This window comes from Desulfopila sp. IMCC35006 (assembly GCF_005116645.1).
GTDB lineage: Bacteria > Desulfobacterota > Desulfobulbia > Desulfobulbales > Desulfocapsaceae > Desulforhopalus_A.
On record NZ_SWCM01000016.1, the window covers coordinates 57672 to 100915 of the forward strand.

At 52.7% G+C, this 43244-nt stretch carries 33 protein-coding genes (1 of these 33 only partly in view); 17 read left to right on the plus strand and 16 right to left on the minus strand.

The window, feature by feature from the left end:
• The 8 genes from FCL47_RS20650 to FCL47_RS20690 form a co-directional block, all read left to right on the plus strand.
• Window positions 1–612 carry the 3' portion of a sensor histidine kinase gene (locus FCL47_RS20650; RefSeq protein WP_136815621.1) on the plus strand. It extends 594 nt beyond the left edge of the window, so 612 of the gene's 1206 nt are visible here — the last part of the coding sequence; the start codon falls outside the window, past its left edge; it ends in the stop codon at window positions 610–612.
• A 55-nt stretch (window positions 613–667) separates the two neighbouring features.
• Window positions 668–3730 carry an FAD-dependent oxidoreductase gene (locus FCL47_RS20660; RefSeq protein ID WP_153306386.1) on the plus strand — a complete coding sequence of 1021 codons (3063 nt, stop codon included), beginning with the start codon at window positions 668–670 and terminating at the stop codon, window positions 3728–3730.
• A 23-nt stretch (window positions 3731–3753) separates the two neighbouring features.
• Window positions 3754–4269, plus strand: coding sequence for a hydrogenase iron-sulfur subunit (locus FCL47_RS24875; protein WP_370459586.1), 516 nt, complete (start codon window positions 3754–3756; stop codon window positions 4267–4269).
• On the plus strand, window positions 4241–5038 hold the full coding sequence (locus tag FCL47_RS20670; protein ID WP_136815623.1) for a 4Fe-4S binding protein: 798 nt from the start codon (window positions 4241–4243) through the stop codon (window positions 5036–5038). The genes FCL47_RS24875 and FCL47_RS20670 overlap by 29 nt, the downstream gene beginning before the upstream one ends.
• A gap of 66 nt (window positions 5039–5104) precedes the next feature.
• Window positions 5105–7171 (plus strand): formate dehydrogenase subunit alpha, encoded by a 2067-nt coding sequence (gene fdhF, locus FCL47_RS20675; RefSeq protein ID WP_136815624.1) that lies wholly within the window; start codon window positions 5105–5107, stop codon window positions 7169–7171.
• 464 nt (window positions 7172–7635) lie between these two features.
• The gene (ppdK, locus tag FCL47_RS20680; protein ID WP_136815625.1) at window positions 7636–10365 is read left to right on the plus strand and encodes a pyruvate, phosphate dikinase; all 2730 of its coding nucleotides are present in this window, start codon (window positions 7636–7638) and stop codon (window positions 10363–10365) included.
• Window positions 10366–10485: 120 nt separating this feature from the next.
• Window positions 10486–11253 carry an alpha/beta fold hydrolase gene (locus FCL47_RS20685; protein ID WP_136815626.1) on the plus strand — a complete coding sequence of 256 codons (768 nt, stop codon included), beginning with the start codon at window positions 10486–10488 and terminating at the stop codon, window positions 11251–11253.
• A gap of 124 nt (window positions 11254–11377) precedes the next feature.
• Window positions 11378–12253 (plus strand): hypothetical protein, encoded by an 876-nt coding sequence (locus tag FCL47_RS20690; protein WP_167496591.1) that lies wholly within the window; start codon window positions 11378–11380, stop codon window positions 12251–12253.
• Window positions 12254–12501: 248 nt separating this feature from the next.
• Here FCL47_RS20690 and larA read toward each other — a convergent pair whose 3' ends face one another.
• The gene (gene larA / locus FCL47_RS20695) at window positions 12502–13767 is read right to left on the minus strand and encodes a nickel-dependent lactate racemase (RefSeq protein WP_136815628.1); all 1266 of its coding nucleotides are present in this window, start codon (window positions 13765–13767) and stop codon (window positions 12502–12504) included.
• Between the two features lie 447 nt (window positions 13768–14214).
• Between larA and FCL47_RS20700 the strand changes: the two genes are divergently transcribed.
• Window positions 14215–15546: an acyl-CoA dehydrogenase family protein gene (locus FCL47_RS20700; RefSeq protein ID WP_136815629.1), complete on the plus strand. Its 1332-nt coding sequence runs from the start codon at window positions 14215–14217 to the stop codon at window positions 15544–15546.
• Between the two features lie 38 nt (window positions 15547–15584).
• Here the strand turns inward: FCL47_RS20700 and FCL47_RS20705 are convergent, their stop codons facing one another.
• From FCL47_RS20705 to FCL47_RS20715, 3 genes are read right to left on the minus strand one after another with little or no spacing between them, the layout of a single operon-like run.
• Window positions 15585–16433, minus strand: coding sequence for a DUF1295 domain-containing protein (locus FCL47_RS20705; protein WP_205747392.1), 849 nt, complete (start codon window positions 16431–16433; stop codon window positions 15585–15587).
• Window positions 16421–16828 (minus strand): DUF2177 family protein, encoded by a 408-nt coding sequence (locus FCL47_RS20710; protein ID WP_136815630.1) that lies wholly within the window; start codon window positions 16826–16828, stop codon window positions 16421–16423. Before FCL47_RS20710 ends, FCL47_RS20705 begins: the two co-directional genes overlap by 13 nt.
• A complete protein-coding gene (locus FCL47_RS20715; RefSeq protein ID WP_136815631.1) occupies window positions 16825–17448 on the minus strand; it encodes a lipocalin family protein in 624 nt (207 codons plus the stop codon). Before FCL47_RS20715 ends, FCL47_RS20710 begins: the two co-directional genes overlap by 4 nt.
• A 269-nt stretch (window positions 17449–17717) precedes the next feature.
• Here FCL47_RS20715 and uvsE point away from each other — a divergent pair, with 269 nt between their 5' ends.
• Window positions 17718–18623 carry a UV DNA damage repair endonuclease UvsE gene (uvsE, locus tag FCL47_RS20720; RefSeq protein WP_136815632.1) on the plus strand — a complete coding sequence of 302 codons (906 nt, stop codon included), beginning with the start codon at window positions 17718–17720 and terminating at the stop codon, window positions 18621–18623.
• An 80-nt stretch (window positions 18624–18703) separates the two neighbouring features.
• Here uvsE and FCL47_RS20725 read toward each other — a convergent pair whose 3' ends face one another.
• The 3 genes from FCL47_RS20725 to FCL47_RS20735 form a co-directional block, all read right to left on the minus strand.
• Window positions 18704–19432, minus strand: coding sequence for an SDR family NAD(P)-dependent oxidoreductase (locus FCL47_RS20725; RefSeq protein WP_136815633.1), 729 nt, complete (start codon window positions 19430–19432; stop codon window positions 18704–18706).
• Between the two features lie 84 nt (window positions 19433–19516).
• Window positions 19517–19912, minus strand: coding sequence for an SRPBCC family protein (locus tag FCL47_RS20730; protein WP_136815634.1), 396 nt, complete (start codon window positions 19910–19912; stop codon window positions 19517–19519).
• A gap of 7 nt (window positions 19913–19919) precedes the next feature.
• Window positions 19920–20963 (minus strand): hypothetical protein, encoded by a 1044-nt coding sequence (locus FCL47_RS20735; protein WP_136815635.1) that lies wholly within the window; start codon window positions 20961–20963, stop codon window positions 19920–19922.
• A gap of 340 nt (window positions 20964–21303) precedes the next feature.
• Between FCL47_RS20735 and FCL47_RS20740 the strand changes: the two genes are divergently transcribed.
• Window positions 21304–21483, plus strand: a complete 180-nt coding sequence (locus FCL47_RS20740) for a hypothetical protein (RefSeq protein WP_136815636.1) — start codon at window positions 21304–21306, stop codon at window positions 21481–21483.
• Between the two features lie 95 nt (window positions 21484–21578).
• Here the strand turns inward: FCL47_RS20740 and FCL47_RS20745 are convergent, their stop codons facing one another.
• From FCL47_RS20745 to ada, 8 genes are all read right to left on the minus strand, one after another.
• Entirely contained in the window at window positions 21579–23801 is a 2223-nt protein-coding gene (locus tag FCL47_RS20745; protein ID WP_136815637.1) for a PEP/pyruvate-binding domain-containing protein, read from the minus strand.
• Window positions 23779–24252: a pyridoxamine 5'-phosphate oxidase family protein gene (locus tag FCL47_RS20750; protein ID WP_136815638.1), complete on the minus strand. Its 474-nt coding sequence runs from the start codon at window positions 24250–24252 to the stop codon at window positions 23779–23781. The genes FCL47_RS20745 and FCL47_RS20750 overlap by 23 nt, the downstream gene beginning before the upstream one ends.
• A 122-nt stretch (window positions 24253–24374) precedes the next feature.
• Complete coding sequence (locus FCL47_RS20755; protein ID WP_136815639.1) at window positions 24375–24746, minus strand: pyridoxamine 5'-phosphate oxidase family protein; 372 nt, start codon at window positions 24744–24746, stop codon at window positions 24375–24377.
• Window positions 24747–24907: 161 nt separating this feature from the next.
• A complete protein-coding gene (locus FCL47_RS20760) occupies window positions 24908–25948 on the minus strand; it encodes an ADP-ribosylglycohydrolase family protein (protein WP_136815640.1) in 1041 nt (346 codons plus the stop codon).
• A 153-nt stretch (window positions 25949–26101) separates the two neighbouring features.
• Window positions 26102–27310 (minus strand): gephyrin-like molybdotransferase Glp, encoded by a 1209-nt coding sequence (gene glp, locus FCL47_RS20765; RefSeq protein ID WP_136815641.1) that lies wholly within the window; start codon window positions 27308–27310, stop codon window positions 26102–26104.
• A gap of 23 nt (window positions 27311–27333) precedes the next feature.
• The gene (locus tag FCL47_RS20770) at window positions 27334–28170 is read right to left on the minus strand and encodes an MBL fold metallo-hydrolase (protein WP_136815642.1); all 837 of its coding nucleotides are present in this window, start codon (window positions 28168–28170) and stop codon (window positions 27334–27336) included.
• Window positions 28171–28394: 224 nt separating this feature from the next.
• Window positions 28395–30092, minus strand: a complete 1698-nt coding sequence (locus tag FCL47_RS20775; protein ID WP_136815643.1) for an FAD-dependent oxidoreductase — start codon at window positions 30090–30092, stop codon at window positions 28395–28397.
• A gap of 652 nt (window positions 30093–30744) precedes the next feature.
• Window positions 30745–31797, minus strand: a complete 1053-nt coding sequence (gene ada / locus FCL47_RS20780; protein ID WP_136815644.1) for a bifunctional DNA-binding transcriptional regulator/O6-methylguanine-DNA methyltransferase Ada — start codon at window positions 31795–31797, stop codon at window positions 30745–30747.
• Window positions 31798–32267: 470 nt separating this feature from the next.
• On the opposite strand from ada, the gene FCL47_RS20785 reads away from it, so the two are divergent.
• The 4 genes from FCL47_RS20785 to chrA all read left to right on the plus strand — a co-directional run bounded on the left by FCL47_RS20785 (window position 32268) and on the right by chrA (window position 36725).
• Window positions 32268–33221 (plus strand): chromate resistance protein ChrB domain-containing protein, encoded by a 954-nt coding sequence (locus FCL47_RS20785; protein ID WP_167496594.1) that lies wholly within the window; start codon window positions 32268–32270, stop codon window positions 33219–33221.
• A gap of 137 nt (window positions 33222–33358) precedes the next feature.
• Entirely contained in the window at window positions 33359–34096 is a 738-nt protein-coding gene (locus FCL47_RS20790) for an HDIG domain-containing metalloprotein (RefSeq protein WP_136815646.1), read from the plus strand.
• A gap of 53 nt (window positions 34097–34149) precedes the next feature.
• The gene (locus tag FCL47_RS20795) at window positions 34150–35376 is read left to right on the plus strand and encodes an MFS transporter (RefSeq protein ID WP_136815647.1); all 1227 of its coding nucleotides are present in this window, start codon (window positions 34150–34152) and stop codon (window positions 35374–35376) included.
• A gap of 8 nt (window positions 35377–35384) precedes the next feature.
• Complete coding sequence (chrA, locus tag FCL47_RS20800; protein ID WP_136815648.1) at window positions 35385–36725, plus strand: chromate efflux transporter; 1341 nt, start codon at window positions 35385–35387, stop codon at window positions 36723–36725.
• A gap of 179 nt (window positions 36726–36904) precedes the next feature.
• On the opposite strand, the gene dmeF is transcribed toward chrA, so the two are convergent.
• Entirely contained in the window at window positions 36905–37861 is a 957-nt protein-coding gene (dmeF, locus tag FCL47_RS20805) for a CDF family Co(II)/Ni(II) efflux transporter DmeF (RefSeq protein WP_136815649.1), read from the minus strand.
• 428 nt (window positions 37862–38289) lie between these two features.
• Between dmeF and FCL47_RS20810 the strand changes: the two genes are divergently transcribed.
• Both FCL47_RS20810 and FCL47_RS20815 read left to right on the plus strand, forming a co-directional pair.
• A complete protein-coding gene (locus tag FCL47_RS20810) occupies window positions 38290–40764 on the plus strand; it encodes a transporter substrate-binding domain-containing protein (RefSeq protein WP_136815650.1) in 2475 nt (824 codons plus the stop codon).
• A complete protein-coding gene (locus FCL47_RS20815; RefSeq protein ID WP_136815651.1) occupies window positions 40765–43197 on the plus strand; it encodes a PAS domain S-box protein in 2433 nt (810 codons plus the stop codon).
• Window positions 43198–43244 lie beyond the last annotated feature (47 nt).

Here is a 43244-nt window from a genome sequence, read left to right on the forward strand (position 1 = left end):
ATCAACAACCCGCTGACCGGCATCATGCTGTTCAGCACCAACTTGATCAAGAAAACCGAAGAAGGAGACCGTTTTCACGAAGGGTTGCAGATTATCATCGATGAGACCACCCGCTGCAAGAACATCGTCGAAGGACTGCTGGAATTCTCGCGAAATCCCTCCCCGGAGAAAAAACTCCACAATTTAAACGACATCGTCACAAGGGCCATAAAGCTTGTGGAGAATGAAACGCAACTTCACTATATCAGGATCCACGAGAATATTTCGCAGGACCTGCAGCCGGTGCTGGTGGACAGCAACCAGCTCGAACAGGTTTTCGTCAACCTGCTGTTCAATGCCATTCAGGCCATTGGCGAGAAAGGGGAAATAACTGTCAAAACAGGTGAAACACCACTGCAGCAGGCCTTTGTTGCCGTTTCCGACACCGGCAACGGCATCAGCAAGGACCTTATGGGAACCATCTTTGATCCATTTTTTACAACCAAGCCCGAAGGTAACGGACTGGGGCTTGCCATCTGCCACAATATCGTCCACAACCATGGCGGCGATATCCAGGTGACCAGCAAAATCGGGAAAGGCACAACCTTCGTGGTTACGCTCCCTTACAATTAACGTTTCGGTTCTCCGCCAGCCGAAAAAAATCATTACCCGGACGAAGGAATGTTTTATGACAACAACAGCTAAGCAGACAAAACAACAGGGCGCAGTCATGGTCGTCGGCGGCGGTATCGCCGGGATGCAGGCTGCCCTGGATATGGCTGATTCTGGTTTTTACGTCTATCTTGTGGAGAGATCACCGGCAATCGGCGGTGTGATGGCCCAGTTGGACAAGACCTTTCCCACCAACGATTGTTCGATGTGAATTATTTCACCGAAACTGGTCGAGGTCGGCCGGCACATTAATATCGAACTCCTCACCCTGTCGGAAGTCAGCTCCATTACCGGTAAGCAGGGCGATTTTACCGTTGAGATCCTGCAGCATCCCCGCTACGTGGATGTGGACAAGTGTATCGCCTGCGGGTTGTGCGCTGAAAAATGTCCGAAAAAAGTCGATGACTTGTATAATGAGAGTATCGCCAAACGCAAAGCGATCTACGTCCCGTATTCCCAGGCGGTGCCGCTGAAATACAGCATCGATGCCAGCCAGTGTATTTATCTCACCAAGGGAAAATGCGGTGCCTGTGAGAAAAACTGTCCCGCCGGGGCCATCAATTTCAAGGACGTGGAAAAAACGATCTCCATCAACGTCGGGGGCATGATCCTGGCTACCGGCTTTGACTCTTACGATCCCTCTTCACTCGATTACTTTAATTACGCAACATGCGATGATGTCGTTACTTCGCTTGAATTTGAACGTATTCTCTCGGCAACCGGTCCGTACCAGGGACATCTGCTTCGTCCCTCGTCAAAAAAAGGGCCAAAAGATGCCGGCAAGCCGCCAGCAAAGATAGCCTGGCTGCAGTGTGTCGGTTCCCGCGACATAAACCGCTCCGGTCACCGTTACTGTTCTTCGGTCTGTTGCATGTATGCCGTCAAGCAGGCCGTCATGGCTCAGGAACACAGCAATACCCCGCTTGACTGTGCCATTTTCTACATGGACATGCGGACCCAGGGAAAAGATTTCGACCGGTACTATGAAAACGCTCGAAAAAACGGCGTCCGCTTTGTCAACACCCGCGTTCATACCATCAAACGGGAAACCGGCAGCGATAACCTGATCCTGCGCTATGTCGAGGAAAACGGTACCGCAAGGGAAGAAGTGTATGATATGGTCGTGCTTTCCACCGGCCTTGTGATTAATGGTGCAACGGTAGATCTGGCACAAAGACTGGGGGTAACACTCGGGGAGGACAACTTCACCAAAGCGAGCTGTTTCGCCCCTGTTTCGACCAGTGTCGACGGTATCTATGCCTGCGGTGTCCTCACCGGGCCAAAGGATATCCCCCATTCCGTTATGGAAGCGAGCGCCGCCGCCTGTGCGGCAACGGTCGGTCTGGCACCGTCCAGGGGCACTCTCATCCGCCATGAAGAAACACCCGAAGAACGAAACATCGATCGGCAGAGGCCCCGGATCGGCGTATTTGTCTGTAACTGCGGGATCAATATCGGCGGCATCGTCCGGGTTCCGGAGGTCGCTACATACGCCGCCACCCTGCCCGACGTAACCTATGTCGAGGAGAACCTGTTCAGCTGTTCGCAGGATATCCAGGATAAGATGACCCAGGCAATTACCGAGCAGGGGCTCAACAGGGTTGTCATCGCCGCCTGTACGCCCCGCACCCATGAAGGGCTGTTCCAGCAGACCCTCATTAATGCCGGTCTCAACAAATACCTGGTGGAGATGGCCAATATCCGCAATCAGGATTCCTGGGTGCACTCTGATGATCCCGACCAGGCGACAAAGAAAGCCAAAGATCTCGTACGAATGGCGGTCGCCAAAGTGCGTCTGGCATCGCCTCTGACCCAGAGTCCTCTGGGAGTCAGCCGGTCGGCGCTCGTTATCGGCGGCGGACTGACCGGCATGATCTCGGCCCTGATGCTTGCACGGCAAGGGTTCCCGGTCCACCTTATAGAAAAATCGGATATCCTGGGCGGCAATGCCAGGCTGCTGAACAGCACCTGGCAGGGGGAATCGGTGGCGAACAGGCTGGAGAAACTGACCGACGACATCAACGCCGAAGAGCGTATCCAGGTACACCTCTGTTCTTCCATCAAGCATGTCGAAGGTTTTGTCGGCAACTTTACGACGGAGATTGCCGGAAACGGCGAATCGGAAACTATTAAACACGGGGTTGCCATACTGGCGACCGGTGCCAAAGAGTCAAAACCGGCGGAATATCTCTATGGCGAGCACAGCGGCGTGGTCACCAACCTCGAGCTGGATGCGATGATCCGCACCGATGACCACAGGCTGCGCAAGGCCGAGAACATCGTTTTTATTCAGTGCGTCGGTTCCCGCGATGCAAACAGGCCATACTGCTCGAAGGTGTGCTGCACGCATACAATTAAAAACGCCCTGGCACTGCTGGAGAAGAATCCCGAGGTACGCATTTTTATCCTGTATCGGGATATCCGTACCTACGGCCAGCGTGAGAGTCTCTATCTTGAGGCCCGGCAGAAGGGCGTTATCTTCAGCAAATACGAACTGCAGAAGAAACCGGTGGTAATCGCTGCCGGACAGTGCCTTGAAGTGCTCTTCCATGACCCGGTTTTGGACGGCAACATCGCCGTCAGCGCCGACCTCGTCTGCCTGGCGACGGCCATCGAGTCCCACCACGATGCCTCGCTGGCACAGTTCTTCAAAGTGCCGATGGATCAGGACGGCTGGCTCCTGGAAGCCCACCAGAAACTGCGGCCGGTGGAATTTGCCACTGAAGGTGTCTTCCTGTGCGGCATGGCCCATTACCCGAAACCGATAGAAGAGAGCATTTCCCAGGCACTTGCCGCGACATCCCGGGCCTTGACCGTTCTGACACGGGATCAGATCATGGTCGGCGGGGTGGTTTCCCGAATCAATCCGGAACTCTGCTGCGGCTGTCAAGGCTGCATCAACGTCTGCCCGTTCGGGGCGATCACCTTTAACCTCGACCGGCAGGCAGCAGAAGTCAATGCGGCGCTCTGCAAGGGATGCGGCGCCTGTGCGGCAGCCTGTCCATCGGAGGCCCCGATGCTGATGGGATTCAACAATGAACAGCTTTATGCCGAGATAGAAATGGCATTGTGCTCCTGAAACAATCGCCAAAGGAGAAAATCGTGACCAGCCAAGAATTTCAACCGAAAATAATCGCCTTTGTCTGCAACTGGTGTGCCTATGGCGCCGCCGACCTGGCCGGCGTCAGTCGCATGCAGTATCCCCCGAACGTACGCCTTATCCGGGTAATGTGTTCCGCGACCATATCGGCCCACCATATCCTGAAAGCGTTTCAGCAGGGGGCCGACGGCATCCTGGTTGGCGGCTGACACGTCGGCGACTGCCATTACCTGTATGGTAATTACATGACCATTAAGCGGATGCGATTCCTTCAGGAATTATTGAATTTTATTGGGATTGACGGACGCCTGCACCTCGAGTGGATATCCTCCGCCGAGGCGCAGAAATTTGCCGACACCATCACCAATTTTACCGAAAAGATCCGGGCCATGGGCCCCAGCCAGTTTACCAATGCCCTGACGGCACCCGAGGCTGAGGCTCTTCTCGGCAATTTAGAACTGGAAGCTGCCGCTTCAAGAGGAATGAACAATGAAGAAAAAAGTCAAAAAGTGGCTTGAAGACGGAACAGTTGACCTGTTTCTCGGCTACAAAATAGATTGCGGTCACCCCTTGCCCCACTGCTTTACCCGGGAAGAACTTGATGACGTGGACCATTTGGTTGTGGGTGAAACGCGCTACAGCCTTGAAAAAATAGCCACACATCTGGCAAAGAAGGACCCGAACCTTAAAATCGGCCTGCTGGCGCGCGACTGCAACCAGCGGGCGATAAATGTCCTGACAATCTGGCACCAGCTCGATAAAGAAAAAATCTTTCCGCTCAATGTCAACTGCTGCCCTTCACCGATCAAACCGCAGGCCGACTGCAGTTATATGAGCGGCGAGACGGCGGCTTCCTACAAGCTGCAGGTCGGAATTGACAACGCCATGGATATAGAGAGTGCCGATGCTTTTTCCGACCGGGAGAAAAACATCCGGTGGATGTATGAATTCCAGAAATGCATTAAGTGCTATGGCTGTCGGAATATCTGTCCGGTCTGTTTTTGTGCGGAATGTACCCTCGAACATAAAGACCTGATCGGGCCGGGAAGGCTGCCGCCCCAGGTCCCTATTTTTCATCTGGTGCGCGCCTCCCACATGGTCGGCCGCTGTATCGACTGCGGTCTTTGCGAAGATGCCTGCCCGATGGATATCCCCCTGCGGCTTCTCTATCGCAAGGTGAATACTATCACCATGGATATTTTCGACTACAACACCGGTGAGAGTTGCGAGCAGTCGCCGCTCTCTCTTCTCGGGGACAAGGTGACGCTGTCTCTCAAACCGATGTAATTGTTATCTGCCAGCTTCCTCGGTTGACGCCCTCTACCAGACGATCACCGGCAAGGAGAATATACAATGAAATGCACGTTCACTCCCTCAATCTGCTCCTACTGCGGCACCGGCTGCGGTGTCCTGTTCGAGACGATTGACGGCAGGCTCAACAGTACGATCCCGATGAAATCCCATCCCGTCAGCCAGGGGAAACTCTGCATCAAGGGATGGAACCTGCATGAGCATATCAACAGCCCCATGCGGCTCCAAAAACCGATGGTCAAGACCTTCGGTCGATTCATCAATACCAGCTGGGATGAGGCCATCCAGATCACCGCCGACCGGTTCAGGGAGATCATTGACCAATATGGCCCGGACAGCCTCGGGGTTCTCGTCTCCGCCAAAATGTCCAACGAGGAGAACTACCTGGCCCAGAAACTGGCCCGCGCGGTGTTTGGCACCAACAACGTGGACCACTGCGCCCGGCTCTGACACTCCTCTACGGTGGCAGGTCTTGCCGCCGCATTCGGATCCGGAGCTATGACCAATTCGATCAACGGGATTGAAAAGTCGAACTGCATCTTTATCATCGGTTCCAATACCACGGCCAATCACCCGCTGGTGTCCCGAAGAGTGATGCGGGCCAAGGAAAAAGGCGCCAAATTGATCGTAGCTGACCCACGGGGAATACAGCTCAGTCAGTTTGCCGATGTGGCGGTTCGCCCCAAGCTCGGGTCTGATGTCGCGCTCTTAAACGGCATGATGCACATCATCATTGAAAACGGCTGGCATGATGCCGCCTATATTGAAGAACGGACTGAAGGCTACGAGGAATTTGCCGCGGCGATACGGGAATCGACGCCGGAAAAAACGGCGGAGGCGACAGGGGTGGATCCGGAAGACCTGTATCGCATGGCCGAGGCCTACGGCACTGCCAAGGCTGCCTCTTTACTCTACGCCATGGGAATAACCCAGCATGTAACGGGCGTCGATAACGTCAAGTCATGCTGTAACATTGCCATGCTCTGCGGTAATGTCGGCATTCCGGGCGGCGGGGTGAATCCGCTGCGTGGCCAGAACAACGTCCAGGGTGCCTGCGACATGGGCGGGCTGCCCAATGTGTTTACCGGCTACCAGCCGGTGACCGATGAAAAGGCCCGGGCAAAGTTTTCCAAGGCCTGGGGATGCTCTTTAAATGCAAAGCCGGGGCTGACGATCACCGATATGATTCCTGCCATTCTCGAGGGTAAACTCAAAGGACTGTATGTCATCGGGGAAAACCCGAAACTGAGCGACCCGGATTGGAATCACCTTAATCACGCCCTGCAGGAGCTGGAGTTTCTTGTCGTCCAGGAACTGTTTCTGTCCGAAACCGCTCAGGTCGCCGATGTTGTTTTTTCCGCCTCAGCTCTTGCCGAAAAAGAGGGAACCTTCACCAATACGGAACGTCGCTGCATGAAATTCGAACAGGCGGTCAAACCCCTCGGCGATACCCTGCCGGACTGGGATATTCTTGCCAGGCTGGGTACTGCCATGGGCTATCCGATGCATTACAACAACGCCCGGGAGATCTTCGATGAACTCAGCGCGCTGACACCGAGTTACGCGGGAATGACCTACGAGCGACTGGGATACGATGGCCTGCAGTGGCCCTGCCCCACGCCTAAACACCCCGGAACGGTCTATATGCACAAGGATACCTTCAGCCGGGGGCTCGGGAAATTTCATCCCATCACCTATCAGCCACCGGCGGAAAAACCAGATAAAGAATACCCGTTTTCTCTTACAACCGGCCGGATGTTCGCGCACTTTCATACCGGCACCATGACCCGGGTGTCGCCGCATCTCGATATCGAGCAGCAGGACGGCTATGTAGAGATTAACCCGCAAGACGCCGGGAAAATGGAGGTCAAAAACGGGGATCTGCTGACTATCTGCTCACGACGGGGCGAACTCGACGTCCCGGCGCGCCTCACCAACACCATCGATCCGGGTACTCTGTTTCTACCCATTCACTTCGGGGAAAATCCGGCGAACATCCTCACCAGCTCGGACGCCTTCGACCCCTTAGCCAAAATCCCGGAGTTCAAGGTTTCGGCGGTGAACGTACGAAAAGCCCAAGCGGAAATAGTGGAAAAGACCGTTTCCTGAAAGACTCATCGGTACAAAAGGGAGTTTTACGCGATCGATACCTCAAATAAAATTCCCTTTTGCACTGTAACGGACCCAGTTCCCTCTCATTAATACTGCTGATTGCCTTGTACCTTTCATGCTTATACTCCCCGGAATTCGTCACTCTGACTGTTATGTCATGTTCAAATACGCCACGGGCGAAAAGATACAGATAAAGAGATAACCCCATATACCTCTGGTTTAGTGGTAATCATTAACTTTTCAGAGACCGGGAGCTGAATTTCTTCCGTCAAATGCAATCGTCAGGCAATACCCCGGATTCCCTGAAAGATTTCGTATCATTTAAGAAAGATAACCGAACCTTGCAAAAAAAAATAAACTGGAGTATTCCACTTTCCCGCTGCTTTGTGTAATGTGCAAATCAGTCCTGTTGCTGAAAAGAATCAGCTGTATTGAATATTGTAGTTCAAGGAGATGTTTCGATGAGTAAAAAATGGGTGTATCGGTTTACCGAGCTTGATCAGGTTGAAGAGTATGTCGGTGGTTCCTGGGACGACGTTCGGGGCCTGCTGGGCGGCAAAGGGGCCAATCTTGCCGAGATGGTACGTATCGGGGTACCGGTGCCGGATGGCTTTGTCATTACCACCGAGGCTTGTAATGAATATTTGTCTCTGGGAGAAAAGCTGCCGGAGGGGTTATGGGAGGAGCTGACGACCTCGCTGAACGAAATAGAGGCGGCAACGGGAAAAACCTTTGGGGATCCGAAAAATCCCCTGTTGCTTTCCTGTCGTTCGGGGGCCAAGTTTTCCATGCCGGGAATGATGGACACGGTCCTGAATATCGGCATGAATGATGCGACCGTCGCAGGACTGATTGAGAGAACGGGAGACCCCAGGGTAGCCTACGATCTGTATCGCAGACTGATCCAGATGTTCGGCAGCGTGGTGATGCATATCCCGGACGAAAAATTTGAAGAGGTTATCACCAGAACCCGTAAACAGGCAGGGGTGAAGACGGACACGGAACTTACTGCCGAGCACTGGATGGCGGTTACCGAAGAATTCAAAAACATTTTCAGGTTTCATACCCATCATCACTTCCCAACGGAACCCTATGCCCAGCTGCAGATGGCAACTGAAGCAGTGTTTATGAGCTGGAACGGTAAGCGTGCTGTCGATTACCGTAACGCCGCAGGGATCCCCCACGATTTGGGTACCGCAGTCGCTATCGTCACCATGGTCTATGGAAATCTTGGCGATGACAGCGGAACAGGTGTTGCCCTGACCAGAAGTGGCACGACGGGAGAGCGGAGAATTGAGGGAGATTACCTGACCAACGCCCAGGGAGAGGATGTGGTCGCCGGTATTCGCAAGACCAAGGACCTGTCCGAACTCAAAAAAGAGATGCCCGAGGTACACGCGGAGTTTGAGCGGGTGGCGATGTCGCTTGAGAACCATTACCGGGAAATGCAGGATGTTGAGTTCACCATCGAAAAGGGCAAACTCTGGATGCTGCAGACCAGAGACGGCAAAAGGACCTCTCAGGCCGCAGTAAGAATAGCGGTGGATATGGTTGAGGAAGGGATCATCACCAAAGAAGAAGCGCTCATGCGGGTTACCCCCGAAATGCTCGATTTTTTCTTTCATCCGCAATTTGACCCGCAGTCAATAAAGAAGGCCATTCAGGATAACAAACTGCTGGCTAAAGGACTCAACGTCTCCCCAGGTGCTGCGGTTGGCATCGTTGCGCTCGACGCGGATCTTGCCGAAATATGGGGCAAGGAAGATGGCAAGAAGGTCATTATGGTTCGCCCGGAGACGAGGCCGGATGATGTCCACGGCATGCTCGCCGCCCAGGGAATCGTCACCAGCAGGGGCGGCCGGACCAGCCACGCGGCCCTGGTTGCCCGCCAGTTCGGTACTCCTGCCGTGGTCGGGGTGGATGATATGGACATCGACCTGACCAGAAGACAGATCACCGTAGGAGACATGGTGATAAAAGAAGGTGAATGTATCTCTGTTGATGGCACAACCGGGCAAATATTTCTTGGTGAGATTACGACCAAGGAACCTGACATTAAGGACGAATGGCTTCTCAAGCTTCTTTCCTGGTCCGACGAGTTCCGGACCCTTGGGGTCTGGGCAAATTCTGACTATCCGGTGGATGCATCCCGCGCCAGAGAATATGGCGCCGAGGGAATTGGCCTGTGCAGGACCGAGCACATGTTCATGGAGAGTGAACGACTCCCCTTTGTGCAGAAGATGATCCTGGCCGAAATGGATGTCCAGCGAAGTGAGGCCATCAAATCCCTGCTGCCGTACCAGCGTGAAGATTTTGCCGGTCTGTTCAGGGTGATGGATGGCCTGCCGGTGGTGATCAGGCTCATCGACCCGCCGCTGCATGAATTTCTTCCCGACCATGTCTCCCTGGTCAGAGAGTTGTCGGATCTGAAGATCCAGCTGCAGCATGCGCCAAACCTTGACGCCATAGATGATCTGCTCAAGCAGGTACGGACCAAAGAAAAAGTACTGAGCCGGGTCGAAGTCCTGCGGGAAGACAACCCTATGCTTGGCCTGCGCGGAGTGAGACTTGGCATTCACTTCCCGGAATTACCCCAGATGCAGGTGCGGGCAATTTTTGAGGCGGCATGCCTCGTGACGAGGGAGGGAGTTGATGTGCGGCCTGAGGTCATGATCCCTCTCACCAGCCATGTTAACGAGTTGAAGATTCAGCGCGAGTCGCTTGAAAAAGTCGCCAGGCAGGTGATGGAGGAAATGGGGGTTAAGATTGCCTACAAGTTTGGCACCATGATTGAGATCCCACGGGCGGCACTGACGGCTGACAAGCTGGCCGAATACGCCGAGTTCTTCTCGTTTGGCACCAATGATCTGACGCAGACCACCTATGGTATTTCAAGAGATGATGCTGAGTCCGGATTCCTGATTGAATATATGGTTCATGGCATCCTGCCGGACAATCCGTTTGAAACCATCGATGCCGAGGGGGTAGGCGAATTGATGCGGATTGCGGTGGAAAAGGGACGAGCAACCAACCCGAATATCAAACTGGGCATCTGCGGGGAACATGGCGGGGAGGCAAAATCCATTGCCCTGTGCCATAAACTTGGGCTGAATTACGTTTCCTGTTCTCCTTACCGCGTACCTTTGGCCAGGCTGGCTGCGGCAAGAGCGGCAATTGTGGCCGGGCATTAACTGGCTGTTGCGGAGCTGAACAGAGTGAAGAGAACCAGCTCTGCTCGAGCAAAATAAGGAAAAGAAAAAGCCGGCCACCTGCGAGGTGGTTGGCTTTTTTAGTTTTCAAGAGGAAACGGTATGAAAAAACAGCCTATGCCAAGGACAGCTATGGTCAAGGTGCTTGAATTATTGTTTTTGGCAAGTTCCCTGCTTCTCTCCGGTTGTACCTATTTTGCCAGCCAACCTCTGGACATTCTCTACTATACCGGCGATGCAACTTCACATAAAAACCTGGTTGTATTTGTCCGGGGCCTTGGCGGCAGCCATCGTTCTTTCGCCGAGGAAGGGATGGTCGAAGCGACCTGGCAACGGGACATTGATGTGGACATGGTGGCCCCGAACAGTCATTTCGCCTACTACTCTGAGCGCACACTGATTAAACGACTCAGGCAGGATGTGATCCTGCCTGCCAGGAAGAAGGGATACCAAAAAATCTGGTTGGTCGGCCCTTCTATGGGTGGTCTCGGCTCCCTTCTCTATATAAAAGCACATCCGGAGGAGATTGCCGGCATCTACCTGATAAACCCTTTTCTTGGATATGACGAAATAATTAACGAAATCAAAGCACAGGGGGGCCTGCAGCAGTGGCAGCCAGGCGATTATTCTCCCGATAAGGATTGGCAGCGCATGCTCTGGCACTGGATAAAAACCGAGGTGGCAGTGCAGAAGACCCCGCCTGTTTATCTCGGCTTCGGCAATGACGACACCTATGTCGAGGCGCAAAAACTCCTGGCAACCGCCCTCCCGGCGGATCACATTATCCGCGTGGAAGGTGGGCACGATTATAAGACCTTTAAAATCCTCTGGCTGCAATTTCTCAGAGGGGATGTCAAGTTAACCAATTAATCAGTCAAATTAACAATATATTTTCATTTCACGAGATAATCCTGCGCTGCGTAAGGCGGCACAAGCCAACACCATGCGAGAGGTGCTCCAACAGATGAAGACCAAACAACCATGGGAGGATACGATGCCTACAAAAAATGCGGTTTTGGTTGTATTGCTTGCGCTCTTTCTTCTCTGCGGTTGCGGGAAAAAGAATTGGCATTCCTCATGGCAGGAAGCGGCTCCGGCATCACGATCGGCTCAAGGGGAGCAGCTGTATGCCGAGGCCCGCAAAAAACTCGACCAAGCGGCAGACCTTGAAAGCATTATGGCAAGTATGGAGTTACTGCAGCGGGTGGTAACAGCCGATCCCGCGCATCGGGAGGCCCTGGCTTACCTTGGCAATATCCATATACTTCTCGGCACTGCATACACGGCCGACAGAGAAGAAAAAATCGCCCATTTCCACCAGGCAATGAAATATTGTGAACTGTCTATGTATGGCAATCCGCAATTTCGAACAGCGGTCAAGGGTGGCCAAAAACCTTGGGAAGCAGCCCATACACTCCGGGCAGAAGATGCTCCGGCCATGCTTTTCTGGGTAACAGCCCTGCAATACGAATTCAAGGAGGGCATGACTCTGCCGGAAAAAATCATCAACGTCGGCTGGCTGAAGTATGGCATAATCTTTCTTAACAGAATCAAACAGGTGGCGCCTGAATATGGCAATGGTGCGGTAGAGTTTGCCTACAGCATCTGCTACCTGGCCTTGCCGTCTTTCCTTGGCGGCGATACCGATCTGGGCAAGGCCTATCTGGAAAAATCGATCGCCAGCGGTAAAGGTTATCTGCTGCCGAGATGGGGCAAAGGCAAGTATTTTTACCAGGTGACAGGCGACCGCCAAAGCGCCCGCAAAGATCTGCGGTGGGTTGCCAGCCAAAGGCCTGAGGATTACAAGGATCTCTACCCCTGGCGGATATACTTCATTGCCGATGCCAGAGTGCAACTTGAGGCCCTCTAGACGCGAGATGCGCTGCTGCTCCTTTCGCCTCAATGGATTCCCCGCTAACTCTGGCACATGACAGAGTGCCAGAGTTAGCGGTCTACAAACTGGGACGCAGCCCCTGCCAGTTCAATACAACAGGTATGGCAAATTCGGCAAGGCCATCCACATGTTTTTTTGCCGATGATCGGCGGGGTCATGAAATGCAAGGAAAATGAAACCCAGGAAGATCCTCGACATGGGCTGGGGCTCAGATGCCAGAACGGTCAATTGTCGCCGGCGAGCTTGCCTACAACATATGGTCCTTCCGGGATTACGGCAACTTTTTCATGGCTTTTGAGCAGGTCGTTCACAGTTGCCTGACAGTCTTCAATTTTGATCCCCTGAAATCGTTGTACATCCTCCAGAGAAAGACCGGGGGAATAGATATAAATTTTTCCGGCATGGGCCAGGGTCTGATAGATATTCTGTGCACACCACTGATCAATAACAAAATTATCCGGGTTGCCATGATGCCTGTCAAAATCGGCAGGGGTAGGATTTGAGCGCATAATCGTGCAGAATTCTTCGCTGCCGAGCCCCTCTTCGCAGCCGCATGTGACAAGGATAGTCCCATTTTCCTTGAGGATATCTCTGGCGGCGATTAAACATTTTGCCACCTGGTAAAACGTTGCATCAAGAGGAAAGCCTCCTGCGGAGGTTATGACCAGATCCACCTTCTCCGGGAGGACCGCCACCGCATGGCTGGAAACGAGGTCGCATCCGGCCCGGTGGGCAAGGTCATAGTGGCCGGCGAAAACTCCTGCCAGTTCGCGCTCCTGGTTGATCACGACATTGAGGATAAAATCCACCCCGGCACGTTCCGTCACCTCCATGGCGTACTGGTGAAAGATGTTGTTTTCAAGCCTGCAGTTTGCCTGTTGCAGCTGATCAATTACCTTGTAGGAGTGCATAAACTTCATCGTCTGAAAACTGGAAATGCCGGGGAGAATGGATTTTCGGCTCCCTGAAAAACCGGCATAAAAGTGTGGTTCGATCAATCCAGTCAGGATCTTCAGATCAGCATCTAGATAATGGGTGTTGATTTCGATGGGTGCGCCCTCGATTCGCGCAATTTCCCGGTATTCTTCCTGTTTCTGGCAGTAGTGATTGACGATTCTGTAGTTGTCCATGATGTCTTTACCGACCATGGATTCAAGCTCGGCGCCAAGGTTTGGTCGATGCATACCCGTTGCAATAAGAATAGTGATGTTCTCTGCAGCAATGCCACTCTCGGTAAGGGTCTGCAGCAGTGGGGGCAGGATAACCTTGTTGGGTACTGGCCGGGTAATATCAGAGATAACAATACAGGCGTTTTTACGGCCCCGGGCAATTTCTTTCAGAGGAGCGGTTCCAATAGGGTGCAGCAGTGCATCCCGCACGATAGAGGCAGGGTCGGCAAGTGCTGCGGCCGGCCTGTTTTCGATAAGCTGCGCGGAAGCAGGCAGTTCCAAGCTGATTGTCTCTTTACCGCATCGAAGATTGGCTTTCATAATCGTCTCCTTGTCCACAAATGAAGGTGCCTTGCTCGTTTCTTGCCGGGATATTTTTTGGTTTGTACGCTGGAAACTCTTTACTTCATGCTATAAATGCAAACAATCTGCATCCGTAGACTTATAATCCTTCAAGGCCGTGCTGTGAACCTACCGGTGAAAAAGGGCACGACAAACAATCCCCCGCAATGGGGTGAGCTCGTTGTTGCGGCCGGATGATCGACGCCAACAGGCGTGCTGCTGTTCGCGCGCGGGTGTTGACGCGATGGCTGAGATTGCGCTCTCTGCCCGCCTCCCTGCACGTATTTCACTTTGCTTGCCTGAACCGATATATTACAATACCTTCTTTAACAGTACCTGAGATCTTCTTTATCTTGAAGATCCCGGTTCGAGGGATTTGATCTTTGCCCCCCTTCTCAGTCTTTTATAACCAACAAGGAGACCAGCATGCTCAATTTCAGCCTGACCCCTGACCAGCTTGACCTCCAGCAGAAGGCGCGTACCTTTGCACAGCACGAAGTCCTGCCGGTTGCCTGGTACTATGACGAGAAAGATGAACTCCCGATGCAGGTGCTGCGCAAGGCCTTCGATGCCGGTATGATAGGCAGTGACATTCCAAAGGAATTTGGCGGCCAGGGCTTAACCCTGGTGGATTCGGCTTTGATTACCGAAGAAATAGCCGCAGCCTGCCCGGGTCTGGCGACATCGATTTTCGACAGTTCACTTGGCATGGAACCGATCCTGCTCTCGTCGAACACCGGCGCAAAGAACAAATACCTCCCGGCAATCGCCAAGGAGTTCAAGCTGGCCGCCTTTGCGACTTCTGAACCGACAATGGGCTCTGACGTGGCAGGGATTCGCTGCACGGCGAAAGCTGATGGCGAAGACTATATTCTCAACGGCACAAAGTACTGGATTACCAACGGGGGCGTTGCCGACTATCTCTCCGTCTTTGCCACCATCGACGCCAAGAGTCGGCACAAGGGCATCTGTGCCTTTCTGGTGGAGACAACTTGGCCGGGAGTCACCATCGGCCGCGCCATCCCCAAGATGGGCCAGCGCTGTTCCAACACCGTGGGGATCAATTTCAAAGATGTCCGGGTGCCCAGGGCAAATGTTCTGGCACCCCCCGGTGAAGGTTTTGTCCTGGCGATGAAGACCTTCGCCCGAACCCGGCCGATCATCGGCAGCTTCGGGGTCGGAGCAGCACGGGCGGCATTGGAATATGCTCTTGATTACGCAAAAAAACGACGTGCCTTCGGCATGGAGCTCGGCGCCTTTCAGGCAATTCAGTTCAAGCTCGCAGAGATGTACCAGAAGGTGGAAACATCTCGCCTGCTGACCTGGAAGGCGGCCTGGGACTCAGACCAGCAAAAAGACGGCAGAGTGAGCGCCTCGATCAGCAAGCTCTATGCGACGGAAACGGCACTGGAGGTGGTCAATGAGGCCCTGCAGATTTTCGGCGGCTATGGATACACCAAGATGTTTCCCATCGAAAAAATCCTGCGCGATGTCCGCCTGCTCCGTATCTATGAGGGAACCAGTGAGATCCAGCGCATTATACTCGCCGACTATCTGTTCAAAGAGTACCAGCCATCGCTGCCGGCCCTGGAGGACCTGCCGCTGCATCGCCGGCACGATCCCAGCGGCAATACAACCCCGGCTGATGAAAACGTATGGCGGTGCAGGATCTGCGGTCACGTCCACTACGGTGACACGGCTCCGGCGGAATGCCCGTTTTGTTTCTTTCCGCAATCGGCCTTCAAAAAAATACAATAGCGGCAACGCTCAGCTTGATCATGCCCTGTGTCGGGCCATTATGGCTTCACTCTCCGTGCAAGTGATGCACTGCTGTCTGCCTCGCGCGGAAACCATGGGAAGAAAGCATTGGTCCTTGCCTTGTAGGCGGCAAATTCAGGATTGCCCCGGTACTTCTCCTCAAGCATCGGAATCCCCGAGACCTTGAGGAGCAGAAAGGCGATGGTCAGCGGGCTGATCAGGCCATACAGGCCGAACGGCGCGGCCAGGCCGATACAAAAAATGCCCCACCAGAGGGTCGCCTCGCCGAAATAGTTCGGATGGCGGCTATAGCGCCACAGCCCGTGCAAGATGATCTTCCCTTTGTTCGCCCCTCCCCGTTTAAAAACAGTCAGCTGCCAGTCGCTGATCGCCTCAAACAAAAAGCCGATAAAAAAGAGCAGGACGCCAAGAAGATCGCTCCACGCCCAACTGCCGCCCGGTGCCCCGATGGTCAGCAGGATCGGGGTTGCGATCACGAGAACAACTGCACCCTGCAGCAGGTAGATCTGCAGGAAGCTGCGCCAGATTATAGTATTGCCCCAAGCCTCACGAAATTTGCGGTAACGAAAATCCTCCCCCCGGCCGCTATGCCTCCCACCGATATGCAGACCAAGGCGCACCCCCCAGAGAGTGAGGAGGACAAGGAGCAGCAAGGGCCGAAAGTGAAGGGTCAGCGCCCCACTCAAACACCAGGCACCCCAGCAGGCGACAACGAAGGCGGGACCGTAGGCGATATCCACCAGACTGTTGTCCCGGGCCTTCAGGCCGATCACAAACATGCAGCACATAATCCACGCGAGCAGCGCGGCGGCGCTAAGGAAGATGGCGGTCATAATCAGGTTCTCCTTTGCGGTTATTTGAGCCACGCACCTATCAGGTAAGACCCACCGCCAACCAGGGTGCAGAGCAGCGTCCCCCAGGCAATATCGACAATGACTACGGGGATCGGCCAGTTGCGCAAAGTTGCCAGATTGGTGAGATCATAGGTGGCATAGGTAAAAAAGCCGAAAAGCGCACCAAGCAGACAGGTTCTCGACAGAGACCCGGCCTCAAGCCCCGGGCGCACTGCAAAAAATATTATCCCGATGATATAAACGAAATAGAACAGAAAGGCCGCCGGCCAGTTTACTTCCGGGCTGAGCAGATGGTGCAGCTGATTCTTGTAAAAATTTCGTGCCGCATAGCCCAGCCAGACCATGTCAATGGCAAAAAATACCGGAATGGTGAGCAGATAGAGTTTCAACCAGAAGATAATACTCATAGCAAGTCCCCCCTTTTATGGAGCAGCAGTCTGTCTCGGTCAAAGCCCTGCTTATCGACGTTTTGTAGTATTTTTGCAAGAACATTGGGGTGCATTTCCGGGGTGCGGCTGAGTATCCAGAGGTATTGCCTGTTGGGGGTGCCGACAACTGCATATTCATAGTCCCGGCCAAGGTCGATGATCCAGTAGTCTCCGCGAAAAGGCCAGAAAAAAGAGACCTTGAGGCGGGCATTGCTGATTTTATCGACCACCCAGGCACGCCCTTTCGCCTCGCGCAACCTGCCACTCTGCTCATCCCGACAACTGTTCAACACATCTATTTCACCATCCGGACGAACGGTGTACATTGCGGTACTGTCCCTGCAGTTTTTTTGGAAGCTGTTCGGGTACCGGCCGATCTCATACCACAAACCGACATAGCGATTCAAATCGACATGAGCAACAGTCTGCACGGCCGGCAATTCACTGCCGTGCTGTGAAAAAACGCATGAAGCAAGAAGAGTGATTACTGCAGCGGCAATAGCCTTTATGGGGAGAGCCCGCCCAGGTGATCGGGACGGGTTCTGTTTTGTCCCTGGAGCTGTTTTTTCAGTCGTGTTTTTTGGATGCGGTTTGCGCATAGAATCACTGCTTCACCAGTCAGTTTTTCGAAATATCGTGGAATAACCCTCTATCCTCTCATAATCATTATTGAACGGGCGTCAACTGACACAAAAGTCGCACGTTATAGACCAAATAACTGGCAATCACCTTGCCGGGACGAGCGGGGATGGCAAGGGAGCGGGCACGAGGAAAAACCAGTGAAGGAAAAAAAATCCGCCTTATGGTATACACATCTCACCATACATGCAATCACGCAGATACCATGGGCTTTAACAAAAGGGATTCGATGCGATTTGGACTGTGCTGTCTTTTTAAAGAGGAGAAAATTGCCTTCAGGACAACCACCGCCAAGGTGCTTTCCACTCTGCCGCGCGGGGAACAACTGAAAAAACTATCCACGATCTGCCACAACAACAGCGAGAGTCTCGTTCGGGCTCTGCACACCGTCCAACGCCTTGGTATCGGCGCATTTCGCATCATGTCGCCGCTGTTTCCCCGGATGACCCATCCCGAGGTGGGTTACACCCTGGGCAATCTCCCCGATGCCGAGACCATTGGCAATCTGCTTGCCGAGGCGCGCTCTTTTGCCCATACTCATGATATCCGCCTCAGCTTTCATCCCGATCAGTTTGTTGTCCTCTCGTCGCCCCGCCCTGAAGTTATAGCCAACTCCATTCGGGAACTGGAATACCAGGCCTGGCTGGCAGAGGAAGTCGGCGCCAATATCATCAATCTGCACGCCGGTGGGGTCTATGGCGACAAATCGTCGGCCCTGCAGCGCTTCTGCGAAGTGTTTGCCGATCTGCCGGAAAATATCCGCAGCCGCCTGACCCTGGAAAATGATGATGTCAGCTATACCGTTTCCGACCTCCTGCCGGTGTGTGAAAAATTGGCCATTCCGCTGGTCTATGATGTCCATCACCACCGCTGCAACCCCGATGGGCTGTCGGTCGAAGAAGCGACCGAGCTGGCCGGGGCAACGTGGCATCGCCGGGGAAGAGAACAATATTGCCACCTGTCGTCGCCGAAGTCCGGCTGGGGGGGAGGAGATCCAAAGCCCCATGCCGATTATATACATCCGGAAGATCTCCCCGACTTTTGGCGGGATCGGGCGATGACTGTAGATATTGAAGCGAAAGCCAAGGAGCTGGCAGTGATACGGTTGATGACCACTTTCCACCATGCGAGGTAGACAAGGATACACCATTTGTAAAAGATCATCTTACTTGGGTGGGCAGTTTCTCCTGCACAGAAGAAGATTTCGCGCCACGTCTAGCCGTTGGGCCTCAGGGTTGAGCGGCCCCCGTCAATGCTGATGATCTGCCCGGTTAGCCAACCTGCCTGATCGGAAAGCAGATAAGCTACCAGATTACCGATGTCTGCGCTCGTGCCAAGTCTCTTCAGGGGGTGCAGCTCGGCTATTGCTGATGCGACCTGTTCATTTGCCAATATCGACTCGGCCAGAGGGGTTTTTGTTAAAGAGGGTGCAACGGCGTTGATCCGAATTTTTGGCGCCAGTTCTGCGGCAAGCGAAAGGGTCAATCCACTTACCGCACCCTTTGCCATCCCCATGGAACTGTGGAAGGTAAATCCCTGGCGCGCCGCAACGCTGGAAAAGAGAACCACCGAAGGTGTCCCAGCACTTTTTTTGAGAGCCGCAAGACCGCCTTTTACAGCAAGCGCCGCACCCATCGCATTCACTTGGAAGTCGTGCAGAAAATCAGCACTGGTAAGTCGTCGAATACTGCCGAGAGTAATGGTGCCGACACTATAGACAAGGCCATCCCAGGGAGCTGCAAAATCCTCGGTCACCTTTGGAAAAAGGGCTTCTTCGCAAACATCTCCGACTGTGTAGCCAGCCTCCAGCTCAGCTGCGAGTGGAGCAAGTTTTGCCTCACTCCTGCCGACGAGGTGCAGTGCATGTCCATCGGCCCGCAATAGCCTGGCTGTTGCCGAACCTATCCCGCCTGAACCGCCATATATCACAATCCGTTTCGCCATAATGCGGGCCTCCCTTGAAGGTTGGTTTCCTGGTAAAAAGGAACTCTGTTGACGCAGAATTCCTGCCAATTAAATCTTATACAATCAGTGTGTTGAAGCAATTTTCCCTATCCGAACCAGCGCCAGCCAACAGAGCGGGAGGTAGGCAGCAGCCCACCATGGCATATCAAAGCAGAGTGTTGCCGACCTGTCGTTTGTCTCTATGAGTTTATGGCCGGTTGCGCCATACCGGCCGATGCGCCAGCTCCAAAAATCGAGGTGCCTGAACTGGCACACGGTGAAGGGCAGCCAGAAAGTAAACAGGGTCTGCACCCGCCCCGTACTGCCGAGATGGATATGCCTCTCTTTGCAGTCGACATCAAGAAGGGAAGGCCCCCATACTGGCCAGAGATGTGTATCAGTCAGGATATCCCAGACTGTCTCTGGCGATGCCGCCATCTTCCTGCAGATTGCAATCCTGTTTTTCTCAAAGCGTAACATCTGGACCTCACACGCTTTTTACCTGCACATATTTCGCAGTCAACTCCGCGGCATCACCCGACGAAAGCGACCTGATCCGTTGAAAAAGGGCTGCACATGCTGCAACGGAAAGCTGTTTCACCACGGCTATCGCCGCAATCTCATCCCGAGTATGGGGAAAATCATCATCACCACCCGAAAGTTCCTCCTTGGTTATAATTTTGGAATAGATCAGCGACTGGGCACAGCACAACTGCCATTTTTTACGACTGACACTGCGGCCAAAAATATAATCAAGCGTCAGTTCGTCGCCGGGACTGAAGAGACTGCCATGCAGGTTCAGCATTTTTACTGCCTCCCCATCAATGTCATGTATTCGAAGACGCCATTCACTGGAGAGACCCTTGACAAGCAGGCACTTGAGAAAAAGATGTATGGAGCCGGCCTCGATGCAGGTATCCTTGCCGGGAACCAATACTTCAAGAATACGCTTCGCCCGCAGCGAATCGCGCAGGACAAAACGCCTGGCATCAGCTCTGGCGAAGCGGTTCATGGCAGCCAGTATTTTTGGAAAATCATCACCGCGGACTTCCTGGTAGTATCGTATCAGATTTTTCGTCGCATCCCGTTCAGATCGATACACAGCATGGGCGGGAGTATCGGGCACAAGCTCGTCCGGGCGATGCTCTGCAGCAAAAAAGTATTGGATGGACAGCAAATGATCCAAATATGGCTCAACCTGCAGTATCTCTTTTCCAGCCTTGAAAAGTTGCTGGAGCAGTCGGTATTGCCCCAGGGTAAAGACCGGATACGCCGAATCCACCTCAAGCAGATGCTCCTCGAGCTCGACGCCTCCGCCAAGTGCCTTGTGGAAATCAGGGTGCAGAGGCTCTTCAAGAACAATGACATCATGCTCCTGCAAGATCCTCAACGTAAGAGCCAATGTTTCCGGGCGATGGGTAGAGTAACAAAGTGTAATGTTATGCATCGGTTTATCATAATCACGAAACACTCTTGGTTGAACAATAAAGTTAAAAGTGTGCAGGAGGATAATTGCCTTCGAGGTAATCATTCTTCTATGCAGAAATCTTTGATTAGGTGTCAGTAAACATGGTAACTTTTCTACTCGAGCCTCTTTGGATCTCCGCTTTTCAGAGTGTGCCTGAAAAGATCTCCATCTCCATGAAAAAATGCCACCCCAGGGCAGGCGGTGTGAACCTTGAACTTGCCAGGTTTCACGGCAGAACCTATCAATCTTGAAATCACCATACGAACTTGATTTTTCCGCTAAGCTCCCTATAGTTCAATTACTCGTGCAGCAGTGAAACCAAGAGGTAAGAACCTGTAGTAGAAACGAGAGCCGGCCATGCGGGCGGCTCTTATGTATGCCAATATTGAAAGATGGAGGAATTATGAAAGGTGAAACTATTTCCAAAGAATTTCAGAAAATGGTATGGGTTCGAGACAAAAACGGAAAAGAATATGCCTGTTATATTGATGACCTCAAATCAATCAAGAAGAAAGAAGATCTGACTGAAGAAGAAAAAGCCAAATGCACCGATTTGAGCCTGGTGCTGGGTGATAGCTGGTAGCAAGGCATATTGCTTCTGGTGAAAGAAGAATTTCCGTACAGCCCTTATTGCCTGGTAAGCAGTAAGGGCCGTTTTTTTTGGTCAATACACTGAAATCAGGAGATCTGTGTTCTCTGCACTGTAACAATTCCAAGGTAGCCGTCAACAGTCAGGAAATCGCCGGTGTTGATAAGTGATGTTGCATTCACCACCCCGGTGACACAGGGAATGCCATACTCCCTTGCGATAATTGCACCGTGAATCAGCATACCGCCCCGCCGCTCGATGATCCCGGCCGCCAGAGGGGCCAGAAAGGTCATGGTTGGGTCGATCGAGTCTATAACAAGAACCTCACCTTTCTTGAAATCTTTCAGTTCGCCCCCCGGAGCTATAACCCGGGCATTTCCCCTGGCTATCCCCCTGCTCGCCGCCTGACCCTGCAGTTGGCGGGCTCTGACCCGATTTTCAGCTTGATCATAGTTTTTTGCAAGAGCACGTTGTACGCCGGTCGTCAAGGGTACATGGCCGCAAAGCATTTGCGACAGCTCTTCCACAGAGCTTTCGGGGGTGACCGAAAGACCTCGGGATTGAATCCGCCGGCGGGCATGTGACTTGGCACGTTCCACTTCCTGCGCGACCCTGCCGATATGTATGTTGTCGTCATCGCGAAGCCGGTAGCTTGCCCGCGCCATCTCCAGCAACTCCTCAGGGGCAACCGGCAGTTTTTCTCCTGCTTTGCCAAGAAACCGAGATTCCAGCCGCCTGACATTCTCCTGCAAGGTCTGTTGCCGTATATCAGGATCTAAATCAAGAGAACCGTATTGCAGGATCATGGCCGCAAGCAGCGCATTGGCGCTTTCCTCTTCTCCGGTTCCAGGCCCTGCCATGGAAAAGCGAGATTTCAACTGTCCGAGCTTTTGCTGAAACTCCTCGTTGTCGATCTCTTCAACTCTTCCAGCCTCAAGCGCGCTTCGAAGAGAATCATCGGCGCAAACCATCCTGGCGCAGGCAAGCAAAAGCTCATTGCGGTCCGTACTGAGCATTTCCTGGCCGGTTAGCAGCGTCACGAATTCAAATGGATCAGCCGGCTCGACAACATCATTGTACATTTCGCCAAACAGCCGCACCCCGTGAGCGAAAGGGATAAAGTCATTCCAGTAGACACTCGTCCACCGTTCATGTATGGCGTTCCGCCGTTTCAGTTCTTCTGCCAGTGCAACATCAGTCAGGTCGTCAAGCACCATGCCTGCCAGGTAGCTGGAATCTTGATCCATCGCCGGCAGCAATTCCCCGGAGATACTCTGCCAAAGCTGCATAAGATTGTCGTAACTGCGATTGAGACTCAAATACCAGGACCGCTTATCGGACTGTTCCCCTTCCCCGATACCAGCTGTCACAGGTCGGGACTGGAGGATGTACAGGCGGCCATTACCTATGGTCCATTCTACATCCTGCGCCGTTGCAAAGAATTTTTCGAGTTCGATTGCCAGGGCTGCCACACTTTCGACCTGTTCCTCTTGTATAGGGGGCAACGCCTGCAGGTCCGGCCGTATCTCCTGTCGCTGTGCGCCACCACTTGCGGAACGAATAAATCGATAACCACGATCTGCCGGCGGGCGGTGTTGCGTCGGTTTTTGCCTGTTTCTGTCGAGAATCCATCGATCCGGTTCAATATCCCCATTCACCAGCCCCTGATTGAGACCGTAGACTGCCTCAATGATCAGCTGGGTTGCATCGAGCGGGCTCCTGCTGAATACGACACCGGAACTCTCACCCTCAATAAATTCCTGAATAACGACGGCAATTGTGCTGCTCGCCACTTCCAGACCAAGCTCCTGTCGGTAGAGTATCGCCCTGTCGGACCAGAGGGAGGCCCAGACTTTTTTTATTTTTTTCAGGATCTCATCAACACCCGATACATTGACATACGATTCATGAAGACCGGCGAAAGAAAGAGTATTGCCATCCTCTCCGGGGGCTGAAGAACGAATGACCACCGGCTTGCCGTCGAACTGCCGGCAAACAACCTCCCTGATGGCACGATGGAGTTCCTCCGGATACATACCGCTCTGGAACAAGTTTTGAGTGCGAAGAGAAATATCCCATATCTCTTCCCAGCGCATCTCTTTGATGTCTTTTCGGTGCAGCAGGAGATTTATTTTTTCCCGCAGATGGTTCTCTTCGACAAACAGCTCATACCCCGTGGTTCCGATACAGACAGGCAGCGGGACAGGCAGACCGGCATTATACAGCTTAAACAGAGACTGGCCTTTTCCTCCAATGCGGGCACACAGCTCGTCTGCTGCTGTCTGGGTATCAGGTAAATAAATTACATTCATCGCTTATCCGGTATTCCATTACCTCCTGAAAACGGTAGACCAGGACATAATGGGAAACCCTTATTTTTATAAAGGCAGTGGTTGGTGAGGCGAGAAATTTTTCGAGGTAGGGATGTCTCTGCAGATATAATTTTTCATATACAGGTCGTTCCGACTCGGCAAGGCTTTCTGCTTTTCCTATTACCGTGGCCGCCATGGCGGCATGAAAGTCATTCTCGCTGTTGGAACGATTGTCGATCAGCAGGGAGACTCTCGATTCCTGAATGAGATTCTGATGTTTACGGGTCGACTTACCGGTGGCAACAACAATGTTGGCCAGGTCAGGCGTAAAGGCAAACGCCATCAGACTGGAATAGGGTTGGCCCTCCCTCTGGGTGGACAACACGGCCAGCTGCTGACCGTCGAGCAGGCTTAATAATTTCCCCTGAATTTCCTTTTCAAGAGCAGGCATATTCCCTCCCCAGCCGCGTTTTGTGCCTTACACATTGTCTTCCTGTTTGTCCTAAACGATTATAATCTGCAAGGCACTTAAACGGATCTATGTGTATACTTTCGCCGATCAAACCACTACTGCTAGGCACCGACAAGCGGGAGTTCCCTGTCAAGGGTGAAATACACGAGGTATATCGGTTCCTCGTTCTCATCACCATATTTTCGGCGTTTGATTTTCTTGACTAATTCAGGATTGTTTTCTTCTCGGGCCTTTTTCAGGAAAAGCCTTTTACCTTTATAGCCTGGACCTTCCTCCACGAAGAGGAAGGTTGCCGATGGATTCGATTGCAGGTTATGGTGCGTCAGTCGGTCCCGCATGATAAATGCCAAGGTCCCCTCTTCCAGAAAATGCGGCCGGGAATACACAGCGGCATCGACTTTTCCGCTGCTGTCGGCAGTAGCCAGTACGCCGAATCCTTTAGTTTTTTCAAAATATTCTTCTAATTTTTTCATAGTATGTCCTTTTATGTTTGTGGTTACCACTACAGTTCGGCCCAGAAGGTTCGAAGGGGATATGAGGTTTAGTGGTAATCAGTGGTAATCAGATTATTGTTTGTGTTTTTTCTGCAAGTATAAATGCGGCGACTCTTGCATTGTCAACAGGCCTCCTGTTTTCACCGCAGGCACTCGCCTGCTTCCTGCTCAAGCAGAACAAACGGCGGAGGGTGGAGCAAACCTTCAATCCACCGCGAGGGCCAGCCTTGCCGCCCATGCAAGGCCCCCAGTAAAGCGCCTAAAACGGCCCCCCTGCCGGCATTGTCGCCGCCGCACATAGTGTTGGCAATCATTCCATCTTCCGGTGAATCCTGATATTTAAGGGCAAAATACAGTGTTGCCGGGACAGATTGATCGACATAACACGCCGACGAAAAATGTTTGCCCACGACAATTGAATCGGGGTAGATGCCAAGGCCCTGCAGCCCCTCTGCGTCAATATCCAGAGATGACGCCTTACTCCCCTCTGAAATCGACTGATCAAGCGATACGCCCTGCAGAAGGTTGAGAAGGGTGACGGCAATCAATTCCCCCCATCTTCGCATGGCGGCCCCACCATGGGTTAACGAAAGGTGCTGCAGGGAGACGGTCTTTGCAGCAGCAGGATTCCTGCACAACGCAATGGTCAAAGGGAGCATCAGGCTGAATCCGCCGAGATGATTTTCATCCATCCGGCCGCACTGAGCCGGTTCTTTCCCTCGGCCATAATTGGTGAAAAAATGCCTGAGATACTCTTCAACATAGGTATCGTTATGACGCCCGGGCGTGGTCATAAACGCAATGAGTCTTTCAAGCCAGGCTTTGGCCGAATAGCCGCCGTCGTTATGCAGAAGCAGCAAAAGTTCTCGTGCCAGTTGCAGATTGAGTGTATTTTCGCCGGCCCGAAGAAACTGGTGGTAATGGATGTCTCTTTTGCCCCAGTATTGCGCCTGCTCGTGGAGGATGTCCGGCGTTCCAGGTGGCGGCGTGTAGGACGAACGCCAGAGAATTGAATCGGGATGCGGATTGCGGGGGTTCAGGTAGTCTGTCACCTCGCCATAGTCAGATTTGAGGGCCTGGACGTTATAATACCAGTGGACAGGCATCGCCAGGGCATCGCCAATGAACATGCCGAGAAGCGCACCGTCAACACGGTCCGCCATTGAAATGGAATGGCCCATCTGAATTATCAAAACCCCGTTTAGCTGCCAAGCACTGATCTTTCTTAAAATAATCAGCGGGCAAATTCAGTTGTCTACAATACCACCAAGGAAATCTACTGTTGGGTAACAATATTTAGGAGGACCAAACATGTCAAGGAACCGGATACAATTTCAAAAATATCCCGGATAAAACCATGCCCCGGCCAGAGAACCTTTTTTGATGACAGCGCAGCCCTCAGGTAGTTCAATCAGGGCGTTGGCTTTCGCCATGGCTGCAAATCTAGTCAGATTGCTCAGAGGAACAGCATGGAGCGACCCGCCGGCAGAGTGCACTCTGCTGTAGACCAGCTGGGTCCAGTCCGTTTGCCCGACAAGTTCTTCGGAGACAAAGACCTGCTTTTTTCGAGGCAGACAGTCCAAAAAACCCATGAGCCGGCGGACTCCGGACAGGGCGAGCAGGAGCAGGGCCACATGGTTCGATGGCGGCCCCCCCGGCAGGTTAAACACAATGGTCTTGCCAACCATTCCCATACAGGCACCTTTGCCCGGTCCAATGCGAACGCGATGGAAGATCTTCACCATACCGATCTGCTCCATCGCCCGAAGGGTGAGATCTTTATCCCCATCCAGCACACCACCACAGGTTATCAGCATATCAACCTGTCGCACAATGTCTTGGAAATGCTCGTGCAGCGTATAAAGGTTGTCGCGCACGAGCACAGTCGATGCCGTTATTCCCATGGCCTGCAGTTCAGCTGCAGCGGTCACCATGTTGCTCGCTGCCACTTTTCCTTCGGTGAGAGGGTCGCCGGGCCAGACAAGTTCGCTGCCCGTTGCGGCAATGGCAACCCTCGGTACCGGATAGCAGATGACTTCCTTGACCCCGGCCGCAGCCAGCAGGCCGAGGTGAGCCGGGCCAAGCATCTCTCCCTGGGCCAGAACCCTCTGGTGCTGGACGATATCACTTCCTTTACAGAGAATATTCAACCCGATTCGGGAGTCCGCCGTAATCGTCACCGCTGCCCCGCTGACCTCGGCAAACTCCGAGGCCAGTACCGCGGTAGCCCCCTGCGGAACAGCTGCCCCGGTCATGATGCGCACGGCAGTTCCGGAGCTCACGTGAACCCCCGCCTTCTCATCGCCTGCCGTCAAAGAACCGGTGACGGCAAGAGTCACCGGATGACTCGGTGATGCTTCGGCAATATCGGATGAAACTACGGCAAAACCATCTTTTAAGGAGCTATCGACCGTCGGACAATTATGAACGGCGTACACATCCTCAGCACACACCAGCCCAAGAGCTTTATCAAGAGGAATTCTTACAGGCTGAAGCGACTCCAGCATGCTGATACACCTATGGGCCTCGGTCAAAGAGATCATGAGCTCATGGCATGCAATAGGGGTTAGAAAACAAAAGACATCCCGGCCGCACCCGGGCAGCAGGCTTCGGCGAAGGCGGCACTGAGCTGGCCGGTGGCCGAGTCTCCAGTACAATGGCAGGGTATAATCTGATCCGGCGCCAATACCCGCAGGGCAGCGATGGTGTGTGCCAGTTGCTGTTCTCCTGCATGCATGAGATGAAAACCACCTATCACCGCCCGTATCCGCATGCCTTCATTGAGCTGTTGCACATAAGCCAAGGTGTTGCCCAGGCCGGCATGGGCACAACCGACGCAGACCACCAGGCCTGTTTCTGTTCGGATCCACAGAGCCATGTCATCGTCAATTGGATCCGGCCGCTGGCCTTTAGGATCGAGGAAAAATGGTTCGCCGGTATCCTCACTATCGGTTTTATGGGGAATGAGCCCGGTCAGACCGATAGTATCAGTCAACAACAAAAAATGTTGCACCCAGTGCACCCGCTTCGATGGCAGTTTATCGATGACTTGCATGACATCATGGGGCATTTGAATAGACTTTGGTATACCGCTTCGCACACTATAACGGGGAATCACCGCCCCGGGATGACAATATAACTCAGGCTTACCGGTCGTGCGAAGGCACATGGGAACGCCTCCGGTGTGATCGTAGTGACCGTGGCTGAGTACGAGGATATCGGTTGCCGCCAAATCAATGCCCAGGGCAGCGGCGTTTTTTTCGATAGCAGTCCCCTGGCCGGTATCAAACAGGAGGTTTTTGTCGCCGGTTTCTATCCACAATGAAAAACCATGCTCGGCTACCAGGTCTGAGCTGGCTTTATTATCGACCAGAATTGTAATTCTTGTTGTATCTGCGTTCATCTTGAGTATCTCGACACATAAACTTGACAATCGACCCAGGCCAACCGTGTCATGAAGAACCACGTATGCCTGTCTGATGACAGAGCATCGGACAGGATAACCAGGCAGGCCCGGAGATCGACAGCGACATTTCAGGAAAAAGGATGCATGAGGCGTACGCGCCACATCGAGTTATAGATTATACTCTATCTGGGTCTGCTTTTCCCTTTTTCCCTTTCAATTGCTCATTTTTTCCGCGGATACGGCCAAGCCATGATACCTCCTTCCATGACCTGAACATTGGTGTAGCCGTGTGCCCGGAGGATGAGTTCCGCCTCATACCCGCGAAGCGATACCTTGCAGAAACAGATAATCTCTGCATTCTTGTCGGCCGGGAGTTCATTCAGGCGCGAGCGCAGGGCACCAATAGGTATGAGGTGCTCGCCGATGCCAAGATGCATTTCTTCGTATTCAACCGGGCTGCGACCATCCAGAAAGTATGGTTTTTCACCGTGCTGGATTTTATCCCATACCGCGGTGGTCGAAATACCAGTCATTCGGCCCTTGAGTTTGTTCTGCATGATATGGGCCGAAGCAATGAAATGGTCGATGGCCAGGGAAAAAGGCGGTGCGTAGGGAAGATCGGCATTGACCAGGTCTTCCACCGTCAGCTTACCCTTGATGGCTATGGCAGCGGTGGCAATCTGTTTGCTGACATCGCCCGCTCCCACGCACTGATAGCCGAGCAGGCGCTGGTCCTTGGTGCTGACCAGCATTTTCGACACAAGAAGCTTGGCCCCCATGAAGCCCGGTTTATCAGGACTGGCATTGACCACCGTCTGGTATTCGGTCAATCCCATACGTTCGGCGGCTTTCACGGAAAGACCGGTGGATCCGGCAGAGAAGTCAAAAATCTTGCAGATACCCGTATGAAAGGTGCCGGGAAAGGTCACACAATCGCCGAGGACAACATTTTCTCCTGCGACCCGCCCTTCGAGGTTGGCAAGATCACCCATCGGGGCAAAGACCGGCTCACCGCTGATCAGACTGGGGATTTCGACACAGTCCCCGGCCGCATAGATGTCGGGGTCTGAGGTCTGCATGTGCTGATTGACCGTAATGCCGCCGAATTTTCCGGTTGTAAGGCCGGCAGCTTTGGCGAGATCACTGTTGGGACGCACGCCGATTGCCATGACGGCCAGTTCACAGTCAATAACCGTTCCATCCGCAAGTTCAACACCGGCGAGTTTGCCGTCTTTGCCGATGAATTTTTTCACTCCATTAGAGGTTAAAACCTGCACTCCTTTACTGCGCATATGATTTTCAACCAGACGGGCCAGATCCCAGTCGAGAAAAGTCAGCACCTGGTCAAGCGCTTCCACTACCGTAACTTTGATACCCGAGAGCTGCAATGCCTCGCAGGTCTCAACACCAATCAAACCACCGCCGACGACCACCGCCTGGTGGACTTTTTTTTCATCACGGAGGCGACGCAGGTAATCGGTATCTTCCATGCTCAGGAGAGTGGTGATACCGTCAAGATCGATGCCGGGAATTGGCGGCATGTTGGGTTTTGCCCCGGTGCTGATTATCAGCTTGTCGTACGAAAGAACCTGCTCGACGCCGGTTTTGACATTACGGCAAGCCACCTGTTTTTCTTTGCGGTCAATTGCCAGCACCTCTGTTTCCACTAAGGCCTTGATTGCCTTGGCCTTGTCAAAGAAGGCCGGGTCACGAGGGACACCGGTTGGGGTGCAGAGCAGGAGATTCCGGTCGTTAAAGACCCCGCCGACATAGTATGGATAACCGCACGAAGCCATGGAAAGATCGGGCGATTTCTGGATAAGGGTAATCTTGGCAAATTCATCAAGTCTCCTGGCTTTGGCAGCCGCCTTGGCACCTGCGGCAGAGCCGCCTATAACAACTATTTTCTTTGATTCCACGACGTATCTCCTTAAAATGAATGAAGGTGAAACATTTCCGCATCTCTTCAAAAATTACAAATTCTGTCTTGGAAGCGATGGCAGAACGACAATCGAGATCAAAGATCCGGCAGGACGTATGCAACCCTGCTTTATCCTTTTTTACCGCTGACAGGCAGCAGGGCATGGCCAGAATTCACCATCAGGTAGCCTGAGACGGTACCTGCATTTTCTTCCGCAACAGTTTGCAATTTCACAATTTCATTAAGCAACTAAGATGCCATGCAACAGCCGATATCAGTAATATCTCATATGTTACCGAAATCACATATCATATAAAAAACAAAACAGCACCAGGCTTATCAATCAGTAATCAGCAGAGTCGCACACCTGCGACCCATTGTGACGCTGTTTGGTCGCACTGCTGCGACTCTTTGCCCGATCATCCAACCGATAAGTGATGCAGTTTCGCTTGTTTTCCGGCCTCCCTGGGGAATAATTCCGTCACTTTCCACATCCCGCTCAACACAGTCGCAACCGAGCGGTCATATTGCATACCGATTTTCTTCAGCATCCCAATTACAGCCCCTGGTATATCAGAAGCCTGAAACGTTGGCTCCAGGCAAACCGCACATCTGGCATTGCAAATGAGTCAATGAAGAACCATTCCGGATCAGGCTTCTTCTCTTTCTTGGTCAAGCAATCGTCTTTTCCTCTCCGCGCCCCAGCGATAGCCACCAGGTCTGCCGTCTTTGGATATGACCCTATGACACGGGATAACAACAGCCAGCTTGTTTGCGGCGCAGGCAGACGCCACGGCACGCACCGCTTTCGGGTTGCCGATCCTCCTGGCTACTTCTGTATAGCTGAGGGTTTCACCGGGCTTGATTTGCCGGAGCACGTCCCAGACCTGCTGCTGAAAGGCAGTTCCCTGAATATCAAGTGGCAGAGTGCAGCTGCTGTGCGGAGTATTGATCAGCCGAACGACCTCCCGGAGCAACCGCACAAAATCAGACCCTGCGTGTTGCAGATGCGCCCCTGGAAATCGATCTTGTACCTGTTGAGGCAATAGCGCCGGATCATCACCAAATTCTATCGCACAAACCCCACGGTCTGTGGCGGCCACAATAAGCCACCCAAATTCGCATTCGGCAAGTCCATAATGAAGCGTGATGCCAGCCCCTCCAGCTCGATAATCGCCGGGCTTCATCGCCAGACGATCCCGGTTCCTGGAATAGACACCACTGCTCGATGAGAAACCGGCATTATAAATTGCATCAGTTATGGATTCACTTGCTTTCAGGCTGTCCTTAAAGCGTCGTGCCTGGTGACCTGATGCGTATTTTTTTGGGGTGACGCCGACCAGATTCGTGAACAGCCGATGAAAGTGATACGGACTCATGCCGACGGCATCAGCGAGATCCTTCAGCTTTGGTGGACGATCGCTTTGCTCTATGTCCCTGCATGCTTGAATTATTTTCTGCTCATTTTGTTCATTTTTGCTGTTTCCGGTGGGATTACATTTCCTGCATGCCCGGTACCCGGCAGACTGCGCCTCTTTGCAGCTGGCAAAGTACTCGACGTTTGCACGGTTCGGCAGCCTGGAGGAGCAGCCAGGCCGGCAAAAAACACCTGTTGTAATGACACCGTAATAGAAAGAGCCGTCAGCCGCCTTCTCTCTATTGGCAACTGCATGCCAGCGCCTCTCGTCTGAATCGTACATCATAACCCCCCTCCTCTGGCCCTGTCTTGTTACCCTGTCGATACCGCTTCAGGTCACGCTGTTCCCCCTGCAACCCAGTCCCGTGCAGAACGGCACTGACAGGGACAAGTAATACTCTCAGCAGGAGCTCTACAAGAGAAGTTCATGGGTTTGACTCTACGCTCCATGCGTCTGCCTCATCTGCTTGGTGATAGACACAATATAAAAACATTTTGACCAGAAACACTCTGATTCTTGCGCTACAATTCATCTTTAAAAAGAACAGTATTCCCATTCCTGCCATGTAGCGTGCTTCCGTCATGCATACCATAGCCGCCGGCGCGGTTTTCTGCAGAAGCAGTATCGCCGACCACTCGTTTCTTCCAATATAAATGCATTCCTTATGCCCCTGGAGGTCTCAAACAAATCCACCCACTGCAGTTGGAAAATACTTTCTTGACAAAGTTACACCTATAACGTATTTTACGTTCATTATGAAAAATAAATGGATTCTCTTCTCATACTCTGTCCCTTCTTCCAACGCCAAAGCGCGAATGCGTATCTGGCGCCGTATTTCTGCTGCGGGCGCAGTCCAGCTCAAAACCGGCCTGCAGATCTTACCGGATCGGGACGACTTGCTGGAAAACATGACCTGGCTGATTGGTGAAGTAAATTCTCTTGGCGGCGAGGCGCTGGCGGTTCAGTGTGCACAGATCGAAGGGATGGAGGACGATCAGATTGAGAAACTCTTTCAGGCCCAACTTGATCCGGAATATTTACACATTCAGGCCGAAGCGAGATCCTTGCTCACCCCCCCGGAGCTGCCATTGCTTGAGGACCGAACAAAAGAACTCTCCGCTATTTTGCGCAAGCTTCGCAAACGGTGTGAGGCCCTGCAGAGCCGAGATTTTTTTCCTTCCGGTGCAGCCAGTAAGACATTGGCCGTGCTTGATGCCACCTCGGCACGGCTTCTCAAGTCTGAGGCAGCAGTCGCCCCGGTCACAGCTGTCGCTCGCAGCCAGTATCAGAGCAAAACATGGGTAACGCGCGCCCAGCCATATATCGACCGTTTAAGCAGCTCCTGGCTCATCAGCCGATTCATTGACGACAATCCCCGGTTCCGGTTTCTAGAGGCTGACGAGAAGGCTAAAACATCAGCAGGAGAGATTCCTTTTGACATTGCCGGCGCAGATTTTTCACACCAGGGTGCATTGATCACCTTTGAAGTAATGGCCCGTGATTTCGATCTGCTCCACCCTGCAATCATAAAAATGGCGGAATTGGTACACTTTATCGATGTGCAGGAGGATGCGGTCCTTCCTGACGATGCGGCTTTACTGAAAAACATTATCGATGGCCTGGTTGCCATTTCAAGCAGCGATCACCAGTTGCTGACCAATGCCCTGCTCGTCTTCGATGCGCTGTATGCCGCATTTTCTAAAAAGTAGCGCGAGCAAAGCAAACTTCCAACCATATCACATACCACCTGTTACAGACCTCACCGCATCAGGATATTTCGGTTCTCCTGATGGGGGAGCTCGGCCTTACGAACCGGCAATAAGAACCAATACGAAAGGAAAACAGTATGCCTCCCTATACAACTCATTTAGCAACAAGCGCAAAAAGGACCGGCAACAATTATCAGCCGATGCATGACTGGCTGGACAACCACCCTGAGCAGAAAATTGCCCGGCATGACCTCGAAACTCTTGCTGAAAACAGGGATTACGTTCGTACTGCCTGGGGTGAAGAAGCGGTCTCCGAGTTCTTTCTCCATGTCGTTGAAGATCTCCTCATGAAAGAAATAACAACCCTCAAGGAGGCCGGTTGCCAGGAAGAGGCTGTTCTGCACAGCATCGAAGTGGCCAGAAAAGCCCTGGAGATTGCATCACGGGTAAAAATACCAGTGGACAAAAAACTCGTCGCCAGAGGTGCTGTCTTTCACGATCTCGGCAAAGCAAAAACCTATGGTATGGAGCACGGCGAGATCGGCGCCAAAATGGCTGCGGAGCTCGGTCTTGAACAAGAAATTCAAGATATCATCCTCAAGCATATTCGTGGCGGGTTGACAGAGCCGGAGGCCATAGAGCTTGGACTCCCGGTCAGGGATTACACGCTTAAAACGGTGGAGGAGAAGATAATCATCTACGCTGACAGGATGGTTGACATCTACATTGATGGTATTGTCCCGGATGCCAATGAAAAAATGGCCGAAGAACGATTCGTCGAAATTCTCCAAGGTTATCAGAAGTATGGAAAAAATAAGACGACTCTGCAGCGATATGTCGCCCTGGACAAAGAAATACAGGGTTGGATGAAATAAAACTGCAAGCCCGGGGGCACAGCCCACCCGGGCTTGTTAATTATTTGCATGATATGAGCACAGCAAGGTCCGATACGGCAATTTTATTTTCAGCCAGAACTACCCGGCTTTTCGCCTACGGGTTCGTTTCCGTGGTATTGGTCCTCTACCTTGCGGAAACAGGTTTAAGTCCTTTGGGCATCGGCACTCTGCTGAGCGCAACCCTTGCCGGGGATATCGTTGTCTCCCTCTGGATCACCATGATCGCCGACCGCATGGGCAGAAAGAAGATGCTCCTTCTCGGCTCACTGCTCATGATTCTGGGCGGAGTGGTCTTTGTCCTGACGCAAAACCCTGTACTCCTGACCCTCGCCGCAATTATCGGCATAATCAGCCCCAGCGGCAACGAAATTGGTCCTTTTCTCTCCATTGAGCAGGCGGCACTGGCGCAACTGGTCTCTGACCAAAAGCGGACCGCCCTGTTTGGCTGGTACAATCTTGCCGGGTCCTTTGCGACTGCAGCCGGCGCCCTTGCCGGCGGCTGGCTGGCAACCCTGCTGCAGGACTTTGGCCTGAGCGCTTTTGCGTCATACCGCTCTATCATGGCGGGATATGCCTGCTGCGGAGCTATTCTTTTGCTGCTGTTTTCAAGGCTGTCTCAGGATTCCGAGCTACCCCGGCAGGTGAGCCCGGAGGTACAGGCACCGACGCGCTTCAACTTCGGTATCGCACGTTCCAAAAACATCGTGTTGAAACTGAGTGGCCTTTTTGCCGTCGATGCTTTTGCCGGAGGATTTGTCGTGCAGAGCATGGTGGCCTGGTGGTTCCATGTCCAATACGGCATTGACGAAGGCTTGCTTGGTACCATGTTTTTCGGAGCAAACCTGCTGGCTGGAGTCTCGGCGCTTGCGGCTACGAAAATTGCAGGCCGTATAGGCCTGGTAAACACCATGGTGTTTAGCCATATACCGTCCAACATTTTGCTTTGCCTGGTACCGCTCATGCCGAATCTCTGGCTGGCAATAACTGTGCTTTTGCTGCGGGCAAGTATATCGCAAATGGATGTCCCGGCCAGACAGTCCTACACGATGGCCGTGGTCGATCCTGAGGAACGAACAGCCGCATCCGGAATCACCCATGTCGCCCGGTCCGTGGGAGCCGCATCTTCTCCGGTTCTAGCCGGTCTGCTCATGGCCAATCCACTGTTATTCAGCGCTCCGTTCTTTATCGCCGGAGGTTTGAAGATAGTCTACGACCTGTATCTGTACAAACTGTTCAAGAATGTACAGACAAGCCACTGAGATCATAAATGGAACATCAACCATTGCATGCACCGCAAGATACGCCGGAAACAGCAGCACCCTCTTTCATGGAAGCTTTTCTTTTCTGGCTGAAGCTTGGCTGGATCAGTTTTGGCGGTCCCGCCGGACAAATCGCCATCATGCACCAGGAACTCGTTGACCGGAAAAAATGGATCAGCAACGAAAAGTTCCTCCATGCGCTCAACTACTGCATGCTGCTGCCGGGGCCTGAAGCCCAGCAGCTGGCTACCTATATCGGCTGGCTGCTCCATAAGACCAAGGGCGGCATTGTTGCCGGGGTGCTTTTTGTGCTCCCTTCGGTTTTTATATTATTCGGGCTCAGTTACGTTTATGTCTCCTTTGGCACACTCCCTTGGGTTGCGGCAGTTTTTGTCGGTCTTAAGGCAGCAGTGCTTGCCATCGTACTTGGCGCCGTGATCAAAATCGGCAAAAAATCCCTGAAAAACAACATGCTGTTTGCTTTAGCAGCGGCATCTTTTCTGGTCACCTATTTTCTCAACATGCCCTTTCCCGTCCTCATTCTGACAGTCGGCATCATCGGTATACTTGGCAGCCAGTTTGCCCCGAACCTGTTCCTCGTTGGGAAAAAACAAGACAATGCAACGCCACTGGCTGACTCGCCATTTCCTGCAGATAAAGCGATGAGCAGCGAGCCCGGGTCGCCTTTTGCACGAAACGCGATGCTGTTGGCAATATTCGGCGCCCTGTGGGGTCTGCCGCTTCTCGCTCTTTCTCTGCTGCTGCCAGGTTCTATTTTTGCCAGGGAGGCTCTCTTTTTTACGAAAGCGGCGTTTCTTACCTTCGGCGGTGCCTATTCGCTGCTTGGCTACATCGCCCAGGCCGGGGTTGAGCAGTACGGCTGGTTAACCAGTCTGCAGATGATGGATGGTCTGGGACTGGCCGAAACAACTCCAGGCCCGCTGATCATGGTTGTCCAGTTTGTCGGTTTCTTGGCGGGCTGGAATCATTCCGGGTCGCTGGGACCTCTTTTCGGGGCCGTCACGGGTTCCCTGGTCGCCACATATTTTACGTTTTTGCCAAGTTTTCTGTTCATTTTTCTCGGCGCTCCGTACATTGAAAAACTTGCAGGCAACACCAAAATGTCAGCGGCGCTGGCCACCATTACGCCGGCAGTAGTCGGCGTCGTTTTAAATCTTGGCGTCTGGTTTGGCACACATGTGCTCTTTCCGGCAGAAGGCTTCGCCTGGTTTTCGGCTATCCTTGCCATTGTGTCATTTTGGTTGATGCAATTTTATAAAGTCGGAATGATCAGTATAATAGCAGGTGCAGGTGGGCTGGGATTGCTTTGGTATCTGCTTGGATTTTGATGCTTTGAAGAATGCATTTTACATGGGAGACAACGTATGGCTGCAGCTATCACGGTTGCAGAACTGAAAAACAGCATCGCTGATGGGGGGGGAAATCCGGGGTCCGGTTCCTCGAAGGAGGCATCCTGGGATGGCAGGATGCCAGCTGATCCGAGACTGACGGAGTGCATTTATGTCTGTCAGTCTTCACGCCCTCTCATTGAGCTATGATTCACCTCCACTGAAATATGCACAAGTTCCTCATGGACACGCAACTGCTTCTTGAAGTAATCGGATTCAATTGATTCGCTGGTGACAAGCGAGAGGATACAGGCGAATTTCCCCTTACCTACCCGCCACACATGGAGGTCACAGATTTCTGCATCGACAGGACTGACTTTGATTGCCTCTCTAATCTCGCCGACAACAGGCGTATCCATTTCCGCATCGAGAAGAACCCGTCCGGTATCACGCAGCAAGCCATATGCCCAGACAGCGACGAGGCCGGCACCGACAATACCCATAACCGGGTCAAGCCAGGCGGCGCCCCAGAATTTTCCCGCAGTAAGTGCAAAAATAGCCAGCACTGAAGTAGCTGCATCGGTAATGACATGGAGATATGCAGAACGTAAATTCAAGTCATGATGGTGGTCATGCGCGTGATGCGAATGGTGGTCGTGATGACTGTGACTATGATTATGTCCGCCCCTGAGAAGCCAGGCGCAGGCAAGGTTGACAATAAGGCCCAGTATGGCGATACTGATGGCCTGATTGTAACGGATTGGCGTTGGAGCCAGGAGACGCTCGACAGATTGGTACAGCATCAACCCTGCTACTGCCACAAGCAGCAGCGCACTGGTGTAGCCGCCCAGTACCTCAATTTTCCAGGTCCCAAAAGTAAACCTTGTATCATGGGCGAAACGACGGGCGGCACCGTAGGCAAGTACCGACAGGCCAAGCGCCATCGCATGGGAACTCATGTGCCAGCCATCAGCCAGCAGAGCCATGGAGTTGAAAATATATCCACTGCAAATTTCAGCAACCATCATGACTGTGGTCAGGATGACTGCCAGAAGAGTATTTCTTTCAGCTAACGGGTTGCCCTGATCAAAAACATGTGAGTGACTCCAGTCATCAATCTGAAACGGAGGTTGCATTCTCTAGTATCCTTCGGGTAAAAAAATTGCTGCATCCTCATGACCGCTACCCATTAAGAGAGAAACGAGTTGATTTCGCTGCGACATGCAGAGGCGTTGAACGGTTCGGCAACAATATAGAGACAGAGAGGGACTAGTCAATAGTTACCCATCAACATTTCATTGACTTTCATTGCAGAATATTGCCTGACTTGTTCGAAGCACTGGGATACCTGCCAAAACTGGCGACTACACCAGCAGGGAAAAAATCAGCCATTCAGAGGAGCGGCACTGTGCTGATTAAAATTTTAAAACTATTCATCAGAGTGGATTTAAACTATAGACAGGTCAGGACAATTTTCTATATAATCCAGGAAGAAGGCAGCTGCAACTGACCGGCCCGGTTTGACTTTCACCATTTAAAATGCCGCAACATCCAGGAAGAATAAATGACTGTACCCATAAAATGGTCTTGGCTGCTCGGTATCCTCTGTCTCTTGCAGATGACCACCCATGGCTTGCATGCTTATGGTGCCGAAAAGCCAGCAACGCCGGTAGTTCTCACCAATGCTGAACGCAGCTGGCTGCAGGACCATCCCGTAATCACCCTTGCCCCCGACCCCTATTTCAAACCGATTGAGTATTTCGACCAAAAGGGCAACTACCAGGGGGCAGCAGCGGACATTGTCAGGCTGCTGGAAAAAAGAATTGGCATTACCATAACCATAGCCCGGTTGAAAAACTGGGATGAAGCTATAACAAAATTCAAGAACCGTGAAGTAGACCTCCTGGGAGCGATGGTCAAAACTCCCACCCGCGAGAAATTCGCCCTTTTCACCAACACCATTGTCTCAATTCCCGGCGGAATTTTCACCCGCAGCGACAATATTGCTCCTCTCACCCTGGATGGCCTCAGAGGCAAAAAAGTTGCCGTGGTGTCAAATTATACAGCCCATGATGTCCTTAGAAAGGATTATCCGGAAATGATCCTCGATGTCGTCCCCGATGTGGCAACCGGACTGGCCAAGGCATCGCTTGGTATGGTCGATGCCTTTGTCGAAAATATGGCCAACGCAACCTTTTATTGCAGGGAAGCCGGTATCACCAATCTTCGGCTCGCAGGCAAGACCGATTTTGTCTACCGCTGGAGAATCGGCATTCGTCAGGACTGGCCGGAATTGCAGGGAATCCTTAATAAGGGACTGGCGTCGATCAGTGAACAGGAACGCCAACAGTTCATGGAGCGCTACATTTATATCGAGGGCATGGGGTGGCGTCCATCCAAATTGTTTATCGCTGGAATTGTGACAGCTTTATTCGGAGTTTCGCTGCTGTTTGTTATATACTGGAATTATACCTTACGAAAGAGGGTTCGCGGCCGTACCGCCTCGCTGCAACTGGAACTCGGAGAACGACAAAGAGCAGAAACTGCCCTCAGGGATCTGACCGGTCAACTCGAAGCGACGGTCAACGACCGCACCAGCGCTCTTGAGGAAAAAGTGGTTGAGCATACTGCCGCTGAAGCAGCAGCCCGAGCCAGTGAATTGAAATTCCGAGAAGTGTTCGAAAATGTTGCCGACCCCATCTACGTATCCGACATGTCAGGAAAGATCATTACCGCCAACGACCAGGCATGCCTGGAACTGGGTTACACTCATGCCGAAATCCTCACGAAAGGCATTGTCGATCTGGATGTCATCGACAATGCCCCGGAGAAAATTGCCGCGGCCTTTCAAAACTTTGCAAACACTGATCTACAAACATTTGAAACGCTGCATCGACGCAAAGACGGGACTATATTTCCGGTAGAGGTTCGGGCATGCGTGATTGATTTCGACGGCAGGCAAGCAGTCTTAGGTATTGCCCGCAACATCACCGAACGAAAGAACGCCGAGCAGGCATTGAGACAGGCCAATCTGGTCGTCGAAAACAGTCCGATCGTATTATTCCGCTGGCAGGCCATTGACGGCTGGCCGGTGGACATGGTCTCCCAGAATGTCGGCCAATTCGGCTATACCCAGGAGGAACTGCTCTCCGGGACAGTCCCGTTTGTCTCGCTGATTCATCCAGATGATCTGGCGCGTGTTGAACGTGAAGTGCAGGAATATTCGGCAAGCGGAACGGAACGGTTTCAGCAGGAATACCGCTTGCTCACCAAGAATGGCGAGGTGCGCTGGGTGGACGATCGAACGATGGTGGAACGAGATGAGCAGGGCCGGATCGCCTTCTATCAGGGCATTTTCATCGACATTACTGAGCGCAAACTGGCTGAAGCGGCACTGCAGTCTTCTCTTGCCGAAAAGGAGTTCCTGCTGAAAGAAGTCCACCACCGGGTCAAGAACAACCTGCAGATCATCAGCAGCCTGTTACACCTGCAGAGTCGTAAGTCGCAGAACCCCGAGGTGCATGATATCCTGCAGGAAACTATGCATCGTGTCCGCTCCATGGCTCTGCTGCATGAGACACTCTATCGTTCCGGAAATTTCGCCAAGGTCGATTTTTCTCAGTATGTGAAAGGTATCTGTACCTATCTGGCACGTTCGTATGGTTCCGGTGCGGAAAATATCCGGCTGCGTCAGGATATCGCGGAGGTGGCCATGGATATTGACAAGGCCATCCCCGCCGGGCTGATCATCAGCGAACTGGTGACAAATGCCTTTAAACATGCTTTCCCTGCACAATCGAATGGCGAAATTGTCGTAGAGCTGGCGCCCCATGGTACAAATCACCTGATTCTCCGTGTATCAGATAACGGTATTGGTTTTCCCGCTGAGACTCACTGGCAAAGAACCGAGACTCTCGGTCTGAGCCTTGTACAAAACCTCAGCCGCCAGCTGGATGGCCAGATGTCGCTTGCCAGCGAGCAAGGCAGTGTATTCGAACTCGTTTTTCCAGTGCAGGCAAATTGTGAAAAGGTGAACTGAATGACAAAGACCCGTGTCCTCATAGTAGAAGACGAGACCATCGTTGCTCTGGACATCCAGGACCGACTTACAGAACTTGGCTACGAGGTGACCGGCATGACCGGTCGTGGAGAGGAGGCGCTGGCGCTGGTAAGCGCCACCCACCCCGATCTGGTGCTCATGGATATTCATCTCAAAGGGGCGATGGACGGCATCGATACGGCGGACGAAATCCGGCAGCACTGCCATATTCCGATCATTTATCTCACCGCCTACTCCGACGAGAGCACCCTGCAGCGCGCGAAAATCACCGAACCATTCGGCTATATCATCAAACCCTTCGAAGACCGTGAAATCCAGTCGGCAATAGAGATGGCGCTCTACAAACATCAGGCGGAAGAGCGCCTCCGGGAAAATGAGCGTCGATACGCCACGACCCTGTCAAGCATCGGTGACGGGGTGATCGCCACTGACTCCCTTGGCAAGGTAACATTCATGAATCCGGTTGCCGAAAAGCTCACGGGGTGGCCTCTGGCCGAAGCGCACGGCCGTCCCCTGGTGGAAATATTCAAGATAGTCAACGAAGAGACACGGCAGCCGGTGGTAAACCCCGTTACCAGGGTTTTGCGCGAAGGCAAGGTCGTCGGACTCGCCAACCACACTATCCTGATCGGACGGGACGGCAGCGAAATCCCCATCGACGATTGCGCCTCACCTATTGTCGACGATCATAATCAGATCACCGGTACTGTACTGGTGTTTCAGGACGTATCTAAGCGGCGGATTCTTGAACAGAAACAAAAGGAGCGTGAGCAGCAGTATCGGATGCTTTTTGCCAGCAACCCTCATCCCATGTGGGTGTGCGATCTTGAGACGCTTGCCTTTCTGGCAGTAAATAATGCAGCGATCAGACATTATGGCTATTCGCGCGATGAGTTTCTTGCCATGACACTCAAAGACATTCGCCCGCCCGAGCAGGTCGAGGCCTTGCTCCAGGATGTGACGGTAATATCGGAGGGGTTGGATAAAGCCGGAATCTGGCTGCATCGCTTAAAGAATGGCCGGATTATCGAGGTGGAAATCACCACCCATACCCTGGTGTTCGACAATCGGCAGGCAAAATTAGTCCTGGCCTACGACATCACTGAGCGCAATCGCATGGAAAAGCAGCTGCGTGAAAACAAAGAACGTCTGCGACTGGCACTTCTGGCCGGCAACCAGGGGCTGTACGATTTAAATCTCCAGACAGGGGACGCCCAGGTCAACCGGGATTACGCCTGCATGCTCGGGTATGACCCCGACACCTTTCAGGAAACCAACGCCGCGTGGAGAGATCGCCTGCATCCGGACGACCGTGACCAGGTTTACCGTATCTACCAGGAATACATCGACGGTCAACGTGACGAATACCGGGTAGAGTTCCGACAGCGGACCACGTCCAATGACTGGAAATGGATTCTTTCGCTTGGTAAAATTGTACAATGGGACGACAACGGCAAGCCCCTGCGCATGCTGGGCACACACACCGACATCACCGAGCGCAAACAGATCGAACAGCAACACCTTGAGATGGAACGTCATCTGCTGCATACCCAGAAACTGGAAAGCCTGGGGGTTTTGGCAGGAGGCATCGCCCATGATTTCAACAACCTGCTCATGGCCATCCTGGGGTATGCCGATCTCTCTCTGCTTGAAGTCTCACCCGTATCGCCCGTCCGGCCAAAACTCCAGGAAATCATCAAGGCCTCACACCGGGCCGCCGATCTCTGCCGACAGATGCTTGCATATTCGGGCAAGGGACAGTTTGTGATTGAGCATATGTCTTTGAATGAAGTGATCGAGGAAATGATCCACATGCTCAAAACCAGTATTTCCAAAAAAGTGCTGCTCAACCTGAACCTGGATAAAATGGCCCCGGCTATCGAAGGCGATCCGTCCCAGGTCCGCCAGGTACTCATGAATCTGGTGATCAATGCTTCCGAGGCAATCGGTGATAAAAGCGGAGTCGTCACCGTGTCGACCGGAGCCAGGTATTGCGAAGATGCATACCTTCAGGAGACCTTTCATGTCGACTCGCTCCCGGAAGGATTATATGTAAGTGTTGAAGTGAGCGACACCGGTTGCGGCATGGACAGGGAGACGCAGTCACGTATCTTCGAGCCGTTTTTTACGACCAAGTTCACCGGCAGGGGTCTGGGTATGTCCGCCGTAATGGGAATAATGCGGGGCCACAAGGGAGCTCTCAAAGTCTACAGCGAACCGGGCAAGGGAACTACCTTCCGGCTCCTCTTCCCCGCCTCGCCTGACGCCGTGAATACGTTATCTGGAAACGAGGTCGAGATGGACAGTACATGGCGCGGCAAAGGAATGGCGTATATGCCGAGCTCGGCATATCCGTCACTATGCCGAGTTCCTGACTATGCCGAGTCAATGATCCAACTATTTAATAAATAGGCGTTTAGCCTCTTGTAAACTCGGCATAGTTTTTTATGTCTTTTCCT

Bases quoted from the DNA above. Each gene is read 5' to 3' on its own strand.
- FCL47_RS20670 (WP_136815623.1), top strand. From the start codon at position 4,241: ATGAAGAAAAAAGTCAAAAAGTGGCTTGAAGACGGAACAGTTGACCTG.
- ppdK (WP_136815625.1), top strand. From the start codon at position 7,636: ATGAGTAAAAAATGGGTGTATCGGTTTACCGAGCTTGATCAGGTTGAA.
- FCL47_RS20685 (WP_136815626.1), top strand. From the start codon at position 10,486: ATGAAAAAACAGCCTATGCCAAGGACAGCTATGGTCAAGGTGCTTGAA.
- FCL47_RS20690 (WP_167496591.1), top strand. From the start codon at position 11,378: ATGCCTACAAAAAATGCGGTTTTGGTTGTATTGCTTGCGCTCTTTCTT.
- larA (WP_136815628.1), bottom strand. From the start codon at position 13,767: ATGAAAGCCAATCTTCGATGCGGTAAAGAGACAATCAGCTTGGAACTG.
- FCL47_RS20700 (WP_136815629.1), top strand. From the start codon at position 14,215: ATGCTCAATTTCAGCCTGACCCCTGACCAGCTTGACCTCCAGCAGAAG.
- FCL47_RS20710 (WP_136815630.1), bottom strand. From the start codon at position 16,828: ATGAGTATTATCTTCTGGTTGAAACTCTATCTGCTCACCATTCCGGTA.
- FCL47_RS20715 (WP_136815631.1), bottom strand. From the start codon at position 17,448: ATGCGCAAACCGCATCCAAAAAACACGACTGAAAAAACAGCTCCAGGG.
- uvsE (WP_136815632.1), top strand. From the start codon at position 17,718: ATGCGATTTGGACTGTGCTGTCTTTTTAAAGAGGAGAAAATTGCCTTC.
- FCL47_RS20725 (WP_136815633.1), bottom strand. From the start codon at position 19,432: ATGGCGAAACGGATTGTGATATATGGCGGTTCAGGCGGGATAGGTTCG.
- FCL47_RS20730 (WP_136815634.1), bottom strand. From the start codon at position 19,912: ATGTTACGCTTTGAGAAAAACAGGATTGCAATCTGCAGGAAGATGGCG.
- FCL47_RS20735 (WP_136815635.1), bottom strand. From the start codon at position 20,963: ATGATTACCTCGAAGGCAATTATCCTCCTGCACACTTTTAACTTTATT.
- FCL47_RS20740 (WP_136815636.1), top strand. From the start codon at position 21,304: ATGAAAGGTGAAACTATTTCCAAAGAATTTCAGAAAATGGTATGGGTT.
- FCL47_RS20745 (WP_136815637.1), bottom strand. From the start codon at position 23,801: ATGAATGTAATTTATTTACCTGATACCCAGACAGCAGCAGACGAGCTG.
- FCL47_RS20750 (WP_136815638.1), bottom strand. From the start codon at position 24,252: ATGCCTGCTCTTGAAAAGGAAATTCAGGGGAAATTATTAAGCCTGCTC.
- FCL47_RS20755 (WP_136815639.1), bottom strand. From the start codon at position 24,746: ATGAAAAAATTAGAAGAATATTTTGAAAAAACTAAAGGATTCGGCGTA.
- FCL47_RS20760 (WP_136815640.1), bottom strand. From the start codon at position 25,948: ATGGGCCATTCCATTTCAATGGCGGACCGTGTTGACGGTGCGCTTCTC.
- glp (WP_136815641.1), bottom strand. From the start codon at position 27,310: ATGATCTCTTTGACCGAGGCCCATAGGTGTATCAGCATGCTGGAGTCG.
- FCL47_RS20770 (WP_136815642.1), bottom strand. From the start codon at position 28,170: ATGAACGCAGATACAACAAGAATTACAATTCTGGTCGATAATAAAGCC.
- ada (WP_136815644.1), bottom strand. From the start codon at position 31,797: ATGATGTACGATTCAGACGAGAGGCGCTGGCATGCAGTTGCCAATAGA.
- FCL47_RS20785 (WP_167496594.1), top strand. From the start codon at position 32,268: ATGAAAAATAAATGGATTCTCTTCTCATACTCTGTCCCTTCTTCCAAC.
- FCL47_RS20790 (WP_136815646.1), top strand. From the start codon at position 33,359: ATGCCTCCCTATACAACTCATTTAGCAACAAGCGCAAAAAGGACCGGC.
- FCL47_RS20795 (WP_136815647.1), top strand. From the start codon at position 34,150: ATGAGCACAGCAAGGTCCGATACGGCAATTTTATTTTCAGCCAGAACT.
- chrA (WP_136815648.1), top strand. From the start codon at position 35,385: ATGGAACATCAACCATTGCATGCACCGCAAGATACGCCGGAAACAGCA.
- dmeF (WP_136815649.1), bottom strand. From the start codon at position 37,861: ATGCAACCTCCGTTTCAGATTGATGACTGGAGTCACTCACATGTTTTT.
- FCL47_RS20810 (WP_136815650.1), top strand. From the start codon at position 38,290: ATGACTGTACCCATAAAATGGTCTTGGCTGCTCGGTATCCTCTGTCTC.
- FCL47_RS20815 (WP_136815651.1), top strand. From the start codon at position 40,765: ATGACAAAGACCCGTGTCCTCATAGTAGAAGACGAGACCATCGTTGCT.